49 protein-coding genes (1 of these 49 running past the window's edge) are annotated in these 57296 nt (G+C 63.5%); 32 read left to right on the top strand and 17 right to left on the bottom strand.

Annotation, left to right across the window (positions count from 1 at the left end; translation table 11 throughout):
• On the bottom strand, positions 1 to 1197 hold a 1197-nt coding region (locus tag AC3A3W_RS04850; RefSeq protein ID WP_487440780.1), incomplete at its 3' end, for an HNH endonuclease signature motif containing protein.
• A 300-nt stretch (positions 1198 to 1497) separates the two neighbouring features.
• On the opposite strand from AC3A3W_RS04850, the gene AC3A3W_RS04855 reads away from it, so the two are divergent.
• The 5 genes from AC3A3W_RS04855 (at position 1498) to AC3A3W_RS04875 (ending at position 7757) form a co-directional block, all read left to right on the top strand.
• On the top strand, positions 1498 to 2508 hold the full coding sequence (locus AC3A3W_RS04855; RefSeq protein WP_487440781.1) for a LacI family DNA-binding transcriptional regulator: 1011 nt from the start codon (positions 1498 to 1500) through the stop codon (positions 2506 to 2508).
• Positions 2505 to 3482 (top strand): ABC transporter permease, encoded by a 978-nt coding sequence (locus tag AC3A3W_RS04860; protein ID WP_487440782.1) that lies wholly within the window; start codon positions 2505 to 2507, stop codon positions 3480 to 3482. The genes AC3A3W_RS04855 and AC3A3W_RS04860 overlap by 4 nt, the downstream gene beginning before the upstream one ends.
• Positions 3483 to 3489: 7 nt before the next feature.
• Positions 3490 to 4458 (top strand): carbohydrate ABC transporter permease, encoded by a 969-nt coding sequence (locus tag AC3A3W_RS04865; protein ID WP_487440783.1) that lies wholly within the window; start codon positions 3490 to 3492, stop codon positions 4456 to 4458.
• A gap of 76 nt (positions 4459 to 4534) precedes the next feature.
• Positions 4535 to 6142 carry an ABC transporter substrate-binding protein gene (locus AC3A3W_RS04870; RefSeq protein ID WP_487440784.1) on the top strand — a complete coding sequence of 536 codons (1608 nt, stop codon included), beginning with the start codon at positions 4535 to 4537 and terminating at the stop codon, positions 6140 to 6142.
• Positions 6143 to 6248: 106 nt separating this feature from the next.
• A complete protein-coding gene (locus AC3A3W_RS04875) occupies positions 6249 to 7757 on the top strand; it encodes a glycoside hydrolase family 32 protein (protein WP_487440785.1) in 1509 nt (502 codons plus the stop codon).
• 135 nt (positions 7758 to 7892) lie between these two features.
• On the opposite strand, the gene AC3A3W_RS04880 is transcribed toward AC3A3W_RS04875, so the two are convergent.
• The gene (locus AC3A3W_RS04880; protein ID WP_487440786.1) at positions 7893 to 8465 is read right to left on the bottom strand and encodes a hypothetical protein; all 573 of its coding nucleotides are present in this window, start codon (positions 8463 to 8465) and stop codon (positions 7893 to 7895) included.
• A gap of 275 nt (positions 8466 to 8740) precedes the next feature.
• Here AC3A3W_RS04880 and AC3A3W_RS04885 point away from each other — a divergent pair, with 275 nt between their 5' ends.
• From AC3A3W_RS04885 to AC3A3W_RS04900, 4 genes are all read left to right on the top strand, one after another.
• A complete protein-coding gene (locus AC3A3W_RS04885) occupies positions 8741 to 9403 on the top strand; it encodes a DUF6766 family protein (RefSeq protein ID WP_487440788.1) in 663 nt (220 codons plus the stop codon).
• A gap of 198 nt (positions 9404 to 9601) precedes the next feature.
• Complete coding sequence (locus AC3A3W_RS04890) at positions 9602 to 10246, top strand: hypothetical protein (RefSeq protein WP_487440789.1); 645 nt, start codon at positions 9602 to 9604, stop codon at positions 10244 to 10246.
• Between the two features lie 119 nt (positions 10247 to 10365).
• Positions 10366 to 11112, top strand: coding sequence for a YcnI family copper-binding membrane protein (locus AC3A3W_RS04895; protein WP_487440791.1), 747 nt, complete (start codon positions 10366 to 10368; stop codon positions 11110 to 11112).
• A gap of 137 nt (positions 11113 to 11249) precedes the next feature.
• Positions 11250 to 12215, top strand: coding sequence for an SGNH/GDSL hydrolase family protein (locus AC3A3W_RS04900; RefSeq protein ID WP_487440793.1), 966 nt, complete (start codon positions 11250 to 11252; stop codon positions 12213 to 12215).
• Here the strand turns inward: AC3A3W_RS04900 and AC3A3W_RS04905 are convergent.
• A complete protein-coding gene (locus tag AC3A3W_RS04905; protein WP_487440794.1) occupies positions 12212 to 12364 on the bottom strand; it encodes a hypothetical protein in 153 nt (50 codons plus the stop codon). The genes AC3A3W_RS04900 and AC3A3W_RS04905 overlap by 4 nt on opposite strands.
• A 124-nt stretch (positions 12365 to 12488) precedes the next feature.
• Here AC3A3W_RS04905 and AC3A3W_RS04910 point away from each other — a divergent pair, with 124 nt between their 5' ends.
• The 4 genes from AC3A3W_RS04910 to AC3A3W_RS04925 all read left to right on the top strand — a co-directional run bounded on the left by AC3A3W_RS04910 (position 12489) and on the right by AC3A3W_RS04925 (position 18238).
• The gene (locus AC3A3W_RS04910; RefSeq protein ID WP_487440796.1) at positions 12489 to 13424 is read left to right on the top strand and encodes an SGNH/GDSL hydrolase family protein; all 936 of its coding nucleotides are present in this window, start codon (positions 12489 to 12491) and stop codon (positions 13422 to 13424) included.
• A 200-nt stretch (positions 13425 to 13624) separates the two neighbouring features.
• Positions 13625 to 15928, top strand: coding sequence for a PKD domain-containing protein (locus AC3A3W_RS04915; RefSeq protein WP_487440798.1), 2304 nt, complete (start codon positions 13625 to 13627; stop codon positions 15926 to 15928).
• 101 nt (positions 15929 to 16029) lie between these two features.
• Entirely contained in the window at positions 16030 to 16935 is a 906-nt protein-coding gene (locus tag AC3A3W_RS04920) for a hypothetical protein (protein ID WP_487440801.1), read from the top strand.
• Between the two features lie 226 nt (positions 16936 to 17161).
• Positions 17162 to 18238, top strand: coding sequence for a hypothetical protein (locus AC3A3W_RS04925; protein ID WP_487440803.1), 1077 nt, complete (start codon positions 17162 to 17164; stop codon positions 18236 to 18238).
• Between the two features lie 173 nt (positions 18239 to 18411).
• Here the strand turns inward: AC3A3W_RS04925 and AC3A3W_RS04930 are convergent, their stop codons facing one another.
• Both AC3A3W_RS04930 and AC3A3W_RS04935 read right to left on the bottom strand, forming a co-directional pair.
• The gene (locus AC3A3W_RS04930) at positions 18412 to 19014 is read right to left on the bottom strand and encodes a hypothetical protein (protein ID WP_487440805.1); all 603 of its coding nucleotides are present in this window, start codon (positions 19012 to 19014) and stop codon (positions 18412 to 18414) included.
• 97 nt (positions 19015 to 19111) lie between these two features.
• Positions 19112 to 19678 carry an iron transporter gene (locus tag AC3A3W_RS04935; RefSeq protein WP_487440807.1) on the bottom strand — a complete coding sequence of 189 codons (567 nt, stop codon included), beginning with the start codon at positions 19676 to 19678 and terminating at the stop codon, positions 19112 to 19114.
• Between the two features lie 520 nt (positions 19679 to 20198).
• Between AC3A3W_RS04935 and AC3A3W_RS04940 the strand changes: the two genes are divergently transcribed.
• A complete protein-coding gene (locus AC3A3W_RS04940; protein ID WP_487440809.1) occupies positions 20199 to 21095 on the top strand; it encodes a diacylglycerol/lipid kinase family protein in 897 nt (298 codons plus the stop codon).
• A gap of 159 nt (positions 21096 to 21254) precedes the next feature.
• On the opposite strand, the gene AC3A3W_RS04945 is transcribed toward AC3A3W_RS04940, so the two are convergent.
• The 7 genes from AC3A3W_RS04945 to AC3A3W_RS04975 form a co-directional block, all read right to left on the bottom strand.
• Entirely contained in the window at positions 21255 to 22745 is a 1491-nt protein-coding gene (locus AC3A3W_RS04945; protein ID WP_487440811.1) for a UDP-glucose dehydrogenase family protein, read from the bottom strand.
• On the bottom strand, positions 22742 to 23884 hold the full coding sequence (locus tag AC3A3W_RS04950) for a hypothetical protein (protein ID WP_487440813.1): 1143 nt from the start codon (positions 23882 to 23884) through the stop codon (positions 22742 to 22744). The genes AC3A3W_RS04945 and AC3A3W_RS04950 overlap by 4 nt, the downstream gene beginning before the upstream one ends.
• Entirely contained in the window at positions 23881 to 25185 is a 1305-nt protein-coding gene (locus tag AC3A3W_RS04955) for an aminoglycoside phosphotransferase family protein (protein ID WP_487440815.1), read from the bottom strand. Before AC3A3W_RS04955 ends, AC3A3W_RS04950 begins: the two co-directional genes overlap by 4 nt.
• Positions 25182 to 26969, bottom strand: coding sequence for an ABC transporter ATP-binding protein (locus tag AC3A3W_RS04960; protein ID WP_487440817.1), 1788 nt, complete (start codon positions 26967 to 26969; stop codon positions 25182 to 25184). The genes AC3A3W_RS04955 and AC3A3W_RS04960 overlap by 4 nt, the downstream gene beginning before the upstream one ends.
• A 74-nt stretch (positions 26970 to 27043) precedes the next feature.
• Positions 27044 to 28204 (bottom strand): glycosyltransferase family 4 protein, encoded by a 1161-nt coding sequence (locus AC3A3W_RS04965; protein WP_487440818.1) that lies wholly within the window; start codon positions 28202 to 28204, stop codon positions 27044 to 27046.
• Positions 28204 to 29457: a glycosyltransferase family 4 protein gene (locus AC3A3W_RS04970; protein WP_487440820.1), complete on the bottom strand. Its 1254-nt coding sequence runs from the start codon at positions 29455 to 29457 to the stop codon at positions 28204 to 28206. The genes AC3A3W_RS04965 and AC3A3W_RS04970 overlap by 1 nt, the downstream gene beginning before the upstream one ends.
• Complete coding sequence (locus AC3A3W_RS04975) at positions 29444 to 30688, bottom strand: glycosyltransferase family protein (RefSeq protein WP_487440821.1); 1245 nt, start codon at positions 30686 to 30688, stop codon at positions 29444 to 29446. The genes AC3A3W_RS04970 and AC3A3W_RS04975 overlap by 14 nt, the downstream gene beginning before the upstream one ends.
• Before the next feature lie 541 nt (positions 30689 to 31229).
• Here AC3A3W_RS04975 and AC3A3W_RS04980 point away from each other — a divergent pair.
• The 7 genes from AC3A3W_RS04980 to AC3A3W_RS05010 all read left to right on the top strand — a co-directional run bounded on the left by AC3A3W_RS04980 (position 31230) and on the right by AC3A3W_RS05010 (position 39104).
• Positions 31230 to 33908: a hypothetical protein gene (locus AC3A3W_RS04980; protein ID WP_487440823.1), complete on the top strand. Its 2679-nt coding sequence runs from the start codon at positions 31230 to 31232 to the stop codon at positions 33906 to 33908.
• Positions 33909 to 34030: 122 nt separating this feature from the next.
• Positions 34031 to 35062 carry a 1,2-phenylacetyl-CoA epoxidase subunit PaaA gene (paaA, locus tag AC3A3W_RS04985; RefSeq protein WP_487440824.1) on the top strand — a complete coding sequence of 344 codons (1032 nt, stop codon included), beginning with the start codon at positions 34031 to 34033 and terminating at the stop codon, positions 35060 to 35062.
• Positions 35059 to 35451: a 1,2-phenylacetyl-CoA epoxidase subunit PaaB gene (paaB, locus tag AC3A3W_RS04990; RefSeq protein WP_487440825.1), complete on the top strand. Its 393-nt coding sequence runs from the start codon at positions 35059 to 35061 to the stop codon at positions 35449 to 35451. The genes paaA and paaB overlap by 4 nt, the downstream gene beginning before the upstream one ends.
• A gap of 50 nt (positions 35452 to 35501) precedes the next feature.
• The gene (gene paaC / locus AC3A3W_RS04995) at positions 35502 to 36395 is read left to right on the top strand and encodes a 1,2-phenylacetyl-CoA epoxidase subunit PaaC (protein WP_487440855.1); all 894 of its coding nucleotides are present in this window, start codon (positions 35502 to 35504) and stop codon (positions 36393 to 36395) included.
• Positions 36392 to 36940, top strand: a complete 549-nt coding sequence (paaD, locus tag AC3A3W_RS05000; protein WP_487440827.1) for a 1,2-phenylacetyl-CoA epoxidase subunit PaaD — start codon at positions 36392 to 36394, stop codon at positions 36938 to 36940. The genes paaC and paaD overlap by 4 nt, the downstream gene beginning before the upstream one ends.
• 10 nt (positions 36941 to 36950) lie before the next feature.
• A complete protein-coding gene (gene paaE, locus AC3A3W_RS05005; protein ID WP_487440829.1) occupies positions 36951 to 38189 on the top strand; it encodes a 1,2-phenylacetyl-CoA epoxidase subunit PaaE in 1239 nt (412 codons plus the stop codon).
• Positions 38190 to 38321: 132 nt separating this feature from the next.
• Positions 38322 to 39104 carry an enoyl-CoA hydratase/isomerase family protein gene (locus AC3A3W_RS05010; RefSeq protein ID WP_487440856.1) on the top strand — a complete coding sequence of 261 codons (783 nt, stop codon included), beginning with the start codon at positions 38322 to 38324 and terminating at the stop codon, positions 39102 to 39104.
• A 15-nt stretch (positions 39105 to 39119) separates the two neighbouring features.
• On the opposite strand, the gene AC3A3W_RS05015 is transcribed toward AC3A3W_RS05010, so the two are convergent.
• Entirely contained in the window at positions 39120 to 39605 is a 486-nt protein-coding gene (locus AC3A3W_RS05015) for a VanZ family protein (RefSeq protein WP_487440830.1), read from the bottom strand.
• A gap of 87 nt (positions 39606 to 39692) precedes the next feature.
• Here AC3A3W_RS05015 and galU point away from each other — a divergent pair, with 87 nt between their 5' ends.
• Positions 39693 to 40586, top strand: coding sequence for a UTP--glucose-1-phosphate uridylyltransferase GalU (gene galU, locus AC3A3W_RS05020; protein WP_487440832.1), 894 nt, complete (start codon positions 39693 to 39695; stop codon positions 40584 to 40586).
• Between the two features lie 141 nt (positions 40587 to 40727).
• Here the strand turns inward: galU and AC3A3W_RS05025 are convergent, their stop codons facing one another.
• From AC3A3W_RS05025 to AC3A3W_RS05035, 3 genes are all read right to left on the bottom strand, one after another.
• Entirely contained in the window at positions 40728 to 41339 is a 612-nt protein-coding gene (locus tag AC3A3W_RS05025) for an LPXTG cell wall anchor domain-containing protein (protein ID WP_487440834.1), read from the bottom strand.
• A 168-nt stretch (positions 41340 to 41507) separates the two neighbouring features.
• A complete protein-coding gene (locus AC3A3W_RS05030; protein WP_487440835.1) occupies positions 41508 to 43388 on the bottom strand; it encodes a DUF4012 domain-containing protein in 1881 nt (626 codons plus the stop codon).
• Between the two features lie 36 nt (positions 43389 to 43424).
• Positions 43425 to 44861, bottom strand: a complete 1437-nt coding sequence (locus AC3A3W_RS05035) for a sugar transferase (protein WP_487440837.1) — start codon at positions 44859 to 44861, stop codon at positions 43425 to 43427.
• Between the two features lie 418 nt (positions 44862 to 45279).
• On the opposite strand from AC3A3W_RS05035, the gene AC3A3W_RS05040 reads away from it, so the two are divergent.
• The 8 genes from AC3A3W_RS05040 (at position 45280) to AC3A3W_RS05075 (ending at position 54389) form a co-directional block, all read left to right on the top strand.
• A complete protein-coding gene (locus AC3A3W_RS05040; protein ID WP_487440838.1) occupies positions 45280 to 46794 on the top strand; it encodes a tyrosine-protein kinase domain-containing protein in 1515 nt (504 codons plus the stop codon).
• A 274-nt stretch (positions 46795 to 47068) separates the two neighbouring features.
• Positions 47069 to 47398 (top strand): acyltransferase, encoded by a 330-nt coding sequence (locus AC3A3W_RS05045; RefSeq protein WP_487440840.1) that lies wholly within the window; start codon positions 47069 to 47071, stop codon positions 47396 to 47398.
• A gap of 394 nt (positions 47399 to 47792) precedes the next feature.
• On the top strand, positions 47793 to 48539 hold the full coding sequence (locus AC3A3W_RS05050; RefSeq protein WP_487440841.1) for a glycosyltransferase: 747 nt from the start codon (positions 47793 to 47795) through the stop codon (positions 48537 to 48539).
• Between the two features lie 82 nt (positions 48540 to 48621).
• Positions 48622 to 49680 (top strand): polysaccharide biosynthesis protein, encoded by a 1059-nt coding sequence (locus AC3A3W_RS05055; protein ID WP_487440842.1) that lies wholly within the window; start codon positions 48622 to 48624, stop codon positions 49678 to 49680.
• Positions 49677 to 50747, top strand: coding sequence for a polysaccharide pyruvyl transferase family protein (locus AC3A3W_RS05060; RefSeq protein WP_487440844.1), 1071 nt, complete (start codon positions 49677 to 49679; stop codon positions 50745 to 50747). The genes AC3A3W_RS05055 and AC3A3W_RS05060 overlap by 4 nt, the downstream gene beginning before the upstream one ends.
• A gap of 56 nt (positions 50748 to 50803) precedes the next feature.
• Positions 50804 to 51841, top strand: a complete 1038-nt coding sequence (locus AC3A3W_RS05065) for a glycosyltransferase family 4 protein (RefSeq protein WP_487440845.1) — start codon at positions 50804 to 50806, stop codon at positions 51839 to 51841.
• Positions 51838 to 52920 carry a glycosyltransferase gene (locus AC3A3W_RS05070; protein WP_487440847.1) on the top strand — a complete coding sequence of 361 codons (1083 nt, stop codon included), beginning with the start codon at positions 51838 to 51840 and terminating at the stop codon, positions 52918 to 52920. Before AC3A3W_RS05065 ends, AC3A3W_RS05070 begins: the two co-directional genes overlap by 4 nt.
• A 56-nt stretch (positions 52921 to 52976) precedes the next feature.
• A complete protein-coding gene (locus AC3A3W_RS05075; RefSeq protein WP_487440848.1) occupies positions 52977 to 54389 on the top strand; it encodes an O-antigen ligase family protein in 1413 nt (470 codons plus the stop codon).
• Between the two features lie 187 nt (positions 54390 to 54576).
• On the opposite strand, the gene AC3A3W_RS05080 is transcribed toward AC3A3W_RS05075, so the two are convergent.
• Positions 54577 to 55041 (bottom strand): Lrp/AsnC family transcriptional regulator, encoded by a 465-nt coding sequence (locus AC3A3W_RS05080; RefSeq protein WP_487440849.1) that lies wholly within the window; start codon positions 55039 to 55041, stop codon positions 54577 to 54579.
• Positions 55042 to 55200: 159 nt separating this feature from the next.
• On the opposite strand from AC3A3W_RS05080, the gene pdhA reads away from it, so the two are divergent.
• Positions 55201 to 56463, top strand: a complete 1263-nt coding sequence (pdhA, locus tag AC3A3W_RS05085) for a pyruvate dehydrogenase (acetyl-transferring) E1 component subunit alpha (protein ID WP_487440850.1) — start codon at positions 55201 to 55203, stop codon at positions 56461 to 56463.
• Positions 56460 to 57296 carry the 5' portion of an alpha-ketoacid dehydrogenase subunit beta gene (locus AC3A3W_RS05090; protein WP_487440852.1) on the top strand. The gene runs 276 nt beyond the window's last position, so 837 of the gene's 1113 nt are visible here — the first part of the coding sequence; it begins with the start codon at positions 56460 to 56462; the stop codon falls past the right edge of the window. Before pdhA ends, AC3A3W_RS05090 begins: the two co-directional genes overlap by 4 nt.

Below are 57296 nucleotides of genomic sequence, written 5' to 3' on the forward strand. Positions count from 1 at the left end.
GGCCTGTGTTGTGGCGCCGCCGCCGTGCCAGGGAACGATGTGGTCGTGGTGGCGGATGGGGGCGTCGCAGTAGGGGGTGCGGCAGGTGTCGTCGCGGGCCTGGATGAAGCGGCGCAGCGGGGCCGGGAAGAGGCGTGCCCGTGAGTCCATCGCGACGAGTTCGCCGGTTCCGGGGGCGGTGTAGAGCCGGCGGACCCAGACCTTGAGTTCCTCACTGCACGCCGGGTCCGTACCGCCGAGGGTTGTATCGCCACCGGTTGTACCGCTATCGGTTGTATCGCTATCGGTTGTGGCGCAGCCGGTTGTCCTGGCATCATCCTGCCGGCCCTGGCCCTGGCCCTGGGTGAGGGCGTCGCGGGCCCAGCCGGCCGGGACCACGCCGTAGCCGGGGAGACGGGCCGGCTCTGAGTCGCCCTGGAGGAGGGTGCGGTCGGTCATGATCAGCTGGATCTCGATGCCGGTGATCCCGCCGGGGGTGCCGGTGGTCCATTCGACCAGGTCATCGGCCATGATCTGCCCGCGGGCACGTTCATCCCCGCCGGAGCGCAGGGTGTCCGCGTGGCGGGTGAGCGCGGCGTGCACGGCGATACCGGCCGAGACGGGGAGCAGGGCGGTCAGGTAGCACATGGTGTCCGGTGCCGGGCGGAGGCTGACGTGCCGTTCGGTGGCGGCGTGGGCGGCGCGCTGGGTGACCGAGCGCGGGTCCCGGCGGTAGGCGGCGGCCCGGGCGGCGGCCACCACGGCCCGGTCTCCCGCACCGCTTAGCGTTCCGGTATCGGGGGCGAGCTCCTCATCGACGCTGCACCGGTCCGCGGCGGACAGGGACGCCGTTTCGCGCACCAGCAACGTGGCCCGCCACTCGTTCAGCTGCCCCGTCTCCAAGGCAGCGAGCGTGTGCGGCATCTCGGTCACCAGGGCCCTGGCCAGGCCCAACAGCCGGTTTCCCTTGGCCGGAGATTCGCCACGCGCGAGGGCGATCTGCGCCCCGATGCCCGCCCCGAGCTCATCAGCGGGGGTCCCGGCGCCTGACTGCTGCCGGCGCTGCAGCTGATCAAACGCCACGGTCAGGCGCGCCTGGCGGGCAGCCAAGGCAGACTTTTCCTCTTCCAGTGCCCGGATCTCATCAATCAGCCGGGCACCCTCCTGCTCGTCCATCCCTCCGGCCGGAACCGCTTCAGACTCCCCATTACCGTCCATAACTCAAGTGTCGGTGGGGGGTCTGACATTAGAGGCCATCACATTAATGAGTGTGAATCAGTCTCAGAGCCGCTGCATGCCCTGTCAGGATCCCGGGTGAACATTCTGTCCTACGGGCAGAAACAGCATCCAATCAGTTTGCGGGCGGCGGAATCGACAAATGGGCGAATGTCCCGCCTGTTGACGCCCGGTGTGATGCACGATACAGTTCATCAGAAGTTATACGAATAACCAATGAATTATCGGTGGCCCAAGGAGGTGTCCATTATGGCTGGATCACGGCCAAAGTCAGGACCGACAATGCACGACGTCGCTGCTGCTGCCGGTGTTTCACAGGCCACTGTGTCATTGGTCCTGAATTCTGCCTCCGGGTCGCGTTTCTCCGAGGAGACGCGCAAGAAGGTCCGGGACGCCGTGAACCGGCTCGGCTACCGCACCAACGCCCACGCCAAGACACTCCGCGAAGGCGTGGCAGGCATGATCGGGTTCATCGGCGACACCGTTGCTACCACTCCTTTTGCCGGGGCCATCATCGAAGGCGCGCAGCAGCGGGCCTGGGAGGACGGGCTCCTCTTGCTCACTGTCAACACCGGGGGTGACAAGGAGCTTGAAGCCGCATCCCTGGACACCATGCTCTCCTACAAGGTTGCAGGAGTGGTTTACGCCGGCATGTACCACCGCCGGCTGGAAGTTCCGGAGGCCCTGACGGGCGTCAGGTCCGTGGTGCTCAATTCGCAGGACCGGGCAGGCCGGGTCCCGAGCGTCGCCCCGGACGAGGTCAAAGGCGGGTACGCGGCCACCAGCCGACTGCTCGAGGCGGGCCACACCAGAGTGGGGCTGATCAATATCGAAACCCTCGAAAGCGGCCTTCCTGCCGCCGTCGGCCGCTATGACGGCTACTGCGCGGCACTTGAGGAAGCGGGGCTGGACGTTGATCCGTCGCTGATCCGCTTTGGTCAGGGCGGCGAAGAGCATGGCTACAAGTACGCCATGGAGCTGCTGACTTCCAACAACCCGCCCACCGCGATTTTCTGCGCGAATGACCGTGGCGCCTGGGGTGCCTACCAGGCCGTCTCGGACCTGCGCCTCTCCATCCCCGGAGACGTCTCGATCGTGGGGTTCGATAATCAGGCGACTCTGGCGCCGTTTCTTCGCCCGGGACTGACCACTTTTGAATTACCGTTCGTCGCCATGGGCCGGCGCGCGGTTGACCTGATCCTCCAGGACGCGGAACCCGATGGCCGGGTCGAGCTCATGGACTGCCCTCTGATCGAACGGAACTCAGTGACTCACCCTAAGGAGATGCCATGAGCCGCACCATCCCGGCCCGACGCGGGCGTCGTCCCGTTGCGGCGCCGTTGCCGCAACGAAAAAATTCTCTTTCGCTCCGCCTGAAGAGGATTTCCCGTGCCTGGCAGTTATACGTATTACTAGCCCCCGCGATCGTCTACATCCTGGTCTTCAAGTACTGGCCCATGTACGGCGTGCAGATCGCGTTCAAGAACTACAACCCGGTGGACGGATTTACGGACAGCCCCTGGGTGGGCCTGGCCCACTTCATCAGGTTCGTGAACTCCTACCAGTTCGGCCAGGTCGTCGGCAACACCCTGTGGATCGCCGTCCTGGGCCTGCTCATAGCCTTCCCTATCCCGATCATCCTGGCCTTGCTGGTCAACCAGCTCCAGAGCGAGAGATTCAAGAAGTTCACGCAGACCGTGCTGTATTCGCCAGCGTTTATCTCCACCGTCGTGGTGGTGGGCATCATGTTCGTGGTTCTGTCCCCCCGGTCCGGCCTGGTGAACAACGCGATCCAGCTGGGCGGCGGTGAGCCAATCTTCTTCATGGGCTCGGCGGAGTGGTTCCGCCCCATCTACGTCATCTCGGATGTCTGGCAGAACGCCGGCTTCTCCATGATCGTGTACCTCGCGGCCCTGGCGGCCATCGACCCGGCACTGCACGACGCAGCCAAGGTCGACGGCGCCTCCAAGCTGCAGCGCATTCGGCACATTGACCTCCCGGGCATCATGCCCGTGGTGACGATCCTGTTCATCCTGGCCATCGGCAACCTGCTCAACGTCGGCTTCGAGAAGGCACTGCTGATGCAGACGCCCCTGAACCTCTCGACCTCGGAGATCATCCAGACCTACGTCTACCACGCGGGCCTGCAGCAGGCGCAGTTCAGCTACTCGGCCGCCATCGGCCTGTTCAATTCCCTCCTCAACCTGGCGCTGCTGCTCTTCTTCAACACAGTGGCGCGCCGGGCCAACCAAGCGACCCTGTGGTGATGCCGAAATGTCTCTGACAACCAACCCCCGCACTACCGAGAACCCGAACCGGGCGGTCAGCCAGGGCCGCCTCCCCAGCCCCAAGCCGACCCTGCGGGACAGGTACGGTGACCGTGCCTTCAACATCGCCGCCACCACTGTCCTGCTGCTGTCCATCCTGGCCGTGGTGTACCCGCTGTACTTCATCGTGATCGCCTCGATCAGCGACCCCAACGCTGTCTACGAAGGCAAGGTCTGGCTGTTCCCCTCCGGGGTCACTACCGAAGGCTACGAACGGATCTTCGCCGACAGCCGGATCTGGAACGGCCTGGGCAACACCATGGTCTACACCGTGCTCGGCACCGCCGTCAGCGTCAGCACCATCCTGTGCGGCGCCTACGCACTGTCCCGCAAGGACATGCCCGGCCGGAAGATCCTGATGCTCCTGTTCGTGATCACCATGTTCTTCGACGGCGGACTCATCACCAAGTACCTGGTGGTCCGCGACCTGGGCATGCTGGACACAGTCTGGGCTGTGGTCCTGCCCGGGGCCGTGGGTGTATGGAACCTGATCATCGCCAGGTCCTTCTTCGAGCACACCATCCCGAACGAACTGCGCGAAGCCGCCCAGATGGACGGGGCGACTGACTTCAAATTCTTCTTCAAAATGGTGCTCCCACTGTCCAAACCGCTGATCATGCTCATGATCATGGTCCACGTCGTGGCGCACTGGAACTCGTTCTTCGACGCACTGATCTTCCTCAACGACGACTCCAAGTACCCGTTGCAGCTCGTCCTGCGCAACATCCTCATCCAGTCAGATGTCTCATCCACCGGAACCACCGGCGGAGACATCGAATCCTATGCCGCCGCGCAACGGATCGCAGAGCTCACCAAGTACGCCATGATCGTCGTCTCGAGCCTGCCACTCATGATTGCCCTGCCATTCATGCAGAAGCACTTCACCAAGGGCGCCATGATCGGCGCCGTCAAATAGCTCTATTCCCGCAATATCCTCCGCCCCGGCATCCGCCATCGGACGGCAGCACACCCACCTCAGAATAGGAATGACCATGGCATTTAGCCGCAAACTCGCCGCCCTCGGCGCCGTCCTGGCCGGAACATTGATGTTCACCGCCTGCGCCGGCGGCGGCTCAGGCACCACGGAAATCAAAGACGCCTCCGCGGACTTCGGCTTCCAGGAAACAGGCCTACCGATCGTCAGCAAGCAACTCGACCTGACGTTCTCCGGCACCAAGGCAGCACTGGCCCCGGACTACAACACCATGACCGTGGTGAAGGAATGGGAAAAGGCCACCAACGTCCACATCAACTGGGAGAACCTGCCCGAAACGGTCTTCCAGGAAAAAAAGAACCTCATCCTGGCCAGCGGTGACCTCCCCGACGCCTTTTTCAACACCGGGCTGACCGACGCCGAGATCGCCACCTACTCCGCCAGCGGCACACTCATCCCGCTCGAAGGGCTCATCGAGAAGAACGCACCCAACCTCTCCAAGCTGCTCTCTGACCGGCCGGAGATCAAGGCCGCCATCACGTCCTCGGACGGGCACATCTACTCCCTGCCATCGATCGAAGAGCTCGGCCTGGTCCAGTTCCCCAACGAACTGGCCATCAACACCGCCTGGCTGAAAAAGCTCAACATCCCCATGCCGAAAACCGTCGACGAGTTCCACGACGCCCTTCTCGCCTTCAAAACCAGGGACGCCTCCGGCACCGGTAAGACCATACCGCTGAGCTTCATGCCCGGCTCCTGGTGCGGGGACATCGTTGACCTGATCGCGGCCTTGGGCGGAGTGCCGGACAACATGGACCACCGCATCGTCCAGGACGACAAAGTCATCTTCACCCCCACCCAGGACGGCTACAAAAAAGCCATCCAGACCCTGCACGAGTGGTACCAGGAAGGCCTGATCGACCCCGAGTCCTTCTCGCAGGACGACAAGGCCTACCTGGCCAAGGGCAAAGCCGCCACCGAAAACCTCGGCTCCTTCGTCTGGTGGGAAATCCCCGAAATGGTCGGCGCGGACCGCGCCAACAATTACGCCCTGGTCCCGGTCCTGGAAGGCGTGAACGGCAAGCGGATCGCCAGCCAGTCCAACAACCAGGAAATCGCCCGCGGCGCCTTCGCCATCACCCGTAACAACAAATACCCGGCCGCGACAATGCGCTGGGCCGACAACCTCTACGACCCCATCCAGTCTGCCCAGGCCAACTGGGGGCCTATCGGTGAAACACTGCAAAAGGACGCCACCGGCCTCCTGACCCAGATCCCCGCCCCGGCCGGAACCAGCGAAGGCGAACGCCGCCAAAAGGTCGCCCCTGGCGGACCGAAGGCCAACACTGCCGAGAACTTCACCACCGTCGTCGCACCCGAACCACGCGCCGCCGAACGCCAGAAAACCGTCAACGAACTCTACAAGCCCTTCGCCGGCAACGACGGCTACCCCCCGGTCGCCCTCTCCAACGAAGAACTCCAGCAGATCAGCACCATCCAGACCGACACCACCTCATTGGTCAAGCAGAACATGGCCAAGTGGATCGTCTCCGGCGGTATCGAGCAGGAATGGGACGGCTATGTCTCCCAGCTCCAGAACGTCGGCGTCGACAAAATGATCGAGGTCTACCAGCAGGCCTACGACCGCTACAAGAAAAACTCCTAGCGCCACCACCGGGGTGGGCCGGCGTAACCCGGCCCACCCCACCCTCCGGGAACCCTGTGAACAAGGGTTCACCCGCAGACCTGCACAGAAACGAGACCCCACCTTCATGACTGCCGCGACCGCCACCACGGCCGACACCTTCCGGCCGGCCCTGCACTACGCCGCCCGGGACACCTGGCTCAATGACCCCAACGGCCTGATCTTTCACGACGGCGTCTACCACCTCTACTACCAGAACAACCCCCTCGATAACGTCTGGGGAAACATGTCCTGGGGACACGCCACCTCTACCGACCTGATCACGTGGACCGAACACCCCGTCGCCATCTCCTGTGACGAGGAAGAAGACATCTTCTCCGGCAGCATCGTCTTTGACCGGGACAACACCAGCGGATTCGGCACCGACTCGGCTCCGCCCTTGGTCGCCGTCTACACCAGCGCCTTCAAGCCCGGCTCCGCACACCACGGCGTCCAGGCCCAGTCCCTCGCCTACAGTCGCGACGGCGGATACACCTGGACCAAACACAGCGCCAACCCCGTCCTGAACCGCGGGTCCGCGGAGTTCCGCGACCCGAAAGTCATCCGCTACACCGGCAACACCGGCAGCTACTGGGTCATGGTCGCCGTGGAAGCCACAGACTTCCAGGTGGTGCTCTACAAGTCCGAGGACCTGAAGAGCTGGGAGCTGTTGAGCACGTTCGGCCCGGCCAACGCCACCGGCGGCGTCTGGGAATGCCCCGACCTGTTCCTCCTTCCCGTCGACGGTGACCCGGAGAATCTCAGATGGGTCCTCACCGTAAACCTCAACCCGGGCGGACCCAACAACGGCTCCGCCGGGCAGTACTTCGTCGGGGACTTCGACGGGACGACGTTCACCTCGGCCACTACCGTGACCGAAGGGCTCCAGGACCCAGCCCGGCTGGGCGAGTACCAGTGGCTGGACTGGGGCCGGGACTACTATGCCGCCGTTTCCTTCAGCGACGCCCCCAGCAACCGCCGTCTCATGATTGCCTGGATGAACAACTGGGAATACGCCAACCAGATCCCCACCGCGCCCTGGCGGAGCCCCATGTCCCTGGTCCGCGAAATATCGCTGACCACCATAGAAGGAGACCTGCGGCTCGCGCAGCAGGTTGCCGGGGATCTCACCGCTTGGGCTGATCCCGCTGCGACACTGCGCCTCGAAACGGTCGACATTGTCGAGGGCGAGCACGTCCTCGACGGCGCAGCCGGCAGCGTCCAGCGCATCCAGGTCACCATCCTGCAGGGGACAGCCGATGAATTCGGCCTGGTGGTCCGTGGCGGCGAAACGCAAGGTACCCGGATCGGCATCCGCCCCGCGGAAGGACGCATCTTCGTCGACCGCCGGCAATCCGGACAAACAGACTTCCACGAATCCTTCGCCTCCATCGACAGCGCCCCAATCCGGACTCTGGACGGTTCCTACCAGCTCACGATCTATGTGGACCGCTGCTCCGTGGAAGTCTTCGCCCAGGGAGGCCAGGTCACCCTGACCGAATTGATCTTTCCCTCCGCCACGAGCACCGACGTCTCCCTCTACGCCATCGGCGGCGCCGCAACGGCGAACGACCTGCGCGTCACCGGCTACGCCTAGAGGCAGCCCGGAGAACGGTAGACGGACACTTCAGGCCGCTACAGCGTGGCTTGCGGCCGACGGCCCGGCCACATACGACTTCGATATTGCCTGGGAAGGGATCCGGTGGCGCTCCCTGCCAACATCAGGCCCGCGCTATTGGGCGATAGTACTGTCGCCGCCCCGCCGGTGACTGACGATCTGACGACGCGACACTGAGCGCGGGGCAGGATCCAGCGCCTCCAGGGCTGCGCCGGCCGCGATGCCGTAGGCGAGGTGCGGGACGACGTCGCTGAGCCAATACGCCCGGGACCACGTGCGGGGGTCTGTCACACCGAGGGCCGTCATGGGGCCGTTGCCCACTACCAGGGCACCTGCCACAGCGGTAAGTGAGGTAGCCACCAGGCCGGGCCGGTAGCCGGCGCCGCGCAGCAGGCCGAGGGCGGCACCCACGCTGACGCCCGCGAGGATGCCCAGCAAAGGACCGACGCCGGCTACCCGGTTCGTGCGTTCCTCCTCGGTGCCCGGAATCGAATAGCCTGTCAGGTCGGCCAGCTTCCGGACGGTGGCTTCCGGTGTGCTGCTGGCAGGCCGGCCCCGCCAGACCATGTCCAGGTACGTGACGGCGTTCAGCGCGGTGGTGCCCGCGGCACCGGCCACCGCCCCGGCGGCCAAAGCCCCGATGGTGTTCATGCCGGCCGCTCCTGGGCCCTGGGATTCCCTGGCCATGGCCCCTCCTGGCCCGTCCGTGACTGCTGAGCACGCTGACCATGCTGAAGCGGGCGCAAGTCCTGGCGCCTCCTGCCATCGTGCCCCGCGGGCTCCCGTGAGTAAACCCCGCAGTAAACCCGCGTGGAGGCGGCCTTGACGCGCCTTCCCGGTGGCGAAGACCCCGGCCTGATTAGATGGAACCGGAGGATGGACAAAGCACGCGCCTGTGCGCCGCTGCACCTGAACGAGCCGCTGCACCTGAACGAGCCGCTGCACCTGAACGAGGAGGACACATGCGGGAATGGGCCAGGGACCACGGACTGCTGCTGGCGAACATTGCGCTGTTCCTGGTGTTTTTCGGGGCCATGATCTTCACCGGGGCCGCTGCCTACAGCGAAGATCAGGTAGCCCACGGCCAGGCAGCAGTCAGCGTGGGGGAGTATCTGGGAACAGGTACCTTCCTCGAGGCCACCTTCGAGAACTGGGAATCGGAGTTCCTGCAGATGGGAATGTACGTGGTCCTCACGGCCTATCTGTTCCAGAAGGGATCGTCGGAGTCCAAGCCGGTCGGGAAGGCGGCGCCCCAGGACGAGGACCCCAGGACAGCGAAGAAGGGTCCGGACACTCCTTGGCCGGTCCGCCGGGGCGGCTGGGTCCTGAAGGTGTACGAACACTCGCTGTCGGGCCTGTTCCTGCTCCTTTTCCTGGGATCGATAGCCCTGCACGCTGTGGGCGGTGCGGAGGCCTACAGCGAAGAGCAGCTGTCCCACGGCCAGCCGGCCGTGACCGTCCTCGAGTACCTCGGGACGTCGCAGTTCTGGTTTGAGTCGTTCCAGAACTGGCAGAGCGAGTTCCTGGCCGTGGCGGTCATCGTCGGGGCGTCGGTCTATCTGCGGGAGATCCGTTCCGCCGAGTCAAAACCCGTCGCCGAGCCCCACTACGAGACGGGCAGCTGAGGCGGCCGCGACGGCGGGAATCTGCCACACCCGGTATGCTGGACGCGCGTCTGAAGCAGCCGTTCAGCGGCGACGTTCCGGCGCGCCCCAAGGTCTGGGCCCCGATTTGGGGGCGTCACCGCGCAGGGTTTTTCCATCCTCCGGTTCCTAGCTTTGGGCCTAGCTGGAACGCCACGTAGCCGGAGACTGGAGGAGCAGATGCAACCGCATGCGCCCCTGCGCCTGTTGCGCTCCCTGATCGTCACCGGCGTGATCGTGGGCTTGGCTGCCGGCGGCCACCTCTTCGGCGGCGGCAATCTGCCCGCGCCGATGATCACCGTGGCCCTGGCCACGCTGGTTCTGGTCCCCGTGACCTGGCTGACGCGGCGCGAACTGTCCTTCACTACCCTGCTCGGCCTGCTTGGCGCCGGCCAGCTGGTCCTGCATGAGGCGTTCAGCACGCTGTCCGTCAGCGCCGTCTGCCAAGCGCCGGTGACCGCTGGAAGCCACCTTCATGCGGGCACGTCGAGCCTTCACTGCCTCCCGTCCGCTTCGGCAGCCGCTTCGGCAGGGATGGACGCCCACGTGGCGTCCGGCGTCGATCCAGTGGCCATGCTGGCCGGCCACGTGCTGGCGGTGCTTGCCACGGCCTGGTTCCTGCGCCGCGGCGAGGCCTCGCTGTGGCAGCTCCTGGCCTGGCTCCGTCCCCTGGTCCACGTCCTGCGCCCGGTCGCCATCCCCGTTGCTGGCCCCACGACCTTTGCCCGCAACCCCGACTTCATCCCTGCGCCGTGGCGCAACCTTCGCCTGCACAGCCTCCGGGGACCGCCTGCCGCGGCCCTCCTGCGTGCCTTGCCCTGCTGACTCCTCCGGAGGTCACTGACCCCTAAGGAGGTCGCAGGTGGGTGCGCGGGAAGCAGCTTTCCCCACACCCATGCGCCGTCCCCGCAGATCGGCCGGCGCCAGCGAAAGGCAATACCACCATGAACACCCCAGCCCTCCACGCCCTCAAGACAGGCGCGGTTCTCGCCGCTGCAGCAGGCCTGGCCATCCTCGGTGCCGGAGCCGCGTCCGCCCACGTGAACGTTGATCCCGCTTCAACCTCCGAGGGCGGCTACTCCCAGCTGACCTTCCGGGTTCCCAACGAGTCCGAGACGGCCAAGACGTCCAAGCTCACCGTGACGCTGCCGAAGGACACACCCTTTACGTCCGTTTCGGTCAAGCCCATGGATGGCTGGAAAGCCGAGATCAAGGAAGCGGCTCTTCCCAAGCCCGTTACCGCCAACGGCGCCACCATCACCAAGGCAGCCGCCACCGTGACCTGGACGGCCGACGCCGCCCACCAGATCTCGCAGCACGAGTACCAGACATTCTCCATTTCGGTGGGCCGGCTTCCCAAGGCAGGGACCACGGTGGTGCTGCCCGCCGCCCAGGCCTACACGGACGGCACCGTGGTGAACTGGAACCAGACCGAAGTCGCCGGGCAGGCAGAGCCCGATCACCCGGCGCCGTCGTTCGTCACCACGGCCCCGGCCGGCGAGCACGGCGCCGGTGCGCACACCGCAGCCGAGGCAACGCCCGCCGCAGACACCACTCCGGCGTCCGCCACCTCGCCTGCCGGCGACTCCGCGCCCGCCGCTCTGGGATGGGCCGGGCTTGGTGCCGGGCTCCTGGGGCTGGCCACCGGCGTGACCGCCCTGATGCGGACCCGACGGGTCGAAACGAGCTAGCACCCACCAAGGTGGGGGATCGTTGCTGGGGGTGGCTGCAAGGTTATCCCAAGGTTTTCCTGACCGGCCGGGTCCATCATGGGGCAATCGCTCTTTTGAAACACGGGACGCCCACCAGGCAGAAACCTGACAGTCCAATGCATCGTCCATTCAAGAAGTACGACGCCGGTCCGGTCACCTCCCAAGGTGACCGGGCCGGCGTCGTGCGTCTTCCGTTGACAGACGCCGACGGCGGGAGCGGCGCCTCCGCTGCCGGCGTGGCCGCCAGCCGTTCCGTCGAGCGGGCGGCTGCCCCGCACCCGTGGAGTAGGTACGTGGCTCTGGGGGACTCGTTCACCGAAGGCGTCGGGGATCCCGAGTCACGGAGCCCGGGCGGCCTGCGGGGCTGGGCGGACCGTGTGGCCGAAGAGCTGAGTGTGGGGCATGAGGATTTTGCCTACGCGAACCTCGCGGTGCGGGGCCTGTTGCTGGAGCAGATCCTGGATCAGCAGGCTGGCCCGGCGCTTGCCCTGAAACCGGACCTGATCACACTCTCAGGAGGCGGGAACGATCTTGTCTTCCGGGGCACCGATCCGGACAAACTTGCTGCCAAGCTGGACGCCGGCGTGGAGCTGCTGAGTTCCACGGGAGCGACGATCGTGCTGTTCGCCGGGCCGGACTGGGGAGGCACGCCGGTGATTGGGCACAACCGGGCGAAGATCGCCATCTTCAACGAGAACATCCGCACAGTTGCCCACCGGCACGACGCCGTGATCGCAGACCTGTGGGCGTTGCAGGAGCTCGCGGACCCGCGCATGTGGGATCCGGACCGGCTGCATTTTTCGCCGCTGGGCTACCACACCATCGCCAAGATGGTGCTGGACACCCTCAACGTCCCGCACACACTCCAGCCCAACCTGCCCAAAGACCTGCCGGACAGCAGCTGGCGCCATGCCCGCGCCGAGGACCTGGTCTGGGCGCGCAACTACCTGGTGCCCTGGGTGCTGAAGCGGATCCGGCACCAGACCGAGGAGGAGCTCAGGGCCAAGAGGCCAGTGGCGGGGCCGGTCTTCGGATCGGAACTGCCGGGTTCGGAAGTGCCGTCTTCGGAACTGCCGGGTTAGAGTCCCAGGCCTCCGAGCTTGTCCCCGAGCCCGCCGGGGAGTTTGCCCAGTAGGTCCGCGGGGTTGATGCCGAGGTTGGACAGCAGTCCTGCGTGCTGGCCGGTGTCGACCTGGTCGGGCAGTTCCGCCAGCGCAGGGGAGCGGGCCAACGCAGCGAGTCTACTTCTGTGAATTTTCGCCAAAATGCGGAATTCTTGACCAAACGAAAGCGTTACCTCAGTAACGCCCCAAGCTGCTGGGGAGCCTGCGGGCGGCGAGGGAGAGGAAGAAGCGATGAACGCCGTCGGCCGCTTTACCCCCAGCGGTTCCGGCACGCGTCAGGCTCCGCACCCCTGGAGCCGGTACGTGGCCATGGGAGATTCGTTTACCGAAGGTGTGGGTGATCCCGAGGAGCGCAGCCCTAACGGTTTGCGCGGCTGGGCAGACCGCGTGGCCGAGGAACTGAGCGCGGGCCACGAGGATTTTTCCTACGCCAACCTGGCCGTGCGCGGCCTGCTGCTCCAGGAGATCCTGGACCGGCAGACGGAGCCGACGCTGGCGCTGAAGCCTGACCTCATCACCCTGTCCGCCGGCGGAAACGACATGGTGTTCCACAACAGCAACCCGGACAGGCTCGCCGCACGGCTGGACGCCGGCGTGGAGCGGCTGAGCACCACCGGGGCCACCATCGTGCTCTTCACCGGTCCTGACTGGTGGCACACTCCCGTGCTGGGCCGGAACCGGGCGAGAATCGCGATTTACAACGAGAACGTGCGTGCCATCGCGTACCGGCACCACTGCATCGTTGGCGACCTGTGGTCCCTGCGTGAACTGCGGGATCCGCAGATGTGGGACCCGGACCGGCTGCATTTCTCGCCGCTGGGCCACCACACCATCGCCATGATGGTGCTGGACACCCTGAATGTGCCCCACACTCTCCAGCCCCTGGAACCACGGGAACTGCCGGAGCGGAGCTGGCGGCAGGCCGGAGCCGGCGACCTCGTTTGGGCGAGGACCTACTTCCTGCCGTGGATGCTGCGGTGGCTGCAGCAACAGCCGCCCATTATTCGGCGGAAATACGGGCGGCGGCCCGAGATGCTGCGGCCGAAGCGGCCTGCGGCGGCGCCGGTATTGCCTGCCGCGATGCGGTCGCAGCTGCGGCGGACGTTGCCGGAAGCCGGGGCCGTGGGCCCGGAGGCGGAATACAAGGACGGGCTCAAACAGGCCTAGGCGCTGATCGCCAGGCACACCACCCCCAGACATCGGGGTACCCTCCAAGGTTTTCTAAAGCTCGCCGACGCACGATGAATTGCTATTGCAGTTCCCGTGGGCCCGGTCATGAGTTGGATGCGGCTTTCACTGACTCCGGAACCCGGCGCTGCCCGATCCGGAGGAAGAGACGTTCACTCCCCGACTGAACGGCGACAAAGATGCAAAAGACTCTCCGCTGGCTGAGCCAACTGGTCGTTTTATCCGTCGCCGCCGCGGGAGTGTTGCTCGGCGCCGGCCCGGCCCACGCGGCCACCGTCGGCACTCCGAGCATCACCTACTCCGGGGTGAGCAACCCGCCGACGGCGGACAAACCGCAGAGCAAGCTGTGGTGGAACGACGGGTCCTGGTGGGCGAACATGTGGACCACCGGCAGCGGGTGGAGCATCTACCGGCTGGACAGGAACACCGCCACGTGGGTGGACACCGGAGTGCGCAGCGACGGCAGGGGCACCACATCCTCGGACACCCTGTGGGACGGCACCCACCTGTACATTGCCTCTAACGTGGTGACCCTTGGCAATTCCGCGGCCGGGCAGCCGGCCCGCCTGTATCGGTACAGCTATTCGGACGGCACCTACACGCTGGACAGCGGGTTCCCCGAGACCATCTCGAACAACAGCAGTGAGTCGCTGACCATTGCCCAGGATTCCACCGGCGCGCTCTGGGCCACCTGGACCCAGGTGGCCGGCGCCGGCAGCACCGTCTTCGTCAACAGCTCCCTCCCGGGCGGCAGGGACTGGGGGGCTCCGTTCGTGGTGCCGGGCGCCGCGGACCCGAACCCGACACCGGATGACCTCTCTGCCATCGTTGCCTTCAAAGGCGATGAAATCGGGATCATGTGGACCGACCAGGCCACGGGGACGGCGTACTGGGCGACCCACGAAGACGGTGAAAGTCCGCAAAGCGCCTCCTCCTGGCAGATCAAGGAAGCCATCAAGGGCAACAAGCTGGTTGATGACCACTTGAACATCAAGACGCTGCAGGCAGACCCCACCGGCCGGGTCTACGCGGCCGTGAAGACCAGCTTCAATGACGGCTCGTCGGATCCGAACCTGGCCCAGCTGGTGCTGGTGGTGTTCAAGCCCGCCACCGGCTCCTTTGAGCAGACCACGATTGCCCGGACCGGTGACTGTGTCTCCCGCCCGCAGATCATGCTCGACACCCAGAACAACCTGGTCCGTGCGTTCCACACCGCACCCTCCACTTCGGTCAGCGGCTGCGCCTTCACCGGAGTCGCCGGAAGCATCTACGAAAAAACCGCTTCGATGGACAACCCCGTCTTCGAGAACGGCCGCGGCACGCCGGTCATCGAAGACGCCAACTCGACCAACATGAACGACGTGACCAGCACCAAGCAGAACGTCAACGCCGCGACCGGGCTGGTGGTCATGGCCAGCGACCACGTCGCCAAGCGCTACTGGTTCTCGGACCGCAGCCTCGGCACGGTGCCGCCAGACGGCACTGCGCCGGTCGCGTCATTCAGCGCCAACCCGACATCGGGCACAGCACCGCTGACGGTGGCCTTCACGGATGCCTCCACCGACGATACGACGTCGTGGGCCTGGGATTTCGGTGACGGTGAAACAGCCACCGCGCAGAACCCGTCCCACACTTACACAGCGGCCGGGACCTACACGGCAACGTTGACCGCGGCCAACGAAGCAGGCTCGTCAACGGCCACCAAGACGATTACCGTCAGCCCGGCCGATCCTCCGGATCCGCCGCCCACACCCTCTATCAATGGACCGGCCGATACCGTCGCCGCAGGGCCGGACGGGGTGCTCTGGAACTACCCGGCCAACGGGGAGGGCGGGTTGCAGCCGCGCGTTAAAATCGGCGCCGGTTGGAACGGCCTGAAAGACGGATTCGTCACCGACTGGAACCAGGACGGCGTGTTTGACCTGATCGCCCAATGGAAAGACGGCCGAATGAGCTATTACCAGGGAAAAGCCACAGGAGGGTTCGTCCCGGCACAGACAATCGGCGGCGGCTGGGGCAGCTACCAAGTGACCGTGGGCCGCTGGCGCAAGGCTGACATATACCCCAGCGTGGTGGCTTATGACTCTGCGGGTGCTCTCTGGCACTACCCCAACAACACTGGAAAGACCTTTGGAAGCCGCATAAGAATCGGCGGCGGCTGGAACGGGCTTTACATCACCATGGCCGACTACGACCGGGACAGCGCTCAGGACATCCTGGCCAAGCGCAGCGACGGCAGCTTGGTGCTGTACCGCTCAACCGGCTTCGGAACGTTCCAGTCCGGCCCGCGTCCCGTTGTCGGTGGCGGCTGGAACAGCATCAACAGCATCACAACGCTCGAAGGCTACCAGGGCGCCGGCACCTACGGGCTCATGGCCCGGATCACCGACGGCAGGCTGGCCTACTACCCCATCCGAAATGGAACCTGGGGAACCCGCACTATGGCGGGCGGCGGGTGGGGGCCCTATAAGATCTTCCGGTAGGCCGTTCCACGCAGTTTTTCCATCGAAATGACTGGACCGGGTTAGACTGCGGGATGACAAATTTGGGGGCCGTAGGGGTCAGTTTACTCTTGGCGCTATCCATGGCGGGATGCAGCGCCGGAGCCACTGCCTCCGGGGATGCATCCCAGCCGCCGGCAGCTTCCGCGACTTCCGCACCTGGGCAAACGACGACGGCGGCAGCGTCGCCGTCGTCCGTCCCCACGGCGACGCCCACGCCGGCCCTGGCAACCTTCACCACGCCGGACGGTTCCCTGAGTTTCACCTACCCGCCGGCGTGGAAGGTCGCGGCGGTAGCGGGGCAAAGCGGTTCCTACGCCGTCACGGATGCGGCAGGCGCCACGCGTGCCACACTGCGGGACAAGCTGAAGAGCCTTCCGAACGTCAGCGTGCCCACCGGGCTGGACAGTGGCTTCCGGGCCCGTGTTCCCGGCGTCACGGGGCCGGACGGCAGGGACGTTGAACTTGTGGTGCACGGGGTCTTCGGCCAAGCCCCGGGGGGCCAGGGTGCCATGTACGCGGTCAGCAGCATCAACGACCCCGAACCGATCGGGCGTTCCGCCGTGGAAGTGACGCAGGGCGGGTACTACGTCAGTTTCAGCGGCTTCTTGCCGCTGCGGCGCGACGTGCAGACGCTGAGCAAGGAGGAACTGTTCAGCGCCGCTGCAGAGTATGCGGGATCCGCCGCGTTCGGGGAAACCGCCAAGGTGCTCACGTCCCTGCGCCTCAACACGGACAGGGTGGTCAAGACAGGATGCCTCGGTGAGCGCTACCGGTACGAGAAGATCGCCGGGCTCAGCTGTGAGGAGGCGATTGCCGTCCTGGCGCGCGTAGAAAAGACCGGCACCGTCCAGGGCGCCCGGAACGTGAAAACCAGCGACTATGTCTGCTTCTACCCCAGCATCGTGGAGAGCCAGAACGGGCAGGCCGACGTTATTTGCCGCAGCAAGGCGTCTGAGGCTGTCTCGTTTGAGGCCTGGAAGAAGTAGGGGAGGTCAGGCCTCCGGCATAGATTTGACTCCCATTTTCCGCTGTGCGCGCATCGTGCTGCGCATGCAGGATATGTATTTACAGGTGTTGTCATGATGTGCCTGCCGGCGTAGGATCCGAAACGTTATCGGTTTCCGGCGTCGCGGCCGCCGTTGACCTGTTTTCAGCGCAGGTGCTGGCCGGACGGTTTGTTGCTTGCGCGTTTTCAGGAACGGAGCAAGCGAGATGACTTTCAACGATCGATTCACACAGCACACCACACCCCGGCACACCATGCCCCGGGGGCGGGCTGGCCGATTACCAAAGCCGGCGGCCCGGGTTGCTGCCGCGGCCGTCGCCGCGGCGGGCCTGGCCGCGGGTTTCTTGACGGTCACCACCCCCGCCCAGGCGGCGTCGTCGAAAGGCTGTGTGGGCGGCGGATTCCAGGTTTTGGGGCAGGCCGGCGAGTTCGATGGCACTGTTGCTGCGCCGGGCAGCCGGTTCCTGGTCCAGGGCAAGTACGTCAGGTTCGAGGTTAACCCGGCGAACTTCGCGATTTACAACTACGCCTTCACCGGTGCCGCCAACGAACTGGACATCACCGGAGGCCGGGCTACGCCGGTCTATGCCAGCAAGATCCCGGACCATCGCGGACTTGCGCTGACCAGCAGCATCACGCTGGAGGTCAAGGACGAGGAAGTGACGCTGTTCCGGACGGGCACCGGCGGGCTGGCCATGAAGATCCAGGCCAAGGACTGCGCCCAGGGCGGGCTGTTCCAGATGGAACCCGAACGCGGCGACGAAACCCGGACCCGGATCGTGCACCGGCTCGCCGCGGAAGCCTTCTACTTCGACAACCGCAACTTCCGGGCCCGGCTGGGTGACTTTGTCGGCTCCGCGTGTACCAGCGAGCAGACCGGGCCGCCGAGCCAGTTCTGCGTGCAGGTGAGGCCGCGGGTGAACATCGGCAACAGCGTCTCGGCCGAGTTTGCCGTCCGCGACAGCGCCCAGGTGGCCGAACGCGTCCCGCAGCCTGCCTGCGGCCCGGACTTCGCCAATAGCCTGGGCCTCCCGGAGACCCGCGACCACTGCGGCGGCATGTCCACCTGGGATGTGGCCAGCGGAGGCCGGATGGGCATGGTCACCGGCGAGGATGCCGTGGAAGTCGCCAACTCCCCGACCGACTGCGTGCAGGACTGCCAGGCCGAGAACCAGGTCCGCGGCCGGCTCGAGGTGCTCGGCTTCCCCTTCCCCGTAGCCGACGGCAGCCGCCTGGCACCGCGGACCTCGACGGACGGACTCACCGCCCCGCTGACCCCGTAACCGGCACCAGATCGACCTTCATAGGGTTTGTCGGGTTTTCGCAGGGTGATTGAGTCAGGCTGTGGGTGTCTGGTCGGGGAAGTTACACCCGAAACTGTTTCGGCCAGTACGCCGGGTGTGGCGGCGCTCCCCCCATCAATGCCACACCCGGCGGCCTTCCCATCCCGCGCCGCTCAAGCGCCCGTCCAGCGACGCAGCGTGCTGTTGATGAGGCCGATAAGCACGGCGGTCCACCAGCAGGCCTGCGAGACAGTGAGCGCAATCATCAGCCGAAGGCGCAGTCTGCGGGTTAGCTCGGTGAAGCGTGTGCTGGGCGGAAGCGCCAGCAGCAGGTGCATGGCCGGTGCGATGCTGAGGCCGTTCAGCATCAGTACCAGGACACAAGCAAGTTTGACCACTGTGACCAGGCTGGTCAGATCGGGATCGATGAGGGCACCGGAGATCAGCAGCAGGGCCAGGCCGCCCCAGATCAGCGGCTTCGCAGCGGCTTCAAGCTTCCCGGACGCGTGCATCTCCACCTTGCCAAACAGCCACAGCAATCCCAGCCAGTCGACCACGAGGATGGTGCCAAAGGACAGCACCAGAGCAAGGATGTGAACGGCAAGCCCGATCCGGTGGAGTTCAGGTCCGCAATCCACATAATGCCCGACGAGCACCGAAGCCAGCCATCCAGCCGTGCACAGCATTCCAAGCACAACCAGCCGTTGCTTTTGGCGCCGCGTCAGTGATGCAGGCGGGCTTGCCGGCTGGGTCTGGGGCGTCCGGACCGGTGCCATGCCCATCATTGCGGGGGCCCGTCAGCGCGCTGAACCCTGAAAAGCGGCGGTGGCGTGGAAGAAGTCATCATGATCCTCCTCGAAGGACGTTAGGCCTTCACTCCTTGGTCAGCTCGACGTCTTTGAACTCGACGGTCGTGCCCTTAGCCAGGGCGGGTGTGTCGGACTCCTCGCCGTGGCGGTTGAATGCCGGGACGCCGAGGGTGGCGCGCAGGGTGTAGGTCCCGGCCTCGGGAACGGTGAAGTTGTTGGCGTAGTGGTAGAAGGTCGAGTAGTAGAAGTTCAGGTCCAGCTTCTGTACTACTTTGTCCTTCGCGTCGATCACTTCCAGTGTGATCGGCACGTTGGGGACGATCCGGCCGGTCGAGGTCTCGGTCGGAATGATCTCGATGTGATGGGTCTCGCCCGCCTTCGGCGCACGGAAATGCGCACCGTGCTTGTCGAACCATGGCTCGGCAGCCTCGGTGATCAGGTTGACGGTCCATTCTCCGGACTCGACTGTTTTGCCCTTTTCGGCGATCTCATTGGCGAGCACCTGGTACTGCTCCTGAACGCCGGCGGGGACGGCGAAACCATCGTCCTTTGTGGCGGCCTGGGCGCCACATCCAGTGAGTGCAGCGAGGACAAGCGGGACGGACAGGACGGTCAGGGTGGCACGAAGCATCGTAAATCCTTACTAACTGTTGGGGAGAGGAGGTGCGGTGTTGCGGGGGCCCAGGAGATGGCGGCGACTGCGCTGGCGCGCACCTTGGGTACCGCCGCCCCGGTACGAACTGTGGCTGGGGTGGGCCACGTTGGAGGGGGCGGTTCCTGGGGGTGTTCCTTACACGGGCTTCTCAGAGGCCGTTCAAGAAGATCGCGGTCGTGCCGCAGTCCACTTGGGCTCGTGGGAGTCAGGTAAGGCTCACCTAAACGAAGAGATTACCCAGCGCCCCGAATTATGCAAAGCTTCTGTGCGCTAATTGCCTGTACATTACGCCGCGATGAACCTGTATTCCTCCAGCGGGGCGACGAATGGCACCACGCCTTAGTCCTTGAAGCTCTGGGCTGCGCGGAGGACGCGAAACGGCGGCCCCTGCGGCGGCCTCCGGCAGCCTTTTGGAGCGCTGCCCCCGGAATCTAAGCTGGAGACAACCACGGGGAGCGGAGAGCGGTGCCCGCAACAGGACTTGGAAGGACGCGACATGGCCGGAGTCGGCGCACATGCCGCCCTCTTTGATCGGGTGGCACTGATCTTCAATCCGACCAGGGCCGGTATGGCCGCCAGGATCGGTGCACTGCAGCGGGAGCTTGCCGCCGAACTGCCGGATCTGCATGTTGATTTGCTGCCGACGGAGTATGCGGGGCATGCCCGCGATCTTGCACGGTCCGTGGCCGCGAGGGGCGCACCGCTCATTGTTTCGGTCAGCGGCGACGGCGGGTATAACGAGGTGGTGAACGGCGTGATGGACGTTCCCGGCAGCAGGGCGGTGTGCACTGTGCTCCCCGCAGGCAACGCCAATGATCATCACAGGAGCATGCCGTCAAGGCCGTTGCCGGACGCTATCCGCGAAGGTCGGGTCCGTCGGATCGACCTGTTGCGCATCACGTTCGGCGGGGCGCATCGGGGGCAAGTCCAATACGCCCACTCCTATGTAGGGTTCGGGCTCACCCCGCTGATGGCGATAGGAATCGAAAAGGGCGGAAAAGGGAAAATCCTCGAACTCCTCTCCGTCGCCCGGACGCTCTCTCATTTGAAGCCGTTTGAGCTCGTCAGGGCCGACGGAGCCACCGCCCGGTTCGACAGCCTGATCCTGGCCAACATTTCGCGGATGGCCAAGTATGGAACGGTCAGCGAGTCGAACCACCCCGACGACGGTCAGTTCGAGGTAGTGACCCTGCCCCACTCCGGGCACTGGAAGATGGCCCTGATGACACTTCGGGCCGTGACGCTGGGGCTAGGGCATCAACCCAGCGTCAGCAGTTATGCCTTCACGACGCGGGACGCTGTTCCTTGCCAGATTGACGGCGAAGTCGTACACGTTCCCGCAGGCACCCATGTTCTGGTGGAAAGCGCCAAGGGCGCCCTTGGCGTTATCTGACGAGGGGCGCCGCTGCCCGTTGGCCGCGCTTCCTCCGCTCCCGGCCGAAGCCGGAGGCCATCCGCGACGCCGTGCAAAAAGTCCTCAGCCACGGCCGCTACCGGGCCGCGAGCCAGCACATCGGGGCGGCGATTGCCGCTTCCCCTGGTGTGGACGGGCTCATCGATGAGCTGGAAGCGATTCTGCGCTAGGCGCGTCTGTACCGCCACGGATACTCCACGCTGGCCCTCGCTGTGTGGAGACCTGTGCTGGTACCGGCGCGGGGAGCTGGTTGGGGGTGCCGAGGGCGCGGTAGTCCCAGCCGGCGGCGCGGTAGGCGTCGGCGTCGAGTGCGTGCCGGCCGTCCACGATGTTGCGCAGCCGCACCAGGGCCCCGAGTGCGGCGGGGTCGGCGCGGCGGAAGAGGTCCCATTCGGTGAGGAGGGCGACGATTTCGGCTCCGGATACGGCGGCTTCGAGGGTTCCGGCGTAGGTGAGGTCCGGATAGCTGCGGCGGGCGTTGTCCATGGCTTTGGGGTCGTACACGGTGACTTTGGCTCCAGCCTGGTGGAGCATGCGGGCGACGTCGAGGGCGGGAGCGTCGCGGATGTCGTCGGAGTCGGGTTTGAACGCGGCCCCGAGGACGGCGACGTGGACGCCGGTGAGGTCGCCGCAGGCCATTTCGGTGATGAGGTCCACCGTGCGCTGGCGGCGGCGCTGGTTGATGGCGTCGACTTCCTGGAGGAAGCCGACGGCCTGCCCGACGCCCAGTTCCTTGGCACGGTGCGTGAAGGCGCGGATGTCCTTGGGCAGGCAGCCGCCGCCGAAGCCGAGGCCGGGTTTGAGGAAGCGGCCGCCGATGCGGTTGTCATAGGAGAGGGCTGCGGCGAGTTGGTTGACGTCGGCGCCGGTGGCTTCGCAGATCTCGGCCATGGCGTTGATGTAGGAAATCTTGGTGGCGAGGTACGAGTTAGCGGCGGCCTTAACGAGTTCGGAGGTCGCGAGGTCGGTCACCACCACCGGCACGCCGTCCGCGATGATCGGCGCATAGCAGGCGGCGAGGAGCGTCCGGGCGCGTTCGGTGGCGGCGCCGAAGACCAGCCGGTCCGGGTGCAGGGTGTCCTCGACGGCGTGGCCTTCCCGCAGGAATTCGGGGTTCCACGCGAGTTCGGCGTGGGTGCCGGCCGGGGCATTGCGGTGCAGGTATGCGGTGAGGCCTTGGGCGGTGCCGACCGGAACCGTGGACTTTCCAACGACGAGGCAGTCACTGTGAAGGTGCGGGGCCAGCAGGGCCAGGGCGGCATTGAGATAGCGCAGGTCCGCGGCCGGTGAGTCGGGTTCCTGCGGGGTGCCGACACAGAGGAAGTGGATGTCGGCGCCGCTGGCGGCCGAGTAGTCGGTGGTAAAGCTCAGCCGGCCGGTGTCGAGCATCCGGCGAAGCAGTTTGTTCAGTCCTGGTTCATAGAACGGCAGCTGCCCGGTGGCGAGGGAGCGGATCTTCTCGCCGTCGACGTCGATGCCCACCACTCGGTGGCCCAGCATCGCCATGCAGACCGCGTGCGTGGCCCCGAGGTAACCGGTCCCGATCACCGACAGGGAAAGGCTTTCGGCGGCTCCTGATCCTGCCGGGGCTGATGGTGCGGCCATGGCCGCGGTTGACGGGATGTTCATGTCAGGCTCCTATCGGGTTGGGCTGGGCACGGCAGGACAGGGCCGGCCAGGGAAGTGAGGTAGCTGGCGGCGTGCGGCCCCCATGGCGGGCGGAAGGAGTAGAGGCACGCGAGGCGGAGGCGGGTGGAGGCGGCGTAGGCGGCGAAACGGTGAGGGCTTACATGCAGGTTTTCGGCCGCGGACATGACTGCCGCGTGGGCGAGGGCGTATCTGCGGGCCGTGAGCAGATGTTGGCGCCACCTCAGTTCCAGGTGCACGTCGAGGTTGGCCAGGTCCAGGGCGGCCTCGGCCCTGCAGGACTCGTCGAAATCCAGCAGGCCCGGGCTTCCACGGCTACCGGATGCAGCGGAGGACTCCTGTCCCCCGAGCAGCTGCTTGTCGTGCAGATCACCGTGGGCCCAGCCCAAGGGATCCGGGGGAGAGCTGAGCAGGGAGTCCGTGACCGCCCGGGCTTGGGCGAGGAGCGCGGCGCGGGCAGGAGCGGCTTCCGGAACGCCTTCGCTGTGCCGGAGCCAGTGATCGACCCAGCGCCGCAGGCTCGATGCCTCTCTTCCGGCATCCCGGAGCGGTAGCTGCCCCAGGCTGTTGTCCAGCTGTGGGCGGCGGGCGGCGGCAAGGGTTTTGATCCAGGATCGTGACCATCCCGCCCACATGGAGGCAAACGCGGCGTCCGAGATTCCGGTCTGGTCCTGGCCGAGCTCGTAGAAAGACCGGCCTGCCAAACGGCTGAAGGCCAGGACATCGGGAGCGGCGCTGATCACGTGCGGCGTGTCGAAGCCGCCTTCGGTCAGGGCGGCCGCGGTGGTCCTGTGACTGGCGGCAGCGGCGGATGCCCGGCCGGACCGGAACACTTTGATGTAGGCGTCGGGCGTGCGCAGGACGGCCCGTTTATGGGCGCGGTGGACCACAAGCTCGCCCTTGGCTGACTCTGCGGCGAGTGCGGGAAGCCGGCGGTCATTCACGGTAACGGCTTCGAACCTGCCCTTGCTAAAGAACCCCGCCTGCACGCCCGGCTGGTGTGGTGAACGGACTTCCAGGGTGTACGTGCCCGCTGAAGCGTCGGGCCAGGCACGCTGCACCGACCACACCGTTCCGGCCGTGTCGGTCACCTTGTGGGGGACGGGCGGATGCCAGGTCATGCGATCAGCTCCTCAGCCCGGTTCAAGTGCCAGGACATGTCGGCGGCCCATTCCGGTGCCCGATCGCGGAAGGGGTCAACACTGCTGTTGAAGAGCCGGAATGCTGCCCACACGTCCACTTCGGACTGGATAGGCCTCCCGCCGGCGTCGAGGTAGCCATCGGCGAGGAGGGCCGTCTTGGGCCCCCCAGCGGGTGCTCCGCGGGCCCGAGAACCGGAGTGTGAGGACAGCCCGGCCTCTTCCGCAGCGGCGAACGATCCGAGGTCGGCCTCAGCCATTCCAGTTCGCGCCCGATCGAAGTCGATGAGGCGCACTTCCGAATCCCCCACAAGTACCTGGTCCGGGGAGAAGTCACCGTGCACCAGGACCGGAGCTGTCCGGGGACGTTCAACCAGCAGGCTGGCGAGCCTGCTTTCGAGCTGCCAGGCGAGAGGTTCCAGTTCCGGGAGCAGCGCGGAAACCATGGTGCGGGTGGCCTTCAGTTGCGCGGTGTGGTCTTGGAGCCAGTTGCCGGCAGCTTCAGGGAAACCGGTAGGGGCAGTGCCGGCTGCGGGTAAGCAGTGCAGTGCGGCGAGGGCGTGGCCGGCTTTATAGGCGTGCGCGTCGGTGTGGCTGTTGGAGGCCGCCAGGTCGCCGGTGCCCCAGGCGATGCTGACACTGAGGCCGTGGGCGAGGCATTCGGGATCGGCGAGTTGGGGAAGGACGGGGACGCCGTGGTGGCGGAGCCGGTTCAGGAACGAGACTTGCTGCCCAGCAGTGGCGCGCTCGGCCGCGGTCTTGATTACGACGTCGGCACTGGCGTTGCGGGCGAGAAGGACCAGGCGCCGTTCCGGCTTGTAGCGCAGCACGACGCTGCCGCCGGGCAGGGCCATACCCGCCCCGGCGTGCAGCCCCAGCCGTTCGGCGCCGTTCTGGCGAAGCCACTTGAGGTTCCTGCGGAGGGCCCAGTCGTCCTCTATGCCGCCTAGCGCCACCAGCACGTCGTCCCGGCTGTGTTGGATCCGGAGGATGCGCATGTTGCCGCCGCGGGACCGCGAGCTGCTTTCGCGTCGGAGCAGTTTCTCCGCCGGGGAGGTCATGGTGTACGCCCAACCGTGGTCGAAAGTGCCGCTGCGCAGGCGGCGGAAGGCCACGAGCAGGGAGTGCCCGGGCTTGTAGCGGACGCGGGTGACGCGGACGGTTTCGCCGAGGAGTTCGGACAGCCGGGTATTGTCCAGGAGCCAGGGAAGGCCCGGCAGCGCGGCGTCGCGGTGGGCGAGAGACCGGTCAGCGTGGGTCGCTGCGGGCGACAGGACACTCATGGCACATTCACCGTGACGTCATCTGTCTTTTCGCCTCCGTACTGGGCGGGGTCTTGGTCCTCAATCCAGCGGGCGAACCTGGACTCGGGGTCCCTGAGCAGTTCCTCCGGGCGCCCTGCTTCCAAGATGCGTCCGTGTTCCAGCCAGATGATCCGGTCGCAGGAGCGGGCGGAGTGGGCGTCGTGGGTGATGGTGATGGAGGTCCGGCCCCGGGTCAGGGCGGCGAGGGCCTGCAGGACGGAGTTCCGTGAAACGGGGTCCAGCCCGGCAGTGGCCTCGTCGAGGATGATGATCGGCGCCCGCCGGAGAATGGCTCGGGCTATCGCGATGCGTTGACGCTGGCCACCGGAGAGGTCCTTGGCAGCTTCGCCCAGGACGGTGTCGTATCCGTCCGGCAGGGCACGGATGAACCCGTCGGCCTGCGCCAGAGTGGCGGCCTCCTCGATGTCGTGATCAGTGGCATCCAGCCGGCCAAAGCGGATGTTGTCCCGGACTGACGTGCCGAAGAGTACGGAGTCCTGGAGCAGGATGGACACGTGGGAACGGACGGAGGCGATAGTGAGGTCGCGGAGGTCGTCCCCGCCTATCCGGACGGACCCGCTGCTCGGATCGATCATGCGCAGGATCAGGCTGGCGAGGGTGGATTTTCCCGCGCCGGAGGGACCTAGGATGGCCAGATGCTCTCCGGCGGGGATGGTGAGGTCGATGCCGTGCAGCACGGTCCCTTCGCCGTGGCCGGCAGAGACGTTGTCCAGGACGATGTCCGGGCGGCTGGTGTTCAGGTGCCGCGCGTGGGCGGCCTCGGGCAGGTCGGTCTGGGCTTCGAGCAGGTCGGCTACCCGTTCGCCGGAGGCAGTGGCTCGGGCGATCCGGCCGGTCTGCTTGGCGAGGTCTTTGAGCGGTTTCATGCCGGTCTTGAGGTACATCAGGAACACCACGAGGTCGCCGGGGGTAATGGCGTGCTCCAGTACGCGCCAGCCGCCGCCGGCCAGGACAACCGCGGTGGCAACGCCGATCAGCACATCGGTGCGCCGTTCGAGTCCGGCCGCCAGCCGCAGCGCAGCGACGCCGGTGCCAAGTGCGGCCTGGTTGCTCTTGCGGAAGCCGGAACTGATGGTGTCCTCGAGGCCGTACGCCTGGACTTCGCGGATGGCGCCGAGTGTTTGGGCGGCGGTGGTGGCGAGTTGTCCTTCGCCTTTGCGGGAGTTGCCTGCGGCGGCGGTGATCTGGCCGGAGCTGGCGCGGGAAAGCAGCACGAACACTCCTCCGGCGAGGAACACGACCAGGGCGAGCAACGGGTCGAGCCAAAGCAGGATGCCGGTCATCAGGACCAGGGTGACCATGTTGCCCAGCAGCGGCAGCCCAGCGGTGACTGCGACTTCCTGCAGGCGGGAGACATCGCCCACCAAGCGTTGGACGGTGTCGCCGGTGGAGGCACGGGTGTGGTGGCGCATGGACAGGCTCTGGACGTGGCGGAAGGTGCGGGCCCGCAGGTCCGCGGCCATCCGGGACCCGACGAGGGCGAAGCAGACCGCGGACCAGTAATTGGCCACCGCCCGGCCCAACGCGATGGCCACCACGGCTGCGCCGCACAGCACGAGTGCCTGCAGGCTGGCCTCCATGGCGGGACCGGGCTTGTGCAGGGTCGCGCCCAGGGCACGGGAGACGGCGTCGATCACCAGCTTCACCGGCCACGGCTCCACCAAGCGGAAGACCACATCGAATGCCAGCGCGGAGAAGCCGCCCGACATCAACAGCCGGTGGCCCCGAAGGTGCGGACGCACACACCGCAGTGTGCGGCGCAGGCCCGATTCTCTGCCGCGGGCCGGGCGCTTTTTCTGTGTTTTTAGGTTCATTGTCAGGCCACCCTCATGTCATTCATCAGTGCTTGGTGGATGGTTGCCAATACGCTGTCCCAGCTGTAAAGCGCGACGGCGGCGGCCCTCGCCTGGGTGCCGAGGCGGGCCTGCAGCTCCTCGCTGGACGCCAGCTTTGCCAGCGCAGCCGCGAGTGCAGCGGGATCGGACGGCGGGACCAGGAGCCCGGTGTGCCCGTGTTGCAGGACTGAGGGAATCTGCCCGACCTCCGAGGCGATCACGGGCATGCCCGCGGCCAGATACTCGTAAACCTTCAGCGGCGAAAAGTAGTGATCCCGGCCGGGCACGGGCTGCGGGTATGGCGCGGCGGCGGCGTCGCACTCATGCAGCAAACCCGGCACGGCGGCGGGAGGTACTGCCCCGGCGAACTCTGCCTCCACGCCGAGCTCCGCGGCCTGCCGCTCGAGATCCTGGCGGCATGGTCCGTCGCCTATGATCGTCGCCGACCAGGTGTGGCGGGCGGTGCCGGCATTGGCCAGGGCCACGGCTTCGAGCAGATAACCGACGCCGTGCCAGGGCTTGAGTGTTCCCACGAAAGCTACGGTGAGGGGGCCGGAGCGTTTCCGGCCGGCGACGCGGGGCGTGACGCGTTCGGTGTTGACGCCGTTGGGAGCCAGCAGGGTCCTGGCCCCGGGAACCCTGCGCTCCACCCACTGCACGACGGGCTCCGAGACGCAGGCGACGACAGTGGCCGCGGCGGCGTTCGTGCACAGCATTCCTTCCGCCAGCCCGGCATCGTGGAGCTCACGGTATTGCTGCTGCTCCTCGATCAGCGGCGCGTTCACCTCCAGCACAGCCGGGACCCGGAGGACCTGAATGACCGTGGCAAGGGCGGCGCTGAACAGCGAGTAGCGTTCATAGGCAACGTCGCAGCCGTCCCGCACAACAGCATGGGCGAGCGCGGCGGCCGCTTCCCGGATGGCCTTTTCCCGCCCCGCTCCGGACGCGGATTCCGGCCGGATCTCGACGACGGGCAGGTCCGCCAAGTCCGCTGGCCGCTCAGTACCCCGCCGGGTGCAGTAGACCGTAACCTCGGCCCCGGACCGGCGCCAGGCGCGAACGATCTCCTGGACGTGGACGGAGGAACCCTTGGTGCCAAAGACAGGCACTCCGGGGTCCGCACAGATGTAGGCGACACGCATCAGGCCACCGCCTCTGGATGTTCGCGAAGATCGGGGCGTTGCGGAAGTGTCTGGAGCGAGAGGCGCCGCAGGGCAGTGGCCTGCCGACCGGCGTCGTACTCCTGTTCGATGAGGGCCCGGGCGTTGCGGGCCAGCAGCGTCCGGTCCGCCACGGGCGAGGTGATCCGCCGGATCGCCTCGGCCAGCGCGGCGGGGTTTCCGGGTTCGACGAGGACACCGGTGCTGCCGTCGCGGATGACCTCGGGTATCCCGGTAACCGTGGTGGAAACGCAGGGCGTGCCCGTCGCCATTGCTTCGAGGAGCACGGTGGGGATGCCGTCGGCGTTGCCGTCCGAACCCACCACGCACGGTGCAACGAAGACGTCGGCCCAGTCAAGCAGTTTGTGGATCTGGTCCTGGGTCTGCGGGCCGAGCATCCGGACATGGTGGCTGAGCCCGAGCCCGTCGAGAGTGGACTGCAGTTCGTCAGCCATCATGCCGGTACCGGCGATGCGGACGTCGGCACGGACACCCGAGCGGATGAGGGAAGCCAGCGCTGGCAGCAGATGCTGGAACCCCTTCTTTTCCACGAGCCGTCCGACGGCGGCCATCCGCACCGTGGTGCCGACCGGCCTGGGGTCGCGGTAGGAGAAGCGGGCCAGTTCCAGGCCGTTCCGGACCAGCCGGAGCCGGTCGGCCTGCTGTGGAAAGTGGTGGCGCAGATACTGCAGGTTGTAGTCGCTGATGGTGACCACGTGGTGGGCGTCGGACAGCTTTGTCCGCAGGTCCTCCCGGCTGACGGTGTCGCGGAAAATGTCCGCTGCGTGCGCCGTGAACGAATAGGGGATCCCGGTGATCAGGGAGGCGAGCCGGGTGACGGCGGTTGCTGCGGAGGCGAAGTGTGCGTGCAGGTGGCGGACGTTGCGGCGCTGCAGTTCGGTAGCCAGGTTGATGGCCTGGACGGCATCGTCGGGGTCGGCCGCGGCGAGTTCGCCGAGGGCCCGCGCCACGTCGTCGGTAAGGCCTGCCGAGGCAGCTGTCCGGAAGCGCTCCCACACCCCGCTGCTGGACTGCGGCCGGCCAAGGTACGTGACGGGCGCCTTGACGCGCGCCAGTTCGGGATGGAACCTGGCGTCGGTGGTGGGACGGAGGGCAAAGATTTCAATCCGCTCCCCATGGGCCTCCCGGGCCAGGATTTCCGAGACAATGAACGTCTCGGAGAAGCGGGGATACACCTTCAGGACGTAGGCGGTCACCGGCTCAGACGGCTGCATGTGCCGCACCTTTCCGTAGGCTCTGCGCCAGCCTGTTGAGCCGGTCGCTTGTGATTTCGTCGTGCAGCGGCGGAATGAGCTCGGGTTCCTGCAAGAGGTCTGCGGCGAGTCCCGGCACCCGTGACAGCCCGTTGAGCTGAGCGGACCGGCGGTCCACCCGGGTGCCCGCCCGGCCGGCGATCCAGGTTGCCAGCACGTCAGGCGTCAGTGTGGCCAGGTCGTGCTGCTCCAGATATCCGGCGGCGGCGAGTGAGGCGGCCCGGATCTTCTGTTCACTGCGGGAGTGGTCCCGCGGAACGATCAGGGCTGGAGCCGCCGTGCTGAGGATCTCGCAGACCGAGTTGTACCCGCCCATGGAGACGACGGCGTCAGCGTTGCTCAGGTGCGCCAGCATGTCGTCGAGTGCCTTGACAATGACGACGCCGGGACGCTCCTGCCGCCTCAGATCATGCCGTTGGGCTTTGGGCATCTGGGGTCCGGCGACAATGAGGTGCCGCAGTCCGGCGGGCAGCGGGGCGGCTGCGGCCAGCCGGGCCAGCGCGTAGCCGTCGGCTCCGCCGCCGACGGTGGTCATGACGTACCTGCCGGTAATCCTCAGCTTTCCGGAACCCTCAGGGCGGCCGGCGGCCAGGTATCCGGTGTAACTGACCATCCGCCGCAGCGAGGCGGGAATCTCACCGGCTGCCACAGGATCGTGAACCAGGCGGTCTCCATAAATCCAGACTGCGTCAAAGAGTTCCTGGACCCGGCGGGATCCGCCGATGCAGTCCCACTCGGCGATCGCCGCTTCGGGGGAGTCGAGAACTTCGCGCAGCCCCAGGACCACCCGGGCTGAACTGCGGGCGCGGAGCCGGCGCAGTGCTCCGTCCAGTTCCAGATGGATTCCCGTCGGGTGCCGGTCAACAATGACCAGGTCCGGGTTGAAGCCCTGCAGCAGCGAATCCAGCAGCTGTCCGCGCAGGGACACGAGGTCCTGCATGGGAACGGACAGGTCCCGGGGCTGATACCCGCCAGGCCCCTTCATGACTCCGGGCAGGATCACCCAGTCCCACCCGGCGGGGATTCGGAATCCCGGCGCGAGGGCAGTCCCTGCCACCAGGATGCCGGTGACCTGCCGCCCCGTCAGATCCGGAAGCTGGCGGCTCAGGGCGCTGGCCAGTGAAAGGTTTCGCCGCACGTGGCCCAAGCCGAGAGAATCGTGCGAATACAGGACAATTCTTAAGTGTTTCATTTTTGGCCCCCGCAGCCTGCCGAAAATCTACCAACCGAAAAGTGATTCACTGTGCGGACAGAGTGAGACTCTGACGCCGTGAAAAATAGCCGCGAAAACAAGAAACTTGCGCCGGCAAAGCGTCCTCTCCGCTGCTTCAGTCGAAGTATTTAGGCGGGCCGTTTAGAAAAACTTGTGCGCGGGCCAGCCTTGAATGGGGGGCAGCAGCCCCCCATTCCCCTCTTGTGGACCCTGCACTTCTTGTGGCGCCCAGCGCACCAGGCCAGCGCCGTGCCGGGGCAGCAGCTTTTCAGCGATGCGGCTCCGGCCTGGCGGACGGCGCGGATCGGGGGAGGTTGTGGTCACGTTGCCAGTCTGGCTACTTCAGCAGGACTGCCTTCTGCTGTTACCTGCCTTCTGCTGTCAAGGAACGGCAGTTAGGGGTCGGGTTGTTTGCTTTTCCGCGAAGCGTTGAGTCTCTGGACAAGACAATCTTTGAGGTCGAAGATTTGCCTCAAGCAACAGCACTTGGCCCCTCACGGATGACAGATAAGGGTAAGTGATGAGTGAGAACGTCAACTCAGCGCAGCAATCCCGGAAGAATTCCGGCATTCTGACGGAAATACGCGTGCATGGGGTGGGCGGAACGCCACCGGAAGAAATCCTCGTCGATATGCACCCGAAGAAGGTGGCGGGTGACAAGATTGCGGGTTTCTACCGGACAACGGACGATGGGGGACGGCATCGCGAGGCTTACTCATGGGGAGGGCTGACATCACACTCACCCCTTCGTGTCCTGTGGACGGCCTTGCTGCCGTCGATGCTGGCAAATATGGCGGGATGGATGGCACGCCGGTCCGTGAAGTCCGGCGAGCATGAAGGATCCGCAGAGCCGACCACGCCGTCTTTCCGGTGGCTGGCCCGGCTGGCAGCGTTGGCGTTGACGCTCAGCAGCGCGGTGATGGTGTCCATCCTTAGCTTTGACGTGATCGCCTACCAATGCCTGGGGCTGGACGCCTGCCGCGCCCGGCTGGGCTTCATTCCGTGGCTGGCCACACTGGCACCAGAGCGTCCGGGCATGCGGCTCGCCGTGGGTATTTCCGGGCCCGTTGCCATTGCCGTTCTTTTTTACCTTTTGTCACTCAGGTCCCGTAACAGCTATGAGCGCGTGGAACCGCCGACTCCGGAAGACTCCCTGCCTGCTCCCAGCAGCATGTGCGCGGCCGCGCAGAAGGGAGGGCTGCGGCACGTGGACTTCTGGTCGGGCCGCCGGTGGCATCAGCAGCTGTCGGACCTGCACCTCGCGGCCTTCCTGGCGGTAACCACCGGGCTTCTGGGGTGGGGCGTGTTCAAGCTCGCAGAGTACCGGCCCCTTTCCAGTGCTGATGCTGCCGGGAGCGCCCTGTTTGCCGTCGCCGCCTCGGTTGCCATCCTGATTGCTGTGTCCCTGATGCTCCGGTGGGACAACGTGCGCGAGGACTGTGCCAGGGCCGCGCTCATGGTTTCCTGGCTCATCCTGCTGCTCGCATTCATTGCTGCATGGCTGCTTCCCGGATTCACGCCTGCCCAGAGCGGATCTGCTGCCCAGGGTGGAACAGGGGTCTCGGCTCAGCCCGCGGGGGTGCTGCCAGGGCTCGGCTCGTCGGTCACCGTGGTGTGGATGTTTGTCCTGTTTCTGCTGGTCCTATTGGGCGCCCACCTCGTGTATGCCTGGGGCGCCCGTTGGCGTAAAGCGTGGAGGGAGACGCAGCATGCTACCCATCGCCTGAGGCGGGCGCGAGAACAGGCAAACGGTTCATTCAAAGTGTTCCCGTTCGCGGCTCCCCTGGTCTTGAATGTTGTGGCCGTCATTGTTGCCAATGCCGTGCTGCTGTCACTGATGGCGCTGGTGATCCAGGGCCTGGGCGAGGTCAGGTACGGGTACGGGCCACACGATGTCGAGTCCCTGCTCTCAGGAGGCGGCGCGGAACCAGCGGCAGGAGACGGCTCGGGTTCAATCTTGTGGGTCCCCGGTCCCATCATTCAGGTCACCGCGGCGCTGTCACTCGCGCTGATCATTGTGCTTGCACTTTTCGGCATCATCGTCCTGCTCGCGCTGGTCTGGGGATCGAGAATGACGGCCCGGAAAGTCATGCAGCGGTTGAAAGATGACTACGAGTTGGAAGAGAGCCGCGCGGGAGTGCGGTTCGCTCATCAGGAATTCTGGGAGGGATCGTCCGCAGAGCGCAGAGCCGCATGGGATGTCTCTGCGTTCGATGCGGTTTTTTCTGGAGACAGAATTGACAACGTTCAGTCACAGAACGCTGCAAGAAGCAGCAGCAGCCCGCGTCCAACTGCATGGGTGCGGGGCGTGGCCCGGGCTCACCTTATTGGTAAGTGGGCTCCCGCCGCTGCAGCCGTGCTGACGATCGGAATCGCTGTGGGGGGCACCGTCGCCGTGGCCCTCTTCATCACCAGGGTCTATGTTCCTCCTCCCTGGGTCATAGGGCTGACGACGTCGGTAAGTGTGCTGTTGCCTTTGCTGTACGGGGCGGTGGTCAGGGCAATGTTCCGGCGGGAGAAGGTACGGAAGGCGCTGATGTCAGCGTTTGACGTGGGGACCTTCTTTCCGCGTTCCTTCCACCCGTTCGCGCCGCCGTCGTACACCGAGCGGGCAGTGCCGGAGCTGACGCGCCGCATTTGGTGGTTGCATGATTTCGAGGGTCCGGTGGTGTTGGTGGCCCACTCCCAGGGGAGCGCGCTCGCAGCCGCCGTGCTGGCACGCGAGTCTAAACGCTCACCGGAGGACCCCGCCGTCGGGCTGGTAACTCTGGGTTCGCCTCTGGCAAAGCTGTACCGGTGGGCCTTTCCCGCGCTGCTCAGCGATGAGCTCCTGCAGAACCTGGCCCGGGGCAGAGGCGGAACTGCCCAGGTCCGGTGGCGCAATGTCTACTACGCCACGGACTACATTGGCGGGCCTGTTGTGACGGACGGCTGGGAGGTCCGGAACATCGACGTGCGCCTGGTCGATCCTGCGACCCACAGGTTCGTGTTCGGCCAGCCGCGTCCTCCGGTCCTGAGCCACACCGGTTACTGGCATGACCCCAGGTTTTGGCGGGCGGTCAACGATATGAGCCAGGAAATTGCCCCACGGGTGAACGGGGAACCGGGCGGCGGCGCTGTCCCTGGGCCGGACCTCGCCGCCGTGGAGGCACTCGACTCCGCCGCCCTCGACCCCGACCTGCCGGTGTCCTACCGCTGAGTGGTTCCTTCTCCCTGTGCTTGGTGCCCGCTGTCCTTGACGCCCTCCTCGGCTTCCGCATATCCTGAACGAACGGTCGGTAAATAATTTCCGAGTACGGACGTGAATGCATAGGAGCAACCATGGCATCGCAGAATCTGCAGTCAGTGCCTGACCAGCCGGCGGTCCCCGGGGCCGGCGAAGCACAGGACCAGACGGCACAGCTCGAGGCGGAGGGGCAGGCGTACTTTGACCGCGTCATGGCCGAGGACTCCCGGATCGAGCCGAAGGACTGGATGCCTGCGGCGTACCGCAAGACCCTGCTGCGCCAGATCTCGCAGCACGCGCACTCCGAGATTATCGGGATGCAGCCGGAGGCCAACTGGATCTCCCGCGCCCCGAGCCTGAAGCGCAAGGCCATCCTCATGGCCAAGGTCCAGGACGAGGCAGGCCACGGGCTGTACCTCTACTCCGCCGCCGAGACGCTGGGCCAGAGCCGCGACATGATGATGGACGACCTCATCGCCGGCAAGGCCCGCTACTCCTCGATCTTCAACTACCCGGCCCTGACCTGGGCCGACATGGGTGCGATCGGCTGGCTGGTTGACGGTGCCGCCATCTGCAACCAGGTGCCGCTGTGCCGCGCGTCGTACGGACCGTACGGCCGCGCCATGGTCCGCATCTGCAAGGAAGAGTCCTTCCACCAGCGCCAGGGTTTCGAGATCCTGCTGGAACTCTCCAACGGCACGCCCGCACAGAAGCAGATGGCCCAGGACGCCGTGAACCGCTGGTACGCCCCGGCCCTGATGATGTTCGGCCCGCCGGACGACGATTCGCCCAACTCCAAGCAGTCCATGGCCTGGAACATCAAGCGCTTCAGCAACGACGAACTGCGCAGCCGTTTCGTCGGCATGATGGTGGAACAGGTCAGGGTCCTCGGCCTCACCCTCCCGGACAGCGAAGTCCGCTTCAACGAGGAGACCAGGAAGTGGGAGCACGGCCCGCTGGACTGGGAAGAGTTCAAGGAAGTCCTCGCCGGCCGCGGCCCTTGCAACGCCCAGCGGCTGGAACGCCGCCGGGAAGCGCACGACGACGGCGCCTGGGTCCGAGAGGCGGCGGCCGCCTATGCGGCAAAACAGGCACGCAAGCACGCAGAAAAGGAATTCGCAGCATGAGCCCGCACGGCAACCCGGAAGTACCGGCCAGCTCCGGTGGAGCAGTAGAAAGCACCGCGGCCAAGGTCCCGGCAGGCCCGGAAACAAGCAGTGAGAGCAGTGCCCCCCGCAGCGTTTGGCCGCTGTGGGAGGTCTTTGTCCGGTCCAGCCGCGGGCTCAGCCACGTCCACGCCGGCAGCCTGCACGCGCCGGATGCCGCCATGGCCCTGCGCAACGCCCGCGACCTCTACACCCGCCGCAACGAGGGCGTGTCCATCTGGGTGGTCCCCGCGGACGCCATCGCCGCCAGCGACCCCGACGCCAAGGGTTCCTTCTTCGAATCCCCGCAGGGCAAGGACTACCGCCACGCCACGTACTACACCAAGAGCGAAGGAGTGAAGCACCTGTGATCCCCACCGGCTCCCACAGCTCGCAAGCTCGCAGCGGGTCCCTCGCCGGCGTGGCCCCTGATACCGAAGGCCACGGCGACATCTCCGTCGGCGTCGCCGGCAGCGGCGACTCATCGGCCAGCGCCACCCGCATCACGCCGGGCAACGCACTCCGCCCGGAGGACATCGCACTCGAGGTCCGCACCGGCCTGGTGAAGCCGTCCGAGGACGCGGCCGAGTACGCGCTGCGCCTGGGCGACGACGCCCTCATCCTGGCCCAGCGCCTGGGCCACTGGATTTCCCGAGCGCCGGAGCTGGAGGAGGACGTGGCTCTGGGCAACATCGCCCTGGACCAGCTGGGCCACGCCCGGTCCTTCCTCAGCTACGCCGGGGGAGCGTGGGATAAGAGCGAGGACGAGCTCGCCTACTTCCGCCGCGAGCATGAGTTCCGCTCCGCCCACCTGTTCGAGCAGCCCAACGGGGACTTCGCCGTCACCATCGCGCGCCAGTTCGTGGTGAGCTACTACCAGTTCGAGCTGTACCGCAGGCTGACCCAGTCCACCGACGCCACGCTCGCCGCGATCTCCGCCAAGGCCGTCAAGGAGGTGGACTACCACCGCGACCACAGCGCCCAGTGGATCCTCCGGCTGGCCCAGGGCACCGAGGAATCCCGGCGCCGCATCATCCACGGCCTGCGGCTTATCTGGCCGTACGTTGGGGAGCTCTTCGTGGACGACGAGCTGACCTCCCGCCTGGCTGAGGCCGGCACCGCCGTCGAGCCTTCCAGCCTGAGGGCTGACTTTGACCGCCTCACCGGAGAGGTCTTCGCGGAAGCGGAGCTGGAGGTTCCCAACGTTCCGGCAGCGCCCGGCGGTGGCCGCCGCGGCAAGCACTCCGAACACCTGGGCTACATCCTGGCCGAGATGCAGGTGCTGGCCCGCGAGCATCCCGGAGCAAGCTGGTGACGGCCGTGTACGTTCAGGAACCGGGCACCCGGCACGCGGAGGTCACCGCCGATCAGAAGGCCTGGGCCATCGCCGCCACAGTGTGCGATCCGGAGATCCCCGTCCTCACCATCGAGGACCTGGGCATCCTGCGCGCGGTGCGGCTGTTCGACGACGGCGGGATGGTGCCCGCTGTGCAGGTCACCATCACGCCGACCTACTCGGGCTGCCCCGCGATGGACGCCATCCGGGACGACCTTAAGGCCGCCTTCCACAAGGAGGGCTACCCCAGCGTCCACGTTGAGCTGGTGCTCGCCCCGGCCTGGACCACGGACTGGATGACGGACGCCGGCAAGGCCAAGCTGCAGGAGTACGGCATCGCCCCTCCCAGCGGCCGCGCTGCCCTGGGCCACAACGGCCCGGTCCGCCTGAGCCTGGCCGTGAAATGCCCGCAGTGCTCGTCGCTGAACACCAAGGAACTCACCCGTTTCGGTTCCACCTCCTGCAAGGCGCTGTACGTCTGCCAGGACTGCAAGGAACCGTTCGACTACTTCAAAGTCCTGTAAGGAAACTCCCATGCCTGTTGTCCGCCAGACTGCCGCCGAAACGGCGCAGGCCACCGGCCGCCGTCGTCCGTCCTTCCATACCCTCACCGTCGCGGAGGTGCGCCGGCTCACCGAGGACGCCATCGAGGTGACCTTCGCGGTGCCGGCCGAGCTGGCCGGCCACTTCGACTACCTGCCGGGTCAGTACGTGGCCCTGCGCACCACGCTGCCGGACGAGACCGGCGAGCCGAAGGAGATCCGCCGCAGCTACTCCATCTGCGCCGAGCCGCGCAGCTTCGAGGACGGCAGCAGCGAGATCCGCGTGGCCATCAAGAAGGACCTGGGCGGGCTGTTCTCCACGTGGGCGAACGCCGAGCTGAAGGCCGGGGACACGCTGGACGTGATGAGCCCGATGGGTGCGTTCGTCTCCAAGCACGGCCGCGACGGCCAGGCCGTGGAGCAGAACGTGATGAGCTCCATGAACCGCCCGCAGGAGATGGCAAGCGAGCTGGCGGGTGAGCCGGGGACGTTCGTGGCGATCGCCGCGGGGTCGGGCATTACGCCGGTGATCGCGATCGCGCGGACGCTGCTGGCCGCGAACCCGGACACCCGCTTTGACCTGATCTACGCCAACAAGGCCGCCATGGACGTGATGTTCCTGGAGGAGCTCGCGGACCTGAAGGACAAGTACCCGTCGCGCCTGGCCCTGCACCATGTGCTGTCCCGCGAGCAGCGGATCGCGCCGCTGCTGAGCGGCCGGATCGACGCCGAGAAGCTGCGGGCGCTGCTGGGCACCGCCCTCCACGCGGACGATGTGGACGAGTGGTTCCTGTGCGGGCCGTTCGAGCTGGTGCAGCTGTGCCGGGACACCTTGGCCGAGCGTGGCGTGAAGCCCGAGCACATCCGCTTCGAGCTGTTCACCTCTGGCAAGCCGGACCGGCCCGAGGGCAACGCCGGCCGTCCCGTCATCGAGGACGAGTCCAAGGAGACCTACAAGATCACGTTCAAGCTGGACGGCCTGCAGGGCGATGTGGCCAGCCCCACGCACGCCCGCGAATCGATCCTCAACGCGGCGCTGCGCGTCCGCCCGGACGTGCCGTTCGCGTGCGCCGGGGGAGTGTGCGGCACGTGCCGCGCCAAGGTGGTCACCGGCAGCGTCACCATGGACGAAAACTACGCGCTGGAGCAGGATGAGCTGGACAAGGGCTACGTCCTGACCTGCCAGTCGCACCCCACCAGCAAGGAAGTCACGGTCGACTTCGACGTGTAACGCCGGTGATTGAGCTTGTCGAAATCCGGTGGTTGAGCCTGTCGAAACCCCGGTGATTGAGCCTGTCGAAACCGAATACTGGTGGTTGAGCCTGTCGAAACCGAGCTTGCCGAAACCCGAAAGAAGGAAACAATGATCTCCCTCTCCATCGACAACGGCGTCGCCGAAGTCGTCCTCAACGCCCCGCACAAGCTGAACTCCCTTGACGAGCAGGCCCTGGCGGATTTAACCCAGGCGTACGACGACGCCGCTGCCGCCGCCTCGCGGGGTGAGGTGCGGGCACTGCTGCTCAGGGGAGAGGGTCGCGCCTTCTGCGCAGGCCGGGACATCGCCGGCGTCACGCCGGAGAGCGACGATGCCGAGGCGTACCTGGCCGGGCTGGTGCAGCCGCTGCTGCAGAAGATGGCGTCCTTCCCGGCGCCCACCTTCGCCGCGGCCCAGGGCGCGTGCCTTGGCGTAGGGCTGGGGCTGCTGCTGGCCACGGACGTGGTGTACGTGGCGGAGAACGCGAAGTTCGGCTCGCCGTTCGCCAAGCTTGGCGCCACGCTCGACTCCGGCGGGCACTGGTACTTCACGGAGCGGCTCGGCATGCACAGGACCTTGGACCTGATCTACACGGCGGAGCTGATGTCTGGGACCGAGGCGGTGGCTCAGGGGATGTTTAGCCGGGCAATGCCGGCCGGTGAGCTGCTGGAGTCGACCCGAGCCATAGTCGCTAAGGTTGCCACCGGTGCAACAGGTGCCTTCAAGGCGAGCAAAGAGCTGGTGGCGCACATCCGCGACCAGCGCCTCGGTCTGTGGGCGTCCATGCAGGAGGAGAACGCCGAGCAGGCGAGGCTGTGCAAGAGCGACGACTACGCCGAGGGCTTCCGCGCGTTTCAGGAGAAGCGCGAACCCAACTTCGCTGGTGATTGAGCCCCGGTGGTTGAGCTAGTCGAAACCAATCCTCGGAGGCCGGTCAGGTTTCGGCGGCAGTGCTGGTTGAGCCTGTCGAAACCGCTCCTCCACCTGGCTCAACATCCAAAGCCCCAGCATCGCGCCGCTGGTATTGGCCACAAGATCCATGGCGCTCGGGAACCGGTCGTGCAGGAACAGCAGCTGGCCGGCCTCCATGCAGCAGGACGCCAGGAAGGCAGCCATGATGATCCGTCCGCGATGGAGTGCCGGGAAAGCCAACGCTGCCAGCACTCCGATCGGCGCGAACATCAGGATGTTGGACGAGAACTCTACGAAGTTGTAGTTGACCAGTTGAGGGAGACCGGCCGTGTGGAGAGCAAAGAGCACTGCCTGCAGCTTCCCCGCAACCGGCCGGTCAACGGGGGAGGGCCAATACGCCACTAGGGCCAGGCCGGAGAGGTAGATGGCCAAGAGGCTCCGCGCCACGCTTACGGCGTCTACGTCCTCCCATTTACCCATAAGGAAAAGCTACGGGACTTCTTTGTCCGCGTCGAAATCAGCGAACCGAAATTTTGTATTCGGCAAGTCAATTTATAGGGTTCGTTCATGAAAACATTGGGGAAATCAGTTCGTAAGGCCGTCATTCCCGCGGCCGGCTTGGGCACCCGCTTCCTGCCAGCCACCAAGGCGATGCCGAAGGAGATGCTGCCGGTAGTGGATGCCCCGGCCATCCAGTTCGTCGTTGAGGAAGCGGTGTCGGCCGGCCTCACTGACGTTCTGATGATCACCGGCCGCAACAAGCGGGCCTTAGAGGATCACTTTGACCGCGCGCCTGCTCTGGAGCGCACGCTGGAACTAAAGGGTGATCAGGCGCGGTTGGACGCCGTCCAACACGCGTCGGGCCTCGGGCCCATCCATTACGTCCGTCAGGGTGAGCCGAAGGGGCTCGGGCACGCTGTTCTGTGCGGGCGACAGCACGTGGGGGACGAGCCGTTCGCTGTCCTGCTGGGTGATGACCTTATCGACGAGCGGGACGAGCTTCTGACCACGATGATGGACGTCCAAGCGAAAACCGGCGGCTCGGTGATTGCCCTGATCGAGGTGGAGCCGTCGCAGATCAGCGCCTACGGCTGCGCTGACATCTCCGCGATTGAGGGCGAGGACTTTGTTCGGGTCAATAGTCTGGTGGAGAAGCCCTCTGTGAACGAGGCGCCGTCCAACCTGGCTGTCATCGGGCGCTACGTGCTGCACCCGGCAGTGTTCGAGGTTCTGGAAGAGACGGAACCCGGACGAGGCGGCGAAATTCAGCTGACCGACGCCCTGCAGACGCTTACCGCGGGGGAGGGGGAGGGCTCAGGAGTTTATGGCGTTGTCTTCCGCGGCCGCCGCTACGACACCGGCGACAAGCTGAGCTACCTCAAAGCGGTGATCACGCTGGCCTCCGAACGTGCTGAATTTGGTGAGGACCTGAAGTCCTGGATGAAAGAGTTCAACGGCTGATTGACTGATTCTGCTTGAAGAGCCCGGAGCGAATTGCACCGGGCTCTTTTCTGTTGCGTAGTTGACGACATACAAAGAGGCGGGTGCTTCTCTGATTTCCAGAGAAGCACCCGCCTCTTTTAGAGCGTTAGAGCCTAATGCTTAGGCAGAGGCCTCAGCGTTGGCACGGCGGCGAACGACTACCACCGAAGCAGCACCCGCTGCCAGTGCGCCGCCACCGACGAGCGACCACAGAATGAGGCTGGAGTCGGCACCGGTGTTGGCGAGCCCTGTGCCGCCGGTGTTAGCCAGGCCAGCACCGCTACCATCGGTGCTGGACGAGCCAGCTGCGGTCCCGGCAACGGTGATGGTCTGGGTTGCGACCTTGCCCGAGGTGACACCCGTAGCAGTCAGCGTGTAGACGCCAGAATCGCTGATGGTCAGCGGGTATGCGAAGGCGCCAGCGGCGTCAGCTGTGGTGCGGAACTCCTGTGCCGCCATAACGACGTTGATCTTGCTGGGCACACTACGGCTACCGTTGGCGATGCTTGCGCCGTTGGATGCCGGAGGCGTGCCTGGCGTTACGCGGATGATGAGCTGTTCACCAGCGAGGAAGCCCCGGCCGGAGAAAGTGAAGGCTTCGCCGGGTCCAACCACGCCGTCAGAAACAGCAGCATTGGCGGGCGGTGCCGGGTAGTTGGCGGCCATGGCCGGCGCGGTGCCGGTCAGTGCGATAGTTCCTGCGAGCGTGAGCGCAGCAATAGACTTCTTCATTTATGTCCCCCTGAGACCTTATAACACGGATGTCACATTATTGTGGAGATTCCCCATCCCCATGTGACCGTGGGGTGAATCTCGTTGTCCTGCCCACCAAAGATTAGCATCCCGGTATGGGTGCATCCAAAGTGAATCCAGACACTTTACAAACTGTTAATGAGTTGGCTATGGAGCCGGAACGCACTTCTCGGAAATCGTGCTCAAAACGACCTCCTTGAGCCCCTGGACGGTTGGCGTGACCGACAGGCTTGGCTCTGCGTGCTGCACTATCTTGTCGAAATTGAACTCGACGGTGCTGCTTTGGCCGGGAGCGAGCTGCATGGTGACCATTCCTACCGGGCGACCACTGTGTCTATGAGAGGCAAATTCTGTCTTCTTACCGGCCACAAAGACTGTTTCTACATTTGACTGCACGGGTCCATACGCGATGATGTTCGTCTGAACGCTGCCCGCAGGAACGCCGAATGCACCTCCACCGGTCACGTATTCGGGAAGGGATGTAGCCGCGTCCTTGGGCGCTGTGTTGGTGCTGGTGATGCGCACCTTGACTTGGGCGTAGCCGTCTGTGGTGCATTCCTTTATTAGTTGCGCAGTCCGCTTGACGTAGAAGTCCATCTTTGCGCCCGTACCATCATTGAAGTATGCGCCGAATTGCGCTGGCGAGTTGCTGCTGGCAGAGATCGAGCCACCGAGGGGATATTTAGCGATTACGGATTGTTCGGCGGATGCAGCCGACCAGACGAAAATCCTGCCTTCGTCGACCCCTCTGAAAATGCCTTCCATCAGCTTTACGTTGTCGTTCTTGCCAGACGACAACGTCCCAAATATCTCCTTAGCGACGCTTGCAAAGTACAAGTCTTGCATCCTGGGTTCGGGTACCTCTGCGTAAACGTCGGAAAGTAGCGTCTTTACTACGTTTGCTTGAGTCAGTTCGGTTGGCAATGCGCCGCTCACCAAGTCTTGCACTTGCGGATCGGACAAAGTTACAGGGCCGGTGGCGCTCAGCAGGTAGCTCAACGCAACAGGGTCAATCGAAACAACACCGTCGAGACGTTCACCGGTCTTTTGCTGCCACATGGCCAATGCAGCACTCGCCGACGTCGGAAAGTCTGGCGTGAGATTGACGTCCTGCATGTATTTGCCGACGCGGCCCGAATAAATCTGGCGTTGTTCGGGTTCGATCGGAATGGTTGGAGCCATGGCCCCCAGCTCGGTTGCGCTCGTCTGTCGATCGAGGGACACCTGCCCGTGATCTACCTTCATCACAGCCAAGGCACCAGGTATTCCCCCAGTGGCTCGAGTCTCGGCATTGTTCTGGATGAGCAGGAGATAGTTTCGTGGCGTTGAAGCCCCTAACATGCCAGGGGCAAGCTGTACTGCGTCGGCCGAGCCTTCCAAAGTGGCCGACACCGCTCGTAGCTCGTTGTACGCGTTTGCTAAAGGTTCAGCAACCTGCGGGAACAATGCAGTTTTGTCGATATTCTGCAGTCGATCCGCAGATACGGCCACGGCGTGAGCTGCGGACGTGACGTCCGGTGACGCACGTTGAAGGCGACCAAGGTCCATGCCTGCGCTGCTAGGGAAAAGACTGTCCCACTCCATTAGTGCGTAGACTCCTGCAAGAGGCTTAGCTCCCAGGGTCACCACGTCGTCTGCGGCGCGAGCAACTTCCGAAGTCGCGCTAAAATTTGGTCCGATCCAGGGCAGTGCCGCGGCTAGTATCCAGAGCGGATCTTCAGTCGCACTCCGCGCCTTCGCCGTATGGGCTGCCATCTCCTCGACATCTTGGGTGGCAGCCTGATTCTTCTTGTCCAAGATGGACTTTTTGAGCTGAGGCAATATCTTTGCTGCAGCGTCCAGTTCAGATTTGACGACGCTTGCCTTGATACCCAGCCAGCCTGCGGCTCCAAAAAGGAGGACTGCCGCAACACCCAGCCAGACGGCAACGGCAACGACCCGGGACCGAAACAACCGCCGAGAACGGCTTGGGGTGTCATTTGATGACCCGGTTCGGTTTCCCCGGGGCGATGCGGGTAAGTCAGTCATGGACACAAATAACCTCTTCGAAGATGGTTGCGGCGGCTAATATGCGCCCGTGCTACGGAAAACCGCTCGAACTGTGCGGAGAAGGATTACAAAATCACCGGCTAGCGACCAATTCTCGACGTAGTAAAGGTCCAAGCGAACTGAGTCTTGCCATGAGAGATTGGAACGGCCGCTCACTTGCCAGAGCCCGGTCAGGCCGGGCTTTACCAACAGTCGGCGTCGTACGTCGTGCTCATATTCTGCTACTTCTCTGGCCAAGGGCGGGCGGGGGCCTACGAGGCTCATGGAGCCTCCGAAAATGTTGAATAGCTGGGGCAGCTCATCCAGGCTTAGTTTTCGGAGAAAGCCACCGACACGCGTGACGCGTGGATCGTTCTTGATTTTGAACAAAACCCCGTGCCCTTCGTTTCGATGTTCTAGATCGGCAAGGCGGGCCTCGGCATCGACGACCATCGACCGAAACTTCAGCATCTTGAAGGTGCGTCCCTCGATGCCCACTCGTTCCTGTCTGAAAAGGGCGGGTCCCCGACTATCTGCCTTCACCACGATTGCTATTATCGCCATCAGCGGCGAAGCGGCGACTATAAGCAACCCCGACACGACTACGTCAAATAGGCGTTTGGCAACACGCTGGCCGCCCTCGAGAGTCGGAGTCGTGACGTGTATCAGGGGCAATCCCGCGACCTGTTGCGTGTGGATCCGCGGTCCAGCGATATCTGTGAGGGCCGGTGCCATGATGAGTCCGACGTTGCGCGCCGCCAGTTCCCAGCCGAGGTGACGCAGAGTCTGCGGATGAAGCTGAACGCCGGCAGACACGGCCACGGCGTCCGCCTCACACACGTCGATAGCAGCCATAATCGCAGACGCAGAAGGGGCGTGGCCCAAAATTGGGAGACCGGACACGGGTTCATTCGGTTCCGTATGGACGGTACCGGGAATGTAAGCGGCAATGGGTAGATATCCTGCGTGTTTTGCCCGAGCCAGGCTGGAAGACAGGTGGGCCACGGCACTGGCTCCGCCGATAAGCATCAGTCGAGACATGCTATTGCCATTTTGCCGGTCAACGCTTAGGTGCTGCCTCATTAGCCAACGGGCTAGGAGCAGCCCGAGCAAGCCCGCCGGTAGTGCGACACCGACATAGCCGCGTGCCGTGTCAATCCGCGATACGTAAGAAAATATAGCCACCAGCCCGAATAACCACAGGGAGGCGGCAGCCACTCTCTTGTATTCCTCGGTCCCAGCTCCCAAGATGTGGCTTTGCCGGCTGTTCCAGGCCGCCAACATTAGCCACCAGCCAATGACCAGCGCCCCGGAGATCCAGACATACATTGAATCTCCGTCTGACGCACGTTGCTCTGTCTCCAGGCCGAACCGAATGATGTAAGCGCCAGCAACCGCCCAAACAATGACTGCAGCGTCCACAACGGCGATGCGTCGTGAGTACTTGAGTCGCCAGTCAAGAGTGCGCCCCATGAACTCCCCCAATTACCCCCGCTAGTTCCCGACTCTGATCGTCATCAGATTACAGGTTCTTTCGACACGACCGATCCGGGTCGTCGTCACATTCCAGTGGGCGTTCTTGACCGTCATTAGTAGCTAGGAGCGAGTGAGTGGCCATGGGGCTGATCAGCGATAGCTGCAGTGTAGCTGGCGCCCGCGAGCAGTCCCCTTAGGAATTGGATTATCTTGGGCCTGCAGAGGACCGCTCGTTGGCAATTGATGCGGCGCGGGGACCTTCATGTGCCAGCTTGCATTGAGCACTGAAGAGAAGGGCCAAGGGCAATCAGGCAGGGTCTGAGCGTCTAGTATAGTTATGACCGCACGAATATTGCCGTTCTGCTGACGTGCCTCGGGCGGGTCTCGGCACAAGCCCAAGGGGGGACTTCGGAGTTTGGAAATACGTGACTACCTTCGGTTGCTCAGACGCAACTGGATCATGATCGTGGTGCTGGCTCTCGCCGGTTTAATAGCTGGCGGAACAGCGTCCCTTTTGGCAAAACCAAGCTATTCATCGACGACGCAACTTTTTGTTGCCATCCAGAGTTCTGGCAGTGTAACCGAGCTACAGCAGGGAAACACCTTCAGCCAGGCGCGCGTCCAGTCCTACGTCAAAACAGTGACGACGCCAGCCGTTCTCGACCCCGTAATTGAAAAGCTCGGGTTGAACATGACAGCGATCGAACTGGCTAATGAAATAAAGGCCAGTTCTGACCTTAATACCGTGCTCATCACGATTTCGGTCAATGACAACTCGCCGGTGCAGTCCGCCGCAATCGCCGCCGCTGTCGCAGACAGCTTGGTAAAGGCTGTTGACAGCCTGGAGAAGCCGCAGAGTGGCGGGCAGTCGCCAGTGCGACTTTCCGTCGTCACTCCAGCAACAGCACCCGAGGCGCCGACGTCGCCCAACACTAAGCTGAATCTGATCTTAGGCTTTGCTGTGGGACTTGTCTCAGGTATTGCCGCTTCAGTACTCAGAACCATCTTGGACAATAAGATCCGCGGTGAAGTCGACGTACGCAGTGTAACGTCAACGCCAATCCTCGGAGGTATCACCTTCGATGCAGACGCCATTAAGAAGCCTCTTATCACCCACGTCGAAGCACTGAGTCCACGAGCGGAGTCGTTTCGTCAGTTGCGTACGAACCTCCAATTTGCCCATATAAGCAACAAGAGCAAGACCGTGCTCATCACTTCGTCGCTTCCAGGGGAGGGTAAGAGTACGACCGCTACGAACTTGGCCATCTCTATGGCGCAGTCGGGGCAGTCCGTTGTGTTGATAGATGCAGACCTGAGGCGGCCCATGGTTGGGGACTACTTGGGACTTGATAGGACGGTTGGGCTCACAACCGCGCTTATTGGTCAAGCTGATGTCGAGGACCTCCTGCAAAGCTGGGGAGCGCATGACCTTTACGTTCTAACTTCCGGTCAGATTCCGCCGAATCCGAGCGAACTCTTGGGCTCGGATCAGATGCGTCGGCTACTGGAAAAGTTGGAGGCGACATTTGACGCCGTCATAATAGACGCACCGCCGCTACTTCCCGTGACTGACGGAGCGGTGCTCTCTCAGCTGGTCGGCGGCGTCGTCGTTGTCGTTGGGATGCAAGGTGTCCGCCAAGCGGAATTGGAAAAGTCGCTCACGGCCCTCGAAATGGTTGAAGCTGAAGTACTTGGATTAGTTTTGAACCGAATCCCTGCCAAGGGTCCAGATGCTTATGCGTATGGGGGCTACTACAGGTACGAAAGCCGCAAGTTGGTTCGCCAGACAGAGCCTCAGTTGAGCCAGCACGATGTGGTTTCGCCTGGAAGCAGGCGATTGTCCGGTAAAGCCAATCTCCAGCCCTCAGAATTTGGGGAACTTATGCTGCCCGGCAACGAACGTGCACCTCAGCGTTTCCGCTCAAATTAGCCAATACCGCTTCGGCTGGTTCGATGTTGTCGAAAGCCAGCAGTGCTTGAAAGGGTTCACCATGCCAAAGGTTGCAGTCAGAAAGTTAAGAAGATTGACGGAGGTGGCCTACAACCTCGTTTTCACGCACTTTCCGTCTCACACCGTCCGCCTATCAGTCCTACGATTAGCTGGGGCGAAGATTGGCCAGTCGACGTCGATCTTTCGTGGGACAACTGTGCTTGCGGCTGACTCTCTGGAAGTAGGTGACAGCGTCTCGGTAGGATTCCGTTGCATGTTGGACTCACGCGGCGGCCTGGTTATCGGCGACAGGACGGTCATTGCGAGCGACACTCAGATCATCACTGCCGCGCACGAGGTCCATTCCCCGAGTTTCGCTGCATACATGAAGCCGGTGAACATCGGTTCCTATGTATGGCTCGCGAGTCGTGTGACGGTACTCCCCGGTGTCTCCATTGGTGACCGAGCGGTCGTCGGCGCCTGCTCCTTGGTCCGGAAAGATGTCCTCCCTCAGGAAATCGTGGTGGGAAATCCAGCTCAGAAGGTCGGTAATCGAGAGGCCGAACTCGATTATGATCCCGCCTACCGGCCGCTATTTTACTAGGGTGACCGTGATATCGACACAGGATGACACCAACCACGACCTTGAACAGGTTCCTGCGACACTGGTAGTCGTTGCGCCACGCGCAAACTCGGGTGGAGTCGGCGATTACGCTGAAGACTTCGTGTCGGAGGCGGCCAAAGGCTTCCAGAGCTTTCACGAAATTCGTACCGGTGGCCCTGGGCAGGTGGGGATCCTTGACCTGGTAAAGGACCGCCTACGTCTCAAGCGCGTACTGAAGCAAGCGAGAGGCGACGGACGACCCGTCGTCCTGCACTTTGAATTGTCTGCTGGCTCCTTAGCCCCCTTTTGGCTATTAGCGGGGCAAAGAGCATCACTCACGACGGCCACAGTCCACGATCCGCCCTTTAGTGTGTGGTGGCCTTTTAGGTCAAAAATGATAGCCAAGAACAGATGGATTAATCATGGACTGCACTTCCCATTGCGTAGGCTGAGTGCGGCTATTGAGCGACGAGTGTTGAGGAATACGGTACTTATCGCTCTGAGTGATCTGGGCAAGACCGGATTGCAGCAAAAGTTTCCAGGCTGCGAAGTGCTCAGTGCCCGGCACTACGTGCCTTCACGACCGAAATTATCGCCAGCAGTTCAGCGGCCGTTGGCCATTGGACTCTTTGGTCATGCATACAAAGGCAAGGGCTTCGACAGACTCGTAGAACTTCGGAGAGTTCTTCCGGACCAAGTTGACATTGTTGTTGCCGGGCGCGGCACAGAGAAGTTAGCACCGGTACCTGGGGTGACCATCTTGGGCGGCGTCGATGGCGCGGCCGAGGATGACTTCTTCAACTCGGTGAGGGCCATACTTTTGCCGTACGCAAATACGAGCCGATACGGCGAAATCCTTTCGGTCTCCGGAGTGGCTGCTAGGGCCTTTGCCTACGGAACTCCGGTTGTTGCTTCCGAGTCGGGCACGCTATCGGAGGCTTCGCGAGATGGCGGGCTCGTCACGGCACCAAACGATGTCCAGCTCTTGTCAGATCTCACATTCGCTACTGTGACCGACGACGCTACTCTGAGACTCCTTGGAGAACAGGCAACCTTGTTGCAGGCTTCTCGGTCACTGGCCGAAGCCGTGACGCCTTTCAAGGAACGTTGGGGAAAAGTTGCTTCGAAATCTCCGGCGTGAGTCCAAAATACTAACCGCCCTTTGGGCCTCCGGCTGGATGTATCTCGGACGCTTCCTGGGCTTGGGTTGGACAGTCGTGGTGGTGGCCCAACTGGATGTGGGCGATTACGGTCGATACGCAATGGCTTTTGCGGCCTCCGGAATATTTGTCGGCGTAATTGACAACCCTTTTCTTGTCAGATCGATTCGAATCTCCGAGCGTGCTTTTGAGCGGGAGCGACGGGTACGCACATCTTTTAGCGTGGGCTTGATTCTGGCTGGCTTAAGCCTTATTCAGGTCAACTATATTATTGGGTTTGCTATAGTCATTGCCGGCGGAGAAATAGCATTGAATGCGCTTAAGTCGCACTCAGTTCGTGGTGGTCTAGTGGACCGAGTGATGCTTCTGGATCTCGTTAGACAGGCTCTAAGCATTGCTGTTGGCGGCGCGTACCTGGTCCTATCAGCGGATCCAAGTGTCGAAATGGCCTCGCTTCTATATGCCGGAGCGTATTTGGGTGCAGTTCTCGTTGCCGCCTTGCGATATGGCTTCGCCCTCCCGCGGTTGCCGGGGAAGGCCCGAGAATCCGTCCTGCTCAGCTTCGGGGCGCTGGCCGGCGCCGGATACGCGCAAGGTGACGTATTGGTCCTCGGGATCGTGGCTGGCGACGAAGCGGCGGGAACCTATTCAATTGCCTCGCTTATCGCGTGGTCTGCAGCCGGATTGTTTCTGAATCACGCGAACACTCACGTTAGAGAGTTGCGGGCGGGTGGGCCTGGCGCTCGTCTTGTGCGTGTTGTGCCCCCGGCCATTGGCATAGGTTCCATCGTGCTGCTCGGAGGCCTTCTGTTGACTTGGTTGGGGATGATGGACCCCCTCGGCCCGACTCTAACCGTCTTGTCCCTGTTCGTAGTCCTCAGAGCGGTAAATCATGTATGTACTGTTGCTCTAACTGTGGCGCGGAAGGACGTGACACGCACGTTGGCGACTGTTGCCACAACACTGGTGGATTTCTGCTTGGTGCTTGTCTTTGTGTCGCAAGGCAGCATTGGTGCCGCCGTGGCGGCCGTCATTAGCGAGGCTCTTCTATGTCTTGTCTATTTAAGAGCGCACAAAAATGTCTCTGCATATATCGGCTCAAGAACCAGGGAAATCGTATGATGAAGAATGCTGGGACCGTATGGTTGTTGGGTGCCTATGGGAATGGGAATCTCGGGGACGATATGCTGGGCGATCTCGCCCGTAGATCACTCGAATCTGCGGGTCTGCGACCCAAGGTGTTCGCTGGTGAGTTTTTTCCTTTCGCGAAAGACTCGGTTCACGGACGACGAGCGATAGTCGCGAATTTGCGTAGGCGTGACCGGCTCCTCATCGTGGGAGGAGGTCTTCTTAACGATCATTTTGGGCACGGTTTCTTGATTCACTTTGCGTCACTAGCCATTGCACTCCGTCTGAAGGGGATAGAGCACTCATTCATTGGGATCGGCGTAGAGGGCTTCAAGACGAAGCTCGGGGCAATGTTGGCCCGTGTCGCGTTAGGCCTGGCTCGGTCCGTTTCCGTTAGGGACCGGCCATCTAAGACGAATATTGAACGCATAGGTGGCACTGCTGAGGTGATTCCAGACATTGGATGGTTGGCGCGACGACACCTGCCGGCTGCAAGTCCCTCGGCAGCAAGACAACGTGTGGTGTTCACGATCGCAATCGAAAATGAATCGTTCAGATCGACTCGAGAGGAAGTCATTCGAGTCGCTGTAGCAGAGGTCTTGCAGAAAACAGACAAGGACGTCGTGCTCGTTGCTATGCAGACCAGCTCGGTTCCAGCTTTAGATGATTACCGGTCACTGTGCGCCATCCAGCAGGGCCTTGCTTCGAACCGTGTCTCTGTGATCCGCCCGGAGAACTATCGGGACCTTTACGCCGTCTTGCAAGAAGCAAGCGTGGTCGGCGGGTATAGATTGCACGCGGGCGTGCTGGGTGCCATAGCAGGCAGTCGTGTCGTTGCTGTCAGTCGATCGCACAAAGTACGCGAAGCCTTGTCTATGCTTCCTCAATGTTTTGTGGTGGACGAAGAATCCTTTGATGCTGCTGAATCTCTTTCACTTGGTTCCAAGATTGTCGAGGCATGCTTACTGCCTGCAGTCACCGAGAAAGAAATGCAAATATTGGACAGTTATTGCGAGACCATTGAGCTGGAACTCGTAAGTAAGGGAAGTGGCGTTAATTGAAGGTCGACTTTCTCTTATCTAAGGATCCCGCCACCGAGCATGGCGGTGACGTGGCCATGACTAAGCTCGTAATGTCACTGGCCCAGGAAAGCTTCGCCGTCGGGGGCATAGCTTTGAGCCCCAACTCTCACATCTGTGATGACGGCATCAGGCGGACGGCGAAGCCGCCGCTGAACAATGTTTCATTGTTAGCTAGAAGTATTCGAACTCAGAAGAGTCTGATTCACTGTCGTTTTGAGACGCCAGGACTTGAGAGCGCTATTGCCGAATCAAAAGCAGATCGATTCGTCGCGGAGCACACGTACATGGCTGAATCATTCCTTACCGCGAGACCTGGTGAAGCGCGGGAATCGCTGATGGTCAATAGTCACGTTTCTGAAGCAGACGTGTGGAAAAATACCCGACCGAAACTCATGCAATTTGAACATCGCCGACTTGTCAATGATGAAAATCGCATTGCAAGGCTGGCGCGATCGACTGCCTACTTCGATCGGGGAGAGGTGCTGAGTTCGCGAGCGGCGAAACCCTATTGGCTTAATTTGACGCTAGCGCCTAAGGTGGCATCTGATCGTTCCTTGACGCCCCCGACCCTTGTGTTTCTCGGAGATCGTACTTGGCCTCCCAACGAAGACGCAGCCGAACGCACGTTGAAATTGTGGCCTCTCATTTCAGCGGGAATTCCCAATGCCCGTCTTGTGCTTGTCGGTAAGCCTGCCGGGAGGACTCGGCCTAGACAACTGCCGCCCGGTGTTCAGGACATGAATTTCGTGTCAGATTTGGATGGACTTTTGTCTAGTGCGCGGGCGTTGATTGCCCCGGTGCAGACTGGTGGAGGCGTCCGCGTGAAGATACTCGAAGCGGCCTCAATTGGGCTGCCCGTATTGGGAACGCGTGCTGCCTTGGGATCATTACGAGATGTTCTTCCGCTGGATGAACATGACGATGAGGCCAGTCTTGTAGAGGCGTCCCGAGCTTTGTTGATGGATCCCCAACTTGCTAGACGAAGCGGAACGGATCTATTTCAAGCAAACGCCGATCGTTGGACCCAAGGGGCTCCGCATACTGTTATTCATGACTGGTTGGTTGGACAGTGAACTCTACTTGGACTATTTCCCATGATTTTGCTTATCATTTTGGTGGCGCTGAACGTGTGACCGCGCAGTTGCACGCCGCTGTCGGAACAGAGAAAGTAAAAATTCTGGCTGGGAATGTTGAAACCGTTGAGCGGATGGGAATCGGTGAATGCTACGAATTCTTATCCCCCAGCTGGGTCAATGAAGAAAATTACCGACCCTTAGCCGTCATGCATGCGCTAAATGCGCTTATTAGCTCAAGAGTTGATGGCAATTTGTTGGCGTCTTCCTATGGATTTTCCCACATGGTGAGAAGCGAAGGTACCAAGGTCGTTTACTGTCATTCGCCGTTACGCCAGGCATGGAGCGGGGTGGAAGAGTATTCCAGATCTATGGGTAAAGCAGTTGGAGCTGCCTGGCGATTCGGTGCCGCACCTCTAATACGCGGCCTTGATCGCCGTTCTGTTCGCTCAACGGACCACTTCATATCGACTAGTAGGGCCGTTCAAGGCCGTATTCGTCGCTATTACGGCCGTGACTCTGAGATTATCCCTCCCCCTGTCGAGGACTTCTTCTATCCGTCTTATGTACCCACAGCTGATCATAAGGACTACGTGTGGGCTGGTCGGATCGTTGAACCCTACAAGAAGCTCGGCATTCTGATCGATGCATTTTCAGAGTCCCCAGGCCGAACGCTCACTGTCGTCGGCGATGGGCGAGATCGGCAAGCGTTGGAAGCCAGAGCACCTCGCAACGTAAAATTCGTGGGTCCAGCTAGTTCGGAGGCTCTCGCGGAGATTTTTCGGCGTGCGTCTGCCGTCATAATGCCGAGTGAGGATGATTTCGGCATGGTGGCCACTGAGGCTATCTCGACCGGCACGCCCGTAGTTGCTTTCAGAGGCGGTGGTGCGCTTGACACCGTGACACATGGTAAATCTGGAATTCTTTACGATGAGTCTTCGCCCCGCGGTATTCTCCGCGGGTTACATGAGTTTGAACTTCAATCATGGAACCGAAAGGAGGTGGCAAAATGCGGCGATCCATATCGGGCCGCTACTTTCCGCCAAGCGATAAAAGGTTTCTTGGCCGGCATAGATTAGATCCCTATTTCCTTATTCTGCTCCCCGTCGTAATTGTAGTTTCGGGGATAGTAGTAATGGCCGACGGGATGTGGCGGACCGTGGCTTTGGCCCTCATCGCCGGCCCTATTGCCGTTGCCATCGTTTTTCGTCGACCTGTATTGATCGCCAAGAGCATAATGATCGTCCTTGGTGCCGCACCTTTTTCCGCGGTGCCGCTGTTGGGGTTTCAGATTCAGTTGATTCTCTGTTTGACGGTCATTTATTGGATATCGGTAGCCATAGGCTTGATCCCGAAACCGGCCTCTGGAGGGGTGTGGAAACCTGGACTTATCGCAGTTTTTGGATTGTTGTTTGCAAGCTTCTTGGCGTACATAGCGACTCGAGGGCGGTTCGGGCTTTCCGACGATATCGAGTTTTGGAAATGGGCCATCGCAGTCAGTCTTGTGTTAGTTCTAGTTCGTCACACTGCACACGAAATACGCCAGCTTGCCCGAACGTTTGTTGTCGCGACCGCCGCTGGTGCAATTTTCGCCCTAGCCAGCATTGTGCCTGGCGGATCATTTCTTCTTAACCTCTTGGGTGCGATCGGTTATCAGCGGAATGCGGACGACAGTCAAGCATATTTTCTGCAAAACGGCGAACGGGTCGCTGCCAGACTATCGGGCAGTTTCGTGGATCCGAATATTGCAGCTATGTTCTTTTTTGTAGCGGTTGTTATTGCTTTCTTGCTTTTCAAAGGTCACGGCCGGTTTTGGCTAGTCTGTGTACTTCTCGTGGCGCTTGTGGCAACGCTCAGTCGCGGTGGAATGCTCGCGCTCGCTTCGACCTTGATAATTTTTGTGGTGTTCAATCGGAAAAATCTCGGGCGGAGGGCGGGCGTTCTGGTTGCGAGTGGTGGAGTCACTGCGCTCGTGTTTGCGATACCTGTTACGCGGCAGCGGCTGTTGACTAGTTTTGGCCAGCAAGACGTAGGGTCTGTGGACCGTCTCGAAGCCCTAGACCAGTTTTCGTCCATCATGACCAACGATTGGTTATGGGGTCTCGGGTGGGGACGCCCAGAGTTTCGAAATGCGGCCGTGTCGTACGCGGTCAATATGGTAGCGAATGCTCCCCTTGCCAGTGTGTATCGGGCCGGTCTGGTGGCTGGGATAGGTTTCCTCATTGTCCTTCTCATGAGCGTATGGGCCGCAATGATGATGATACGCAGGGGGTCGTGGCGGAGTGTTGCAGCCGGGGGCATGGTCCTGGGTTTCATAGGTGCGCTGCAGACCGGTTATGGCGTGATCACGATTACGCCCATGACTGCCTTGATGTCTGTGCTTCTGCTAGTGATTCTACGGATGGATGCCTTTTTGGACGCGCCAGGCAAGGATCAGACGCGATTGGGTCCCGATTTGGAAGCCCAGGCGACAGATTTGAGTTCATTTCAACAACGCGCCCGATTGAAGGCGCCACGCTCCGCGCCGATGCGATCGGGCGCGATGTAAGGCCGTTGACATGGTTCACCGCAATTGTTTGACGGCTGGCCGCAACCCATTGGTCGGTGTTTCTGCGCCCAGAGGAATGCTATTCAAACACGTGATCATCGGACGGTATCTTCAACCGGTCTGTACAAACATCTCGTCTCGCGGCGCAGCTTTATGTCAGAAGGGGGATGAGTGAGAAGTCAGGAAGCTACCGCGTATCCACATCCTCAAACACGAGAAAAGTCTGCGTATCCAGCACCCCAGGCATGGACTGCAATTGGTCGAAGATCACCCTCCGCAGGTCCACGTTGTCCACGGCCCGCACCAGTAAGATGACGTCAAAGTCCCCGCCAACCAGCGCGATGTGGTGCACCTCAGGGATCGCCCGCAGCAGTTCTCGGAGCTCACGCCAGGAATGCTGCCGCACCTTCAGCGTCACGTAGGCGGAGGACTTTAGGCCGGCCTTGATCGGATCCACCAGGGCTGTGAACTTGGTCAGCACGCCCTCACCGGTCAGCCGGGCGATCCTCGTGTAGGCGTGTGCGCGCGAGATGTGGACGTTCTCGGCCACCTGCGTCACTGACATCCGTCCGTCCCGCGTCAGCTCCGCGATGATGTTGCGGTCCACGTCGTCGAGCGGCACCGCGACCTGCCCAGGATCGGCTCCTGCCATTTGTCTACTACTCCCGTCGGTAACCCAGCTCACACTTACGATTTGTCTTTCAGAGTAGGGCAATATCCAAAAGTTCTCCACGATTTTCGCTGGGGCTGGATACGAAACATCGTCCGGGATGATACTGAGAGCGAATAGTGGCTACAGAAGGACGGACCAATGACGATCTCCGCGGACCACACTGCCCCCGAGCAAGCAGCGCAGGGCGGGCAGGCGCCGGAGCAGGCGGAAGACCTGCACCTTGAAGGCGCCGCGGCCGAGGCCGTGCGCAAATTCGGCATCACCGTCGAGGACTACATGCTGCCGGCCCGCCACCAGATCCAGATGGTGGACCAGGACGGCAACCTCAAACCGCACTCCGAGCAGGGCACCGAACCGGGCCACGAGTACCCGCTGCCGAGTGACGAGGAACTCCTGGCCGCCTATGAGCAGCTGGTCGTCGGGCGCCGGGTCAATGACCAGAACTCCGCCCTGGTCCGCCAAGGCCGCATGGCCGTCTACCCCTCCAGCCACGGCCAGGAGGCCTGCCAGGTGGCAGCTGCGCTCTGCTTGTCGGAGGGCGACTGGATGTTCCCCACCTACCGGGACTCCGTCGCCGTGATGGCCCGCGGCGTCGATCCGGTGCAGACAATGACGCTGTTCCGCGGCGACTGGCACAGCGGCTACGACCCCGCCAAGCACAAGGTCGGCATCCAGTGCACCCCGCTCACCACTCAGCTGCTCCACGCCGTCGGCGTCGCCCACGCTGCCAAGCTGCGCGGGGAGGACACCGTCGTCCTGGCCATGTGCGGTGACGGCGCCACCAGCGAGGGCGACTTCCACGAGGCCCTGAACTTCGCCGCCGTCTTCCACCTTCCGGTGATCTTCTTCGTGCAGAACAACCAGTACGCCATCTCCGTGCCGCTCGCGCACCAGTCCGTTGCACCGTCGCTCGCCCACAAGGCCGTCGGCTACGGCATGGCCGGCGAACGCGTGGACGGCAATGACGTCGTGGCCCTCCTCGCGGTCCTGGACCGTGCGGTGAAGCTCGCCCGCGAAGGCTCCGGACCGCTCCTCGTGGAGGCACACACCTACCGCATGCAGGCGCACACCAATGCGGACGATGCCACGCGCTACCGCCAGGACAGCGAGGTGGCCCAGTGGGTGGCCCGCGATCCGCTGTCGCGAATCAAGAGGTACCTGACGGACAAGGGGCTGCTGGACGACGAAGGCGAGTCCCGGATCGCTGAAAAAGCGGAAGCGGTTGCCACGCAGCTCCGCAACGGCCTCAGTGAGGAAGTCCCCGTGGACCCGCAGGATCTCTTCAACCACGTCTTCTCCACCCCGACCCCGCAGCTCAAGGAACAGTCCGCACTGCTCGCCGACGAGCTCGCCCGCGACGCCAGCGCCGGCGCTTCATCCGACACGGAGGCCGCACGATGAGCCCCACCATCACCACTTCGTCCGAGGCCAACGGCAACGTCAGCTCCGCCACGGCGAGGGCGGCCGCCTCTGCCGCGGCTTTCGCCGAGGCGGCCGGCCCCCAGCCGGTCACGATGGCGAAGGCCCTTAACACCGCGATGGCCGACGCCATGCACGCCGACAAGTCCGTCCTGGTGTTCGGCGAGGACGTCGGCATGCTCGGCGGCGTCTTCCGCATCACCGACGGCCTCACCAAGACCTTCGGCGAACAGCGCTGCTTCGATACGCCGCTGGCCGAATCCGGCATCGTCGGCATGGCCGTGGGCATGGCCATCAACGGCATGCGCCCCGTCATTGAAATGCAGTTCGACGCATTCGCCTACCCGGCATTCGAACAGATCGTCAGCCACGTGGCCAAGATGCACAACCGGACCAAAGGCGCCCTCAAACTGCCCATGGTCATCCGCGTCCCGTACGCCGGCGGCATCGGGGGAGTGGAGCACCACTGCGATTCGTCCGAGTCCTACTACGCCCACACCGCCGGTCTGAAGGTCTACACCCCTGCAACGGTGGCAGACGCCTACCGCATGCTCCGGGAGGCCATCGACTCCGACGACCCCGTGATGTTCATGGAGCCCAAGAAGCTCTACTGGTCCAAGGACCTGGTGGATCTCGAGGCGCTCCGCAGCGAGCACGAATCCAACGCCGAACGGGGGACCTCCACGGAAGGCCGTGCCGCCGTCGCCCGTCCCGGTACCGATGCAACACTAATCGCGTACGGGCCGTCCGTGCCCACCGCGCTCGCCGCCGCTGCCGCCGCGGCTGAGGAGGGCCGCTCCCTGGAAGTCATTGAC

The sequence above is a fragment of the Arthrobacter sp. Soil_N43 genome (assembly GCF_057655195.1).

Bases quoted from the DNA above. Each gene is read 5' to 3' on its own strand.
- AC3A3W_RS04855 (WP_487440781.1), top strand. From the start codon at position 1,498: ATGCACGACGTCGCTGCTGCTGCCGGTGTTTCACAGGCCACTGTGTCA.
- AC3A3W_RS04860 (WP_487440782.1), top strand. From the start codon at position 2,505: ATGAGCCGCACCATCCCGGCCCGACGCGGGCGTCGTCCCGTTGCGGCG.
- AC3A3W_RS04865 (WP_487440783.1), top strand. From the start codon at position 3,490: ATGTCTCTGACAACCAACCCCCGCACTACCGAGAACCCGAACCGGGCG.
- AC3A3W_RS04870 (WP_487440784.1), top strand. From the start codon at position 4,535: ATGGCATTTAGCCGCAAACTCGCCGCCCTCGGCGCCGTCCTGGCCGGA.
- AC3A3W_RS04875 (WP_487440785.1), top strand. From the start codon at position 6,249: ATGACTGCCGCGACCGCCACCACGGCCGACACCTTCCGGCCGGCCCTG.
- AC3A3W_RS04880 (WP_487440786.1), bottom strand. From the start codon at position 8,465: ATGGCCAGGGAATCCCAGGGCCCAGGAGCGGCCGGCATGAACACCATC.
- AC3A3W_RS04885 (WP_487440788.1), top strand. From the start codon at position 8,741: ATGCGGGAATGGGCCAGGGACCACGGACTGCTGCTGGCGAACATTGCG.
- AC3A3W_RS04890 (WP_487440789.1), top strand. From the start codon at position 9,602: ATGCAACCGCATGCGCCCCTGCGCCTGTTGCGCTCCCTGATCGTCACC.
- AC3A3W_RS04895 (WP_487440791.1), top strand. From the start codon at position 10,366: ATGAACACCCCAGCCCTCCACGCCCTCAAGACAGGCGCGGTTCTCGCC.
- AC3A3W_RS04900 (WP_487440793.1), top strand. From the start codon at position 11,250: ATGCATCGTCCATTCAAGAAGTACGACGCCGGTCCGGTCACCTCCCAA.
- AC3A3W_RS04910 (WP_487440796.1), top strand. From the start codon at position 12,489: ATGAACGCCGTCGGCCGCTTTACCCCCAGCGGTTCCGGCACGCGTCAG.
- AC3A3W_RS04915 (WP_487440798.1), top strand. From the start codon at position 13,625: ATGCAAAAGACTCTCCGCTGGCTGAGCCAACTGGTCGTTTTATCCGTC.
- AC3A3W_RS04920 (WP_487440801.1), top strand. From the start codon at position 16,030: ATGGCGGGATGCAGCGCCGGAGCCACTGCCTCCGGGGATGCATCCCAG.
- AC3A3W_RS04925 (WP_487440803.1), top strand. From the start codon at position 17,162: ATGACTTTCAACGATCGATTCACACAGCACACCACACCCCGGCACACC.
- AC3A3W_RS04930 (WP_487440805.1), bottom strand. From the start codon at position 19,014: ATGGCACCGGTCCGGACGCCCCAGACCCAGCCGGCAAGCCCGCCTGCA.
- AC3A3W_RS04935 (WP_487440807.1), bottom strand. From the start codon at position 19,678: ATGCTTCGTGCCACCCTGACCGTCCTGTCCGTCCCGCTTGTCCTCGCT.
- AC3A3W_RS04940 (WP_487440809.1), top strand. From the start codon at position 20,199: ATGGCCGGAGTCGGCGCACATGCCGCCCTCTTTGATCGGGTGGCACTG.
- AC3A3W_RS04945 (WP_487440811.1), bottom strand. From the start codon at position 22,745: ATGAACATCCCGTCAACCGCGGCCATGGCCGCACCATCAGCCCCGGCA.
- AC3A3W_RS04950 (WP_487440813.1), bottom strand. From the start codon at position 23,884: ATGACCTGGCATCCGCCCGTCCCCCACAAGGTGACCGACACGGCCGGA.
- AC3A3W_RS04955 (WP_487440815.1), bottom strand. From the start codon at position 25,185: ATGAGTGTCCTGTCGCCCGCAGCGACCCACGCTGACCGGTCTCTCGCC.
- AC3A3W_RS04965 (WP_487440818.1), bottom strand. From the start codon at position 28,204: ATGCGTGTCGCCTACATCTGTGCGGACCCCGGAGTGCCTGTCTTTGGC.
- AC3A3W_RS04970 (WP_487440820.1), bottom strand. From the start codon at position 29,457: ATGCAGCCGTCTGAGCCGGTGACCGCCTACGTCCTGAAGGTGTATCCC.
- AC3A3W_RS04975 (WP_487440821.1), bottom strand. From the start codon at position 30,688: ATGAAACACTTAAGAATTGTCCTGTATTCGCACGATTCTCTCGGCTTG.
- AC3A3W_RS04980 (WP_487440823.1), top strand. From the start codon at position 31,230: ATGAGTGAGAACGTCAACTCAGCGCAGCAATCCCGGAAGAATTCCGGC.
- paaA (WP_487440824.1), top strand. From the start codon at position 34,031: ATGGCATCGCAGAATCTGCAGTCAGTGCCTGACCAGCCGGCGGTCCCC.
- paaB (WP_487440825.1), top strand. From the start codon at position 35,059: ATGAGCCCGCACGGCAACCCGGAAGTACCGGCCAGCTCCGGTGGAGCA.
- paaE (WP_487440829.1), top strand. From the start codon at position 36,951: ATGCCTGTTGTCCGCCAGACTGCCGCCGAAACGGCGCAGGCCACCGGC.
- AC3A3W_RS05010 (WP_487440856.1), top strand. From the start codon at position 38,322: ATGATCTCCCTCTCCATCGACAACGGCGTCGCCGAAGTCGTCCTCAAC.
- AC3A3W_RS05015 (WP_487440830.1), bottom strand. From the start codon at position 39,605: ATGGGTAAATGGGAGGACGTAGACGCCGTAAGCGTGGCGCGGAGCCTC.
- galU (WP_487440832.1), top strand. From the start codon at position 39,693: ATGAAAACATTGGGGAAATCAGTTCGTAAGGCCGTCATTCCCGCGGCC.
- AC3A3W_RS05025 (WP_487440834.1), bottom strand. From the start codon at position 41,339: ATGAAGAAGTCTATTGCTGCGCTCACGCTCGCAGGAACTATCGCACTG.
- AC3A3W_RS05030 (WP_487440835.1), bottom strand. From the start codon at position 43,388: ATGACTGACTTACCCGCATCGCCCCGGGGAAACCGAACCGGGTCATCA.
- AC3A3W_RS05035 (WP_487440837.1), bottom strand. From the start codon at position 44,861: ATGGGGCGCACTCTTGACTGGCGACTCAAGTACTCACGACGCATCGCC.
- AC3A3W_RS05045 (WP_487440840.1), top strand. From the start codon at position 47,069: ATGTTGGACTCACGCGGCGGCCTGGTTATCGGCGACAGGACGGTCATT.
- AC3A3W_RS05050 (WP_487440841.1), top strand. From the start codon at position 47,793: ATGATAGCCAAGAACAGATGGATTAATCATGGACTGCACTTCCCATTG.
- AC3A3W_RS05060 (WP_487440844.1), top strand. From the start codon at position 49,677: ATGATGAAGAATGCTGGGACCGTATGGTTGTTGGGTGCCTATGGGAAT.
- AC3A3W_RS05065 (WP_487440845.1), top strand. From the start codon at position 50,804: ATGACTAAGCTCGTAATGTCACTGGCCCAGGAAAGCTTCGCCGTCGGG.
- AC3A3W_RS05075 (WP_487440848.1), top strand. From the start codon at position 52,977: ATGGCCGACGGGATGTGGCGGACCGTGGCTTTGGCCCTCATCGCCGGC.
- AC3A3W_RS05080 (WP_487440849.1), bottom strand. From the start codon at position 55,041: ATGGCAGGAGCCGATCCTGGGCAGGTCGCGGTGCCGCTCGACGACGTG.
- pdhA (WP_487440850.1), top strand. From the start codon at position 55,201: ATGACGATCTCCGCGGACCACACTGCCCCCGAGCAAGCAGCGCAGGGC.